The following is a 57,671-nucleotide window of genomic DNA, read 5'->3' on the forward strand; positions in this document are numbered from 1 at the left end:
TTTTCCAGGTTGCCGGCATAGGTCAAAGCATCCAGGTTGATGATCCGGTAATCCGGGTATTTGTTCACCAGTAAACGTACCACATGGGAACCAATGAATCCTGCTCCGCCTGTGATCAATACATTCCTGCTCATATTTGAATAACATTAAATGAGAAGCAAAATAAAGGAATAGCTTGAATCTTTGCTTTATTCAGGTTTATTTCTTAAGAATTGATAATGGATATCATCCTAAAATTCATTTCTGTAGATGGTCTATTAAAGCGTTCGCAGGATTCTCTTAGTAAGTTTTTCTTATTTTGCATATTCAATCAGTCATAAGTAATTGCAGGTTGATTAATTGCAGGTATCCTGCAGGAATGGCCAGCATCAAAAATCAGCGTTTCAAAAAACTTACATGAAAAAAGCCTTAATAACCGGTATAACGGGTCAGGATGGCGCTTATCTGGCAGAATTATTATTAAAAAAGGGCTATGAAGTGCATGGCATCAAACGCAGGACATCCCTGATCAATACAGAAAGGATCGATCCTTTTTACGAGGATCCGCATATCCCGCACCGGCATCTTTTTTTGCATTATGGCGACCTGACAGACTCCACTAACCTGATCCGTATCATCCAGGAAGTGCAGCCGGACGAAATTTATAATCTCGCCGCAATGAGTCATGTGAAAGTGAGTTTTGAAACACCTGAATATACGGCAGATGCAGATGGGATCGGTACCCTCCGCATCCTGGAAGCCGTTCGTTTATTGGGCTTGGCCAAAAAAACAAAAATATACCAGGCGTCTACCTCTGAACTATATGGACTGGTTCAAGCGGTTCCCCAAAACGAAACCACGCCTTTTTACCCCCGTTCGCCCTATGCGGTAGCTAAACTTTATGCCTACTGGATCACAGTGAACTACCGCGAAGCCTATGGCATGTTTGCCTGCAATGGCATCCTGTTCAACCATGAATCTCCCTTACGCGGCGAGACTTTCGTGACCCGTAAGATCACCCGTGCCGTTGCCAAAATTGCATTGGGTTTACAGGATACCCTCTACCTCGGCAACCTCGACGCCAAACGCGACTGGGGCCATGCCAAAGACTATGTGGAAGGTATGTGGCGCATCCTCCAGCAGGATACCCCCGAGGATTTTGTACTGGCCACCGGCATCACCACCCCTATCCGCGATTTTGTGAAAATGGCTTTTGCTGAAATAGGCGTGGAACTGGCTTTTGAAGGAACAGCGGAGAACGAAGTTGCTAAAGTGGTTGCCTGCAAAGGCAAATACCAGGTTCCTATCGGCCAGGCCGTAGTAAAAGTGGATCCCCGCTACTACCGCCCCACCGAAGTGGACCTCCTGATCGGAGACCCCACCAAAGCCAAACAAAAACTTGGCTGGACCCCCCAATACACCCTCGCCCAAATGGTCACCGAAATGGTCGCCAGTGACATACGTCTATTTGAGAAGGATGAGTTTTTGAAGAAGAATGGGTTTGATGTGAAGAATGAATTCGAGTAGAAAACATGCTACGAAGCCCGTCATTCCGATCCCGCCCTCGGCGGGGAGGAATCTCTTGAAGATGAGTAGTCGTTTATTAGAATGGTTGTAAGCAGGTAATCTAAATGAGGTCCACATTTCCGCTTTAACAGGAATCGGAATGGCGGGATTGCCAAAATTGAACTTCCGTTTCCCACAGGTCCAACCAGTCGGGATTGGTGCTTGCGATCAAAAGCTCTTTTTTATGACGGTTCCACTTTTTCACTTGTTTTTCCCGGGCAATGGCTTCCCCAATGGTACTGAATAATTCATAGAATACGAGGTTAGTGAGTTGGTATCTGGCGCTGAAGCTTTTGCGATAGAACTTGTTCCTGTGTTGCTGAACCCGAATGAAAAGGTTTGAGGTCACGCCAATATAAAGGGTGGTTTTGTTTTTATTCGTCATGATATAGATACATCCAACTGATCGCATACTTTTTGGCAAGTTACAGGATCGCTTTTTTGATAGGTTAGGTGTTTATACGGGTGATTTGTACTGGGGAAGTATACAATTTGGGAACTGTGGTGATCAAGGAAAGGGTTTTGGAAGGAATAGCGGTTTAATCGACATGAGATTTCTCCCCGCCGATGGCGGGATCGAAATGACGCGTTTTTTAAGAAAAATTGGTTTAATGGAAAAAGGAGCTAAAATTTATATCGCCGGCCACCGAGGAATGGTAGGAAGTGCTATTGAACGGAGACTTCGGGCAGAGGGATATGTGAATATCGTTACCCGGACTTCCCAGGAACTGGACCTCCGCAATCAGCAGGCAGTGAATGATTTCTTTGCGGCAGAGAAGCCGGACTATGTATTTCTGGCAGCGGCCAAAGTGGGGGGCATCGTGGCCAATAATACTTACCGGGCTGAATTTATCTATGAGAACCTAATGATAGAGAGTAACATTATCCATGCATCTTATGTACATGGCGTTACTAAATTATTGTTCCTGGGCTCATCCTGTATCTATCCCAAACTGGCGCCTCAGCCTTTGAAGGAAGAATACCTGTTGTCTGGATATCTGGAGCAAACCAATCAACCCTATGCCATCGCTAAGATCGCGGGTATTGAATTGTGTGATGCTTACCGGGCCCAGTATGGATGCAATTTCATTTCGGCCATGCCTACCAACCTGTATGGTCCCAATGATAATTATGATCTGGAGAAGTCGCATGTGTTGCCGGCCCTGCTGCGCAAATTCATTACGGCCAAAAGGGAACAAGCACCCGAAGTGATCCTCTGGGGCTCCGGTACACCCCTGCGCGAATTTCTGCACGTAGATGACCTGGCCGATGCCTGCCTGTTCCTGATGAACCGGTACCACGAAAAAGGCCTGGTGAATGTAGGAGTAGGAGTGGACATCAGTATTCTCGAACTGGCCCAGCTCATCAAGAAGATCGTGGGGTATGAAGGCAACATCACCCTCGACCCATCCCGCCCCGACGGCACCCCGCGCAAACTGATGGATGTTTCCAAGTTGGTCAATCTGGGATGGAACGCTTCTATTATGTTGGAAGAAGGTATAGAGAGGGTATATGAGGAGGTAAAGATTTTGAAATGGGATTAGGTGAGTATGCATTTAGAATGTTGGCGTATTGACTTTTTGGACGCTTGCCTTCGGTAAATGGTTTGTGGGTATCCGGTTTTCTTATAAAGTTGATCTTGTAACTTTCCTATACATCCTGAGTTACTACGGGGGTGTTCTTAGTGATTCCTGTAACACTCTGCTGGCAGTAGATATCAAGTATATCTGTCTTCCAGCGATTTTGGAAACCCTGATGAGTTCCCTGGGTATTTGTATAATTACGCGGCTGTTTAGAAAATGGGTAGATCAGAGAAATGTTCCCCGAAAGCGGCTTTTTGCATTTGGACTTTGACTTTGGCTCTAGACGAAAGTGAGATTTTTACATCGTGGCTGCCTGAGTATGTTCATGTAACTAAAGTCCAAATTACTAACAACATGGGATTATTCTGATTGGTTCGTAAAAACACTTGTTTTTAGTAGTTTTTTCAGTTGACTTGCTTCAATCGAAATCGAGGGCATATATTTGATTTTTATTATAATCATTTACCAATAATTTTTTATGAGGATAGCAGTCATCGGAACAGGGTATGTTGGATTGGTAACAGGCACTTGTTTTGCAGAAACAGGTAATAAAGTGGTATGTGTTGATATTGACCAGGAGAAAGTAAACAAGTTGGCGGCAGGTGAAATCACAATCTATGAGCCTGGTCTAGAAAAAATCTTCCTGCGTAACCTGAGAGAAGAAAGATTGGTCTTTACTGCCCGATTGGCCGACGGGATAAAGGATGCTGAAATCGTTTTCCTTGCATTGCCTACTCCTCCTGGAGAAAATGGAGCTGCAGATTTGCGGTATGTATTAGGGGTGGCTGATGAAATTGGAAAATTACTGTCCGATTATAAAGTAATCGTTGATAAAAGTACAGTGCCAGTAGGTACAGCTGCAAAGATAAAAAATGTGATTGCAGCCCATTGCTCTGTAGAATTTGATGTGGTAAGTAATCCTGAATTTCTTAGGGAAGGAGTAGCAGTTGACGATTTTATGAAGCCTGATAGGGTTGTAATAGGGACCCGGTCAGAGCGTGCCCGTAAATTAATGAACGAGCTTTATGCACCCTTTGTTCGACAAGGTAACCCGGTAATTTTTATGGATGAAAACTCGGCCGAACTTACCAAGTATGCAGCTAATTCATTCTTGGCTACTAAAATATCGTTCATGAATGAGATTGCTCAGCTTTGCGAAAAATTTGGAGCCGATGTAGATATGGTAAGGAGAGGCATCGGTAGCGATGAGCGGATTGGTAAACGCTTTTTATTTCCAGGCATTGGGTATGGAGGGAGTTGTTTTCCCAAAGATGTTCAGGCTTTGATCCGGTCGGCGGAAGAGGAAAATTATGATTTTAAAATACTGAAAGCCGTTGAATCTGTGAATGCCGCCCAGAAAACCCATCTGGTATCAAAGATTAAAGATTATTTTAAAAATGACCTATCAGGCAAACATTTTGCCTTATGGGGACTGGCTTTTAAGCCCAATACTGATGATATCAGGGAATCTCCTGCACTGAGTATTATTGAGGCGATAATGCAAGAAGGTGCTACGATTACCGCTTTTGACCCGGAAGCCATGCCCAATGTAAAAAAAGTACTGGGTGAACAGATTGGTTATGCAAGCAGCCAATACCAGGCTTTAGAAGGCGCCGATGCTTTGATCATAGCTACAGAATGGAGTGAATTTCGTACACCCGATTTTGATATGATCAGCGGTAGGCTCAAGCAAAAACTGATTTTTGATGGAAGGAACCTCTTTGATACGAACCTGGTCAGAACCCTAGATTTCCACTATGAAAGTATCGGACGTCCGTAAAGCAAGAAATTAGTTACCTGATTTATACTACAGATATCCCTCCTCTCGGCAAAAGTGAGCCTTAAGTGATAGTATTTTATCGAGTAAAAATTATCACGTCACAGGCCAAGCGAATAATGCTTGTTTGAGCGAAGGTTTAAAGTCAAATCGCAGCGAAGATTCCGCTCTGCGGGAGATTAAAGACCAACAAGCTAATGCCACATCCGGATCTCTTCTTTCCCCATGATTATCAATCTTCTAAAAAAAACGTGCTTTCTTTTTTAAACCATCCCCTGTTCCTATATTTGCAACCACTGCACCTTTTCCCCCGCTGGGTGTTATTTGCAAATTTCAATTTAATGATATAGTATTCAATATTTGGCTATCCAGAGTCTTGGATGATACTTTTTAATTATATTATTAATAATAAGTATAATACGATTAATAAATAATATGTATATTTCAAGCATGCATCTTAGCCTTCAATAAAATGATGTAGTAAAAAACAGCCGGATTGTAGTGGGGGTATTAATAAAATTACATTAGCTTAGCTACTCAATAATAAGTCATTCTACTTCCTAACCTGGGGGTCAGAGTGGCGAAGCCGTTGTTTCACTACATATATTTAAGAGACTTTTGTTATTAAATCATCTCTTTTCTGGCAAAATACGCATTCGGCTGCTAACCAAGCTATTACTCAATCCTTCCAGTAAGGTATATTTACGGGGACTGGAAAAAGAATTGGGTGTGAGCAGCAATACGGTCCGTCTGGAACTAAAAAAGTTATCCGGCATGAAACTCATTGAAATGCAGGAAGAAGATGCCAAAGCCAAAGTCAAACATTATTCGGTCAATACAAGTCATCCATTGTTTGGTTCTTTACGGAATATCATTCTGCAACATGTAGGACTAGACCAGATTATCGAACAGATAATTGCCAAACTTGGGGATGTAGATAAAGTCTACCTCACTGGTGATTTGGCGCAAGGCAAAAATTCCAGTTTTATTGACCTGGTCATAGTAGGAAATATTGACAAAACCTATCTTCATAAACTGATTGATAAAGCAGAACCCCTGATTGGGAAAAAAATCAGGGTGGCTTTGTTTACGGTAGGTGAATTTAAGGATGAGCATTTAATGGACTTGGGGGTGGTGATTGATTTGATAGAGGGTTAGATTCTCTTCATTTGAAAACCCGCTGAGGAGCTATAAGCAGGCTCATGTTTTTTTAAATATTGTTATATCCGGATCAGGGTATTGTGAACATGTATAAAATACATCATCCGGACTTAAGTGCTATTCTAATCACGGCTTTTAAAAATACAGCAACAATAGATTATGTATAAATTTTTCAAAATCTTGTTTGTCTTACTGTTACTATTGGGTGGTGCGGAATTATTGCAAGCGCAGGATTTATTAAAAGGTAAGGACCTGAGCCAGCTTCGTGTAGATCAGTTAAGCGATGCGGATATTGCTAAACTGAAGGCTCAGTTAGCCAGTTCGGGTATGACTATTGATCAGGCCGAGCAGACTGCATTGGCAAAAGGTATGTCTGCTGCAGAATTTACCAAATTGAAACAGCGTTTAGAAACAGGTGCAGGGATTAATAAGGACGGTGCGGGGAAATTAAAAATGGATAAAAACTCTGCAGAAAAAAAGGATAATAGTTCTGATTCTCTGAATACCGGAAAGTATAACGATCAGTCTCCGAAAACTCTGGTCGACCCTCTGATTTTTGGCTCTGAATTATATACTTCGGTATCTCCAAGTTTTGAACCCAATATGAAACTGGCTACTCCATTAAATTATGTGTTGGGGCCGGACGATCAGATCCTAGTTTCTGTGTATGGGGTACAGCAATATGAGGGTGATCTGCTTGTATCTGCGGAGGGGTTTGTCAATATACCAAACGTGGGACAGGTTAAAGTGGCGGGTTTAACGATTGAAGCGGCAACGCAGAAAATAAAAATGGTGATGGGTAATACGGTGTATGGTTACCTGAAATCGGGAGGTGCTAAATTATCAGTTACACTAAGTAAGATCCGTAGTATTAAAGTACTGATCATCGGAGCTAATCGGCCAGGTAATTACACGCTTTCATCCTTATCTACCGTATTTAATGCCTTATATGTTGCAGGTGGTCCCACGGCTTTCGGTAGTTTTCGTGCGATAGAGCTAATTCGTGATAACAAACTCCTACGTAAGATTGATTTATACCGTCTCTTGTTACATGGGGATCAATCAGACAATATTGGTTTGAAGGATAATGATGTGATCCGGATCCCAGCATATCAGACCCGTGTTGAATTGAGAGGACAGGTCAAACGACCCGGTTATTTTGAAGTATTGCTTGGTGAAGATTTTCAACAAATACTTGCTTTTGCATCGGGTTTTACCGATACCGCCTACCGGAAATCGGTAAAATTATTCCAGCGTAACGAAAAGGAAAGAAAATTGGTCGATTTGGAAGCTACTGCTTATAAAAGCTATCATCCACAAGCAGGGGATGTCTTTGTAGTATCTAAAATTTTAAACCGCTTCGAAAATAGAGTGAGTATCTCGGGTTCTGTTTTTCGGCCGGATGTGTATTCTCTGAGTCAGGGACTCAAAGTAGCAGACCTGATCAGGAAAGCGGATGGGTTGAAGGAAGACGCTTACGTTGGAAGGGGGCAAATACTTCGTTTAGAAGAGGACCTTACCCGCTCTATGGTTTCTTTTGATATCAAAAAAGCCTTGGCCAATGATCCGGTGCACAATCTTTTGTTGCAACGCGAAGATGAGGTTCTGATTAGTTCTATTCTGGATCTTCGGGACCCTTTTAAAGTAACTATCCAGGGCGAAGTACGATTACCCGGTCAATATGAATATGTAGAGAACCTGAGTTTGAAAGACCTGATCTTACAAGCGGGTGGATTTACTGATGCGGCTTTTAAAAAGATTGAGATCGCCCGTTTGATCAAACGCGATTCTATTGCTGTGACTGATAATCGGGCAAGTACCATCATTAATACGGAAATAGCCGGTGATTTGTCTTCCAGTGTTGCCAATATGATCCTGCAACCCTATGATGTCATTACCATACGCCGCAAAGCTGGATATACCATGCCGGAAACGGTTATTGTAGTTGGCCAGGTGCAATACCCAGGACCTTATGTTTTGAACAACCGCAATGAACGGGTGAGTGATATTTTGAGAAGGGCTGGTGGTTATACGCCAGACGCGTATCCCGAAGGAGCCTATCTGAGACGATATAAAAACGAAGAAGAAAAAGCAAAATCCAAGGATGTGGCCCGTAACGTGGAAAAAAATATCAAGGACACGTCAGCAACTACTAAAAAAATGCTAGTAGAAGATATTATACGTGAATATGACCAAATACCGCTGGATATTCCATCAATTCTCTCTTCACAAGGCTCTATTGAAGATTTGATAGTTCGGGCAAAAGACGAATTGGTGATCCCGAAATTTGATGGTCAAGTGAAGATTAGTGGGGCTGTATTAATGACGACTCAAGTACCTTATCAGCAAAAAAACAGGCTTAAAAATTATATTTCTGATGCCGGAGGTTTTAGCGGGGAAGCTTGGCGTAAAAAAACCTATGTAGTATATGCCAATGGTAAAGCGGCCACTACTAAACATTTTTTATTCTTTCAGGTTTACCCAAAAATAATGCCAGGATGTGAATTGATTGTTCCGAAGAAAATAGAGAAGAAAAGGATGACTACGGGAGAGATTATTGGTATTTCTAGCGCATTGGCGAGTTTGGCAGGAGTAGTCATAGCCATTCTACGTTTGTAATATACATGCAATAAAGGTCCTATTATAATTTCTGTAATCGCATATCCAAGAATGTTTTATGAATTCAGATCAAATAAAATATCAAGATTCAAATACTGGTGATGAGATCTTATTAAAAGATCTGATTAGCAATATAGCTTTGTTCATAAAATATCTTAAAAAGAAATGGTTGGTTCTTTTTGCTGGTTCATTTATGTTGGCTGCTGTAGCAGGTGGATATGCATTTTTGCAAAAATCCAAATATGTAGCAGCGCTATCATTTGTATTAGAAGAGGAGAAAGCATCAACCGGAGGGGGGCTAAGCAGTATTGCCAGCCAATTCGGAATCGATATGGGCAACAGCTCGAGTGGTGTATTCAGTCAGGCGAATCTTATCGAGTTGATTAAATCCAGGGAGTTGATTGAAAATGCCCTGATAAAAAAAATTGTATTTAAAGGTAAAACGACAACACTTGCTGATATATACCTAGACTCTAGTGACTTACGAAAAGGTGTTAAGCAACAGATTCCCAAAGATTATTTTTTGAGTCAACCTGATAAGGAGCAATTTTTGCCGGAACAGGCTACACTTCTCCGTACGATGTATAAATCTGTTTTCAGCAACCTGGATGTTGCGCCAAAAGATAAGAAGACATCTATTATTGTGGTTGAGTTTAAAAATCCCAACGAAACTTTTTCAAAGCTTTTTGTAGACAACCTTGTACAAACTGTTTCGGATTTTTATATCAAAACAAAAAGCCAGAAATCACAAATAAATGTGGAAATACTCGAAAGGCAGGTAGATTCATTGCGTGCCAGTTTGAATTCTGCAATTTCGGGCGTTGCTCTCACTGTCGAGAATACTTTTAATGCCAATCCTGCCCTGAGCCTAATTAAAACACCTTCTGTCCGCCGACAGATCGATGTACAAACGAACTCTGCGATGCTGGCTCAGGTGATGGGAAGTCTTGAAATGGCTAAAATATCATTGCGAAAAGAGACACCCTTGTATTTTATCTTAGACAGACCGGTGTTTCCTTTATTGCGAGAAAAACCTTCAACCATCAAGTATTTTTTTGTAACAGGTATAATTACCTTTTTCCTAATATCGTTCATATTGGGAATTCGTTTTTTCTGGAAACACTCCAACAATAATTAATTAAGTACTTCAATCAATAAAGATGTTAGAAAAAAAAACAGTCCTCATAACTGGAGGAACAGGTTCTTTCGGTAAGGCTTTTGTTAAGACAATATTGAAACAATGGCCGACGGTAAAGAAGCTCATTGTTTATTCTCGTGATGAACAGAAGCAGTTCCAGATGGCGCAGGAGTATCCTCATGCAAAGTATCCCAACCTGAGATTTTTTATTGGAGACGTACGGGACTATGAGCGTTTAAAACGGGCTTGCCAAGATGTGGATTATATTATCCATGCTGCAGCAATGAAACATGTTTCTATCGCCGAGTACAATCCGGATGAATGTATCAAAACCAATATCGGTGGTGCGGAAAATATTATCAGGGCTGCATTAGAGACAAAGGTTCAGAGAGTTGTAGCATTGTCAACAGACAAGGCATGTGCTCCGGTTAACCTTTATGGAGCAACCAAGCTTACATCTGATAAATTGTTTATAGCTGCAAATAATATTAAAGGTGACAGAGATATTCGATTTTCAGTAGTACGTTATGGAAATGTGATGGGCTCGAACGGGTCTGTTATTCCTTTCTTTCTTAAGAAACGTAGCTCTGGTATTTTACCAATAACAGATCTTGAAATGACCAGGTTTAATATTTCTCTGGAGGATGGCGTTGGGATGGTATTGTATGCTATGGAGCATGCATTTGGCGGAGAACTTTTTATTCCTAAGATTCCGTCTTACCGGATTACCGATCTTGCTCATGCAATTGCGCCGGAATGTGAAAAGGAGGTAGTAGGAGTGAGGCCCGGGGAAAAAATTCATGAAGAAATGATCAGTATTTCTGATTCATTTACGACCTATGATATCGGTAAATATTTCGTAATCCTTCCACAGGCTTCAAATTATAAGTTTGAAGAATTTAAAATTAAGTATAATGCTCAAAAAGTACCGGCAGGATTTTTTTATAATTCAGGGTCCAATACCGAATGGCTCAACGTAGACGAGTTAAGGTCTCTTATCAAAAGGCATGTTGATCCGACTTTTGACGAAACGTACAACTGTTAAGGAACTGAAAAGTGAATATGGTGACGAAGAATAATAAATCCAGGAAAGAGGTTCGATTGATTAGAAAGTTATTTTCTATCCTTTCTTCAAAAGAAAGAAAAGATGCGATTGTATTATTGGGTATGTTGATCGTAGGTATGCTCCTCGAAATGCTCAGTTTGGGTATGGTCATTCCAATGATCATTGCTATGACAAAAATTGAGACACTGGTCGGTAATAGCACATTTAGAAACATACTCGATTTTTTAGGAAAACCCACACAATCACAAATCATATTGATCCTGCTTGGGGTAATGGTACTGGCCTATCTGGCTAAGACAGGATATCTTCTTTTCCTGACCTGGAAACAATCGAGATTCGCACAACGGATTTCTATGAATCTTTCACGAAGGCTGTTTGAAGGGTATCTTCGCCAGTCATATTCTTTTCACATACAGCGGAATTCTTCTGCTTTATACAGGAATGTACTTGGTGAAGTTGACCTGTTTACTTCGGTAATTCAGGCTATATTGCTGCTGCAGACAAATATTTCTATTTTCCTGGGTATATTTATAAGTATCTTCATTGTAGAACCTGCCGGTGCGTCACTTATTTTCTCCTTTTTCTTTGTCTTTGCATTTGTTTATTTCAAACTCATAAAAAAGCGACTCGTGGTATGGGGAAATAAAAGACAGTACCATGATACATTACGTTCCAAACATCTGATGCAGGGATTAAATGGCGTTAAGGACATCAAGATACTTGGCCGTGAGAATTTCTTTATTCGCCAGTTTGAATTCCACAATAGCGAATCTTTTGGAATTGGTATTAAAGTAAACGTATTTCAACAGGTACCGAGGCTCTTGCTTGAATTATTGGCAATTATTGGATTGGCCTTATTCTTGGCATTTATCATTATGATAGGCAGACCCCTGCATTTATTGCTTCCTATAATCGGTATTTTTGTAGCCGCAGCGTTCCGCCTGGTTCCAGCCATTGGTTCAGTAATGAGCGCAATACAGACAATGAGATATGCCGATTCGGTTATCAACTTAATGTATAACGAGGTTCGGTCATTCGATGAGATATCGGAAACACCGGAATCAGGTATTGATATAACTTTTCGTCAGGCAATCAGGTTCAACAACGTTTCTTTCGGGTATCCGGGAACAGCGGTTAAGTTACTAGATAACGTATCACTTTGTATAAAGAAAAATGATATGATTGGGCTGATTGGTGAGAGTGGTGCAGGTAAGAGCACAATGGCTGATCTGCTGCTTGGTTTTTATCATCCTGACAGCGGTTCTATTGAAATTGATGAAACTGATATTGCCACCAGTATGCGTAAATGGCAGAAGCAGATCGGATATGTGCCACAGACTATTTACCTTACAGATGATACCATTGCCGCCAATATAGCATTCGGAGTAGCAAAGGACGAAGTGGATATGACTGCCTTGCAGAACGCAGTCGATATCGCCCAGTTGAACCAGTTTGTTAATGAATTGCCGGATGGCATTAATTCTATTGTTGGTGAACGTGGTGTAAGAATATCCGGAGGGCAAAGACAGAGGATTGGTATTGCCCGGGCTTTGTACCATAATCCGGAAGTGCTGATTCTAGATGAAGCCACAAGTGCGTTGGATATAGAAACAGAAAAATGGGTAATGCAGGCAATAAATGAATTGCAACATAACAAGACGATTATAATAATCACACATAGACTCAGCACGGTTGAAAGATGTGACATGGTGTATAAACTGGAAAAGGGGAGATTGAAGCAGGTAGAAGTTTCGATGACAGACGCTGATGTTTTGCCATCATAATTAAGAAATAATATGATTGATAAAATTCCTTACGGAAAACAAGACATAACATCAGAGGATCTGCAGGCAGTAACTTCTGTTCTTACAGGAGAATTTCTGACACAAGGTCCTGCCGTTTCGATATTTGAAAATGAGTTTGCAGCATATGTAGGAGCAAAGTATGCTGTCGCTGTATCAAATGGAACAACTGCATTGCATCTTTGTGCGCTTGCACTTAATGTTAATAAGGATACTAATGTAATTACGACCCCCATAACGTTTGCAGCATCGGCCAATTGTGTTCGCTATTGCGGCGGGTCGGTTTATTTTGCAGATATCGATAAAGAGAGCTTCGTGCTTGATATAGCAAAAACTGAAGAGCTTATTTTATCAAAACCTGCTGGTTTTTTTTCTGGGATCATACCGGTGGATTTTGCTGGTTTTGCAGCGAATATGGAAGCATTTCGGGAATTGGCAGACAGGCATAATCTATGGATCATAGAAGATGCGTGCCATTCTCCCGGTGGTTTTTTCATAGATAAAAAAGGTCAAAAGCAATATTGTGGATCGGCAGGACTCGCTGAATTTTGTGCTTTCTCTTTCCATCCTGTCAAGCATATCGCTTGTGGGGAAGGTGGGATGATTACTACAAACGATGAAACATTGTATAAAAAACTTCTTTTACTGCGAACACATGGGATTACCAGGGATCCTTCGCTACTAGAACATAACGAAGGCGGATGGTGGTATGAGATGCAGGAATTGGGATATAATTACCGGCTGACAGATTTTCAGGCTGCTTTGGGCTCTTCACAGTTGAAACGTGCAGAGCTGGGATTGGCTAGGCGGAGAGAAATTGCGGAAAGATACCAGTCCGCTTTCACGGATAAGCCATACATTCTGGGGCAGTCGGGCGTAGTTGAAGGCCATGCTTATCACCTGTATGTCATAAGAATTGAAAAGAGAAAGGAACTATATGATTACCTGAAGCAAAAGAATATATATTGTCAGGTACATTACATACCTGTACATACCATGCCCTATTACAAACGATTATCTGAAGAAAATGTGAGCATGCCGGTTGCTGAGCAATACTATAGTGAATGCCTCAGTTTGCCTATGTATCCCACACTTACAAATGAACAACAGGATTATGTAATCAGGGAAATCGATCTTTTCTTCAACTCTTTATAACTGCTTATAACTATAAAACACAACCATGGCTAAACACGAAAACATTCAAGAAGACTTTTGGTCATCAGATTTTGGTAAAAATTACAGTGACAGGAACTCATTTCTGACTAACGAGAACTGGGATCAGATTTATGTTGAAACATGGGGGCATACCAAGATAGAAATTAATGACTCTGTTATGGATGCACTGCCCCGCGACATCAGGATACTAGAAGTGGGATGTAATATCGGGCTGCAGTTAAAAGGGTTTCAACGAATGGGGTTTAACCACCTGTATGGGATAGAACTACAGGACTATGCTGTTGAAAAAGCAAAACAAATAACAGAAAATATCAATATTATTCAGGGATCCGGGTTTGACCTGCCGTTTAAAGACGGTTTTTTCGATCTGGTTTGTACGAATGGCGTACTTATTCATATCAGTCCTGAAAATCACTATGGTTTTATGTCAGAAGTGGTCAGATGCTCTAAGAAGTTTGTTATAGGTTGGGAGTATTTTTCTGAAAAAATTGAACAGATCGACTATAGGGGTAATGCCGGGTATTTATGGAAAGCGGATTTCGCCCAAATCTATATGGACTCTTTCAGCGAACTGGAAATAGTCAAACGGGTAAAATTCCCTTATATCAAAGAAGAAATGAAAGGGAACGTCGACGAGATGTTCCTGCTGCAAAAAAAAGGCAGTTAATGAACCCCCGGGTTTTTATCAGAGCAGATGGAAATGAAACGATCGGACTGGGACACGTGTACAGATGCCTGGCATTGAGTCAAATGCTTGCTACTGATTTTGAATGCTGCCTGGTCGTCAAAGAAAACCCGGTTTTAGTCTCAATTATCCAGTTACACAATATATCTATCCGGCTGATACGAGCGGACATTCCAGAAGACGAAGAAATCCAACTGTTGCAGGAAATGATTCCACAAAGGTCGGATATCCTCGTTTTGGATGGTTACCAGTTCGAGGCCCCTTACCAGTCGGTATGTAAAGAAGCAGGAATAAAGGTTGTTGTGATAGATGATCTTTGTAGGGATCGATTCTTTGCAGATCTGCTTATTAACCATGGGGGCGAGTTGCTTAGAAGTAGCTATGAGGAAAAAACCCAGGCAAAGTTGCTCCTGGGATTTGACTACCTGATGCTTCGCCAGGAATTTTTCTCCAGGCAATTGACAAAATCGATTGATTCTGAAGTAGGTGTTGTGTTCATTTGTTTTGGTGGAGCGGATCCTTTCCGGGTAACTACAAAAGCGATTCGGGCAGCATTCCGGTCAGGATTTATTCAACGTGTTATAGTCGTTGCAGGTGCAGCTTACCAGGATTGGAATTCTTTAAATGAGTTAAAGGCAGATCTGAAAGAAAAGCTCGAAGTGCACAAATCAGTAACAGCCGAACAGATGGTAAAACTGATAGCTGGTGCACAGCTGGCTATATGCCCTGCAAGCAGTATTTCTCTGGAAGTTTGCAGCGTTGGTACCGGCCTTCTTACAGGTACGGTAATTGATAATCAAAACGCAATACACCTCCAGTTACTGGGAAAAGGTTGTGCTGTATCTGCGGGTGATTTTCGTGAGATTAACGAAGATCAATTAGCCTCTTGTATCCGGGATATTTTTGAGCGTAACCTGATCGGATTAATGAAAAAGAAACAACTGGAAGTAGTGGATGGATTGTCTGGTCATAGGCTGGTAAAAGAGTTTCAGATATTATCGGGATCATGAGCACCGGATTTACATATGGACTGCTTGTTAGCGGTAATCTTGGATACACGTGTTTAAGGGAAGTGTGTGAATGGGTTACCCCTGTTTTCGTGTTTACAGACAGGAATTCCCATGAGATCACAAACTTTTGCGTTGAAAAAAATATTCCTGTTTTCCAGGGCAACCCCAGGCAAGGGAAAGGATTCTCTTTTATTGTCGGGTTCAAGGTTGATGTACTTCTGTCGGTGAATTATCTTTTCTTGATAGAAAAGGATATACTTTCCAGACCTGCGAGGTTTGCTATTAATTTTCATGGGTCCTTACTACCCAAATACCGAGGCAGAACGCCACATGTATGGGCCATCATAAACGGGGAAGAAACGACAGGCATTACCGCTCATCTTATGACTGAGGGATGTGATGAAGGGGATATTGTGGCTACCGAACTATTGCCGATCACACAACAGGATACAGGTGCTGATATATTGAAAAAATATTTCAGGCATTACCCTTTGCTCATAAAAATGGTTGTGGATAAAATTGAGAATGATACGCTACAGCCTGTACCACAGAATGAAAATGAAGCAACCTATTTTGGAAAAAGAACACCTGCAGATGGAGAGATAATATGGTTATGGGATAAATCGCGAATCCGGAACTGGATTCGGGCCCAGGCCAGACCGTACCCTGGTGCCTTTACGTACTATGAAGGACAGAAAGTAACTATTCACAGGTGTGATTTTGATAACATGGGGTTTCACTATCAGGACGAAAATGGACTGATATTGCAGGGCGGGCATCACCCGGTGGTTAAAACTGCAAACGGAGCTATTCGATTATCGGAGATAGAATCAGAAACCCCCATTTACTTTGAAAAAGGAAAAGTTTTCCATGAAAGAAATTAATATAGGCGGAATACAGATCGGAGCAGATCATAAGCCCTTTGTCATTGCAGAAATGAGCGGCAATCATAATCAGTCGCTGGACAAAGCACTCTCAATTGTGGACGCTGCAGCGGATGCTGGAGCTCACGCAATAAAATTGCAAACGTATACGCCGGATACACTTACAATTGACGTATCGCATAATGAGTTTTTTATCTCTGATTCAAAATCATTATGGAGCGGTCGTTCCCTGTATGACCTATACAAAGAAGCTTACACTCCTTGGGAATGGCATCGGGCCATTTTCGATAGGGCAAGGGAGCGAAACGTTATTTGTTTCAGCACGCCATTTGATGATACGGCTGTCGATTTCCTCGAAAATCTCGATGTGCCCGCTTATAAGATCGCTTCCTTTGAGAACAATCATCTTCCCTTATTAAAAAAGGTGGCTGCAACGGGAAAGCCGGTTATTATGTCAACGGGTATTTCGACCTTAGCTGACCTGGAAATGGCAGTTAAGACACTAAAAGAAAATGGATGCACCCAATTGATATTACTGAAATGTACCAGTACTTATCCGGCTACTCCTATCAACACAAACTTGGCAACGATCCCGCACATGGCAGCCATGTTTGATTGCCATGTAGGATTGTCAGACCATACTATGGGCACAGGCGTTGCTGTGGCTTCTGTGGCGTTAGGTGCGAGGGTAATAGAAAAGCATTTCACTCTCGACAGATCGGAAGGTGGGGTAGATGCCTCGTTCTCCCTGGAGCCATCAGAGTTCAAGGCGCTGGTTCAAGAAACAGAAAGGGCTTTTGAAGGAATAGGTAAAGTACATTATGGAATTTTGCCAGATGAAATGAAAAGTAAAACGTTTAAACGTTCTATTTATATTGTCAAGGATATTAACAAAGGAGAGGTTCTGACGGAAGAAAACATCAGGATCATCAGGCCTGGTCTGGGTCTGGCGCCGAAATATTTCGACATTGTTCTAGGAAAAACGATTAATCAATCCGTTCAGAAAGGAACGGCGTTAACATTTGAATTGCTTAGTTAGATGGAAAGTTGTCTGGCAATTATCACTGCCCGCGGAGGCAGTAAACGCATACCCAGGAAAAACATGAAAAGTTTTCTTGGTAAACCCATTATCCAGTATTCCATCGAATCAGCTCTGTCTTCGGGCTGTTTTTCAGAAGTAATGGTTTCGACTGATGATAATGAAATCGCTGATTTTTCGAAATCGAAGGGAGCGTCAATTCCTTTTCTCCGTTCAAGTGGCACTTCAGGTGATTTTTCTACAACAGCTGATGTGATAAAGGAGGTATTACTGCAATATAAACAGATCAATAAAACGTTTGAATATTGCTGCTGTATCTATCCTACAGCACCATTTATTACCGGTGATAGATTACAGACCGCATTTTCTATGCTGAAGGAAAAGCGGGCAGATTCTGTGGTTCCCGTGGTACGTTTCGGTTTTCCGATTTTCAGATCTTTTAAAATAGAAGATGGACTTGTGAAAATGAACTGGCCGGAGTATATGAATTCTAGATCACAGGATCTGCCGCCGGCATTTCACGACTGTGGGCAGTTCTATTTTTTACGGGTAGAAAAGTTTCTCCAGACCAATCGTCTTTTTTCAGATTTTACGCTTCCGCTGGAAATGCCGGAATCAGAAGTGCAGGATATCGATAACGAAGAAGATTGGAAGATAGCTGAAATAAAGTATTCTTTTCTGCTTTCCAAAATATAAGAACAGGATGTACCGTGCATTATTAATAGGATGTGGTAATATCGGAGCTTTGTATGATTTCGGATCAGAAGAGGTACAGACACACGCAAAGGCTTTTTCTTTACATGGGGATTTTACGCTGACCTTATATGACCGTAATGAATCGCTTGCCAGGAAAGTTGCGGAACGGTATTCTGCAGGAATCATACAAGACATTGATGCAGCTGATTTCAGTAAGTTTGATTGCGTAATTATAAGCAGCCCGACACCGTCACATGCAGCGTTCCTGGAAAGAGCTTTTCAGCAAAAAGTACGACTAGTTGTATGCGAAAAACCGTTATCGCTGCAAACAGAAGATATCGATCGCTTGATCCATTCTTATAAAAATGCAGCAACCAGAGTTATCGTAAATTATTTCAGACGTTTTTTGCCTGCTTATAAAGAACTGGCGATCCATATCATGGACATAAGGCAATCCCAGAAACTGACCAATATAGGAATCAGGTATCAACGTGGGTTTGTCAATAATTGTAGCCATGCGATCGACCTGCTGCAGTACCTGCTGGGAACAACAATTACCTTGCATCAAATCAGCATTCATAACACACAGTTTGACCATTTTATGGATGATCCTACACTTTCGCTGCAGGGTTTTTATGAGCATGCCAGCGTTGCCATCACCGGCCTTACAGGTATCGAATTCAGTTTTTTTGAGATAGATATCTTTTTTGAAAATACCGCTATCCTGATCAGGAAAGGTGGAGATACTGTTTCCGTTTTTACAAAACCTGCAGCTTCTGAACACCGGGCCAAGGTCTACTTACCTAAGGATATTAACATGAAAGATTGTATAAAAGATTATATGAAGCCGATACCGAACCTGGCTTCCACTTTTCTTGGAGGAACTATACTGGAGGATAATTTTCTAGAAGCTGCACACATGAACAAACATATGTTGCAATACATAAAAAAATAATTATGGCAAAACTAGCTATCAAAGGAGGCCAACCCATTAGAACCCGGTTATTTCCTGCTTATAACACGATCGGTGCTGAAGAAAAAACTGCTGTGATGGAAGTGCTTGAAAGTGGAAATCTGTCGCAATTCTTGGGTGCATGGCATAAGGATTTCTATGGCGGACCAACTGTTCAGAAATTTGAGAGCCGGTGGAAGGAGAAGTTTGGGACCAAATACGCGGTTTCGGTAAATTCAAATACATCAGGCCTGTTTACAGCGATCGGGGCTTGCGGAATACAACCCGGGGATGAAGTGATTGTTTCGCCTTACACGATGAGTGCAAGTGCGCTGGCACCGGTTATTTATGGAGCTGTTCCTGTATTTGCGGATGTTGACTATGATAATTTTGGACTTAATCCAGAAAGTGTCGAAAGGTGTATAACACCGCGGACCAGGGCCATAGTGGTGGTGCATATCTTTGGTAACCCTGCGAGGATGGATGAAATAATGGCGATTGCCCAAAAATATAACTTATATGTTATTGAAGATTGTGCCCAAGCACCCCTTGCATATTACAAAAACCGGCTTGTGGGCACAATTGGTCATATGGGTATATTCAGTCTCAACTATCATAAACACATTCATACCGGTGAAGGAGGGATGATCATTACAAATGATGATAACCTCGCTGAAAGATGTTTACTGATAAGAAACCATGGTGAAAATATCGTTGAACCTAAAGGAGTACAAAACCCTTTCAATACCCACGGATTCAACTACCGGATGACCGAAATGGAAGCCGCTGTTGGTTGTGCACAATTAGATAAACTGGATGGACTTCTTAAAGCACGACTGGAAAATGCAGCATACTTTGCAGAAGCGCTCGGTAAGATTACCGGATTGAAACCACCGGTGGTGGAGGAAGGTAACCAGCATGTTTATTATCTGCAGGCTTTCAAATACAACAGCGAGGTTTTCGGAGTTCATCGGAATACATTTATCAACGCCATCAAGGCAGAAATACCTTCTGCTATACTTCGCGAGGATACACCTTTGATCGGCGCCGGTTATGTCAAACCCATATACCTGCAACCTTTGTATCAGAAAAGAGCAACACATTGTTCATTCAATTGCAGCAAATATGAAGGTGCTGTTTCATATGAAAAGGGAATTTGCCCGGTAACGGAACAGCTCCATTTTGAAGAACTTTTTACGCATGAGTACATGCGTCCTGGAATGACAAAACAGGACATGGATGATGTGATAGCTGCCTTTAACAAAGTAGCAGAGAATATCCATGAATTGAAATAAATAACATCCTGCGCTTTGAGTGAAAAAACTCTTTTCGTGTTTAGCGATCCCGGCGGAGCAAAGCCCATGCTGGCACTTGCGGGTAATTACCGTAAAGAAGATATACTGATCATTTCTGACAGGAGTTATGCCTTTTTTAAGGACTTTGGCCTGGATGTGATCAGATTGTCCGGTAAAGTTTGTGAAATTATCGACAGATTCTCTCCGGCCAGAATTATTACAGGTACATCATATAGCTCAAATATCGAAAAGCGGTTTATCGCAGCGGCAAAAGATAAACGGATACCCGTTGCTTCCTTTGTTGATCATTGGACATCATTCATGACGCGCTTTTCTGTAGAAGAAGGGTATATATTCCCGGATGAGATATGGGTACTTGATGAAAGAGCGGCTCAATTGGGTATTGCGGAAGGGTTGCCTGCCAGTCTGATAAGGATAACAGGTAACCCCTATCACAAGTATATAGCTTCCTGGAAACCTTCCATAAAGAGAGAAGAGTTATCTGCTGTTTTCGGAATAGATATCCCTTCTTCAAAACCATATATCATATATGCCCCCGATCCTTTATCTAATGTAAATGGGATCGATAAATTCGGTTTCGATGAGTTGTCGGCTACAAGAGAATTAAACAAGTTTATCAGCGGGATAAGTGAGTTTAATTTTATTTTTAAACCGCATCCTAACCAAGATATAAATCGAATTGAGTCGCTTTTTGGTAAAAACTGGATGACTGTTTCTGCACAGACCGACAGTAACACCTTGATATACTATTCCGCAGGCGTAATAGGTTTTTTTTCAAGTTTTTTGATTGAAGCATCGCTAATGGGGAAAAATGTATATCGTTTTCTTGGGCCGGAAACAAAATATGACCCTCTTAAAGAGATGGATCTGGGGCAGGTTGTAGATAGCGGACAGTTGACAGAAATATTACATAATGGAAATCAATAAAACGAATTTTTTCTTGAAGGGGCAGACTGTTCATCTACGTGCACTTTTAAAGGAAGATATCAACGGCAACTACAGGTATTGGCTGAATGACCCGGAAGTGGTCAAATATAATTCACACGGCCGTTTTCCTGCAACGGTTGAATCACTGGAGAGTTTTGTAACGAGCTCCTTTGGTTCCAGGAATAGCCTTGTACTTGCTGTTTGTATAAATGATACGGATTTGCATGTTGGTAATATAAGTCTACAGGCCATCAATTGGATAGACAGAAATGCAGAGATCGCCTTTCTACTCGGGGAGCTTACTTTCCACGGGAAAGGCATTATGTATGAAGCCGGACAGTTGCTGATCCATCATGCTTTTCATTCATTGAACCTGCACCGTATCCATTGTGGAACATCTTCAGAGAATACCGGGATGCAAAAACTGGCATTGAAGCTTGGAATGGAACAGGAAGGGGTAAGAAGGGAGGCAATCTTTAATAGTGGCCGGTATCATAATATTATTGAATATGGTATTTTGAACAAAGCTGAACGTAGCGTATGAGAATAATGATCATTGCAGAAGCCGGGGTGAATCACAATGGCGATATGAAAATTGCCCGACAGCTCATAGATAAAGCTGCAGCTGCGGGTGTAGACTATGTGAAATTTCAGACTTTCAAAGCCGATAAACTGGTGAAGAAAGATGCGGAAAAAGCAGTCTATCAAACCATGTCTACGGATAAGTCTGAAACACAGTACGAGATGCTTAAACGGCTTGAGCTGACTCATGAGCAACATCTGGAACTTATCGATTACTGCAGAGAAAAAAAAGTATCATTTCTTTCAACAGGATTTGACAGTGAAAGCATCGATTTCCTTATAAACATGGGGGTAGACCTCATTAAAATACCCTCGGGCGAAATTACGAATCTGCCTTTATTACGCCATATAGCTGGGTATAATAAAAATGTGATCCTGTCTTCGGGAATGGCAACAATGGAAGATATTGATAATGCACTCGCAGTGTTGGAAAAAGCAGGACAGGATAAGGATAAAGTGATCCTGCTTCATTGTACAACGGAATATCCAACGCCTTTTGCAGAGGTCAATCTTAATGCAATGGGCACTATCAAAATGCATACAGGCTTGCAGGTGGGCTACTCGGATCATACACTGGGTATTGAAGTGCCTATTGCAGCTGTTGCGTTAGGTGCGACTGTTATAGAAAAACATTTTACGATCGACAAAACAATGGCCGGACCTGATCATGCAGCCAGCTTAGAGCCTGATGAACTTTTTAAAATGGTTTCCTGCATCAGGAATATAGAAGCGGCAATGGGGGAAGGAGTAAAAAAGCCAAGTCCGAGTGAAATCAAAAATATGGCAGTGGCACGTAAATCGATTGTGGCAGCGTGCGACATCGCAAAGGGTGAAATCTTTACGGAATATAACCTTGCCGTAAAAAGACCTGGCATCGGTATTTCTCCTATGCAATGGGACGAAGTTATCGGGACAGTTGCTAAAAAAGATTTTTTGACAGATGAATTAATTACATGTTAAGAAAGGTCTGTATAGTTACCGGTAGTAGATCCGAATATGGGTTACTACGGATATTGATGAGTAAAGTGAAACAGTCCCGCGTCCTTCAACTCCAGGTGATTGTGACCGGAATGCATTTATCTCCCGAGTTCGGATTAACATACCGTGAGATAGAAAAGGACGGATTTACAATCGATGCAAGGGTGGAAATGCAGCTGAGCTCAGACACAGCATCGGGTATCACAAAATCAACAGGTCTTGGGATGATCGGATTTGCAGATGCACTCGAAAGACTTTCTCCGGATATATTGGTGGTACTGGGCGACAGATACGAGTCTTTCGCAGCTGCCATAAGTGCGCTTTTTTTTAAGATCCCGGTCGCACATCTTCATGGTGGTGAAACAACAGAAGGAGCTTTCGATGAGGCGATCCGTCATTCTATATCTAAAATTTCGATATTGCATTTCACTGCAACTGAAGCATACAGGAAACGCGTGATACAAATGGGAGAAGATCCCAAACGGGTATTTAATGTGGGCGCCATCGGCATAGAAGCGATATACAGCCAGAAGCTGCTTACCCGTTCCGAGCTGGAGAAAAACATCGGGTATGTTTTCAGGAGCCGGAATCTTCTGGTTACTTATCATCCTGAAACACTTTCAAAAATATCGCCTGCAATCCAGTTTGGAGAGATGCTGGCCGCGTTGTCTAAATTTCCTGAGATCGGAATCATTTTTACCTATCCAAATTCCGATGTTGCTGGCAGGGTAATCATTGATATGATTAACGAGTTCTGTACAACCCGGTCCAACGCAGTGGCTTTCAAATCACTGGGAAGTGTTCGGTACCTGTCTTGCTTAAAATATGTAGACGGTCTTTTGGGAAATTCTTCCAGCGCGATCATAGAACTCCCAAGTTTTAAGAGAGGCGCGATCAATATCGGTGGCCGACAGAAAGGGCGGCTCGCAGCAGCCAATATCATTAACTGTGCAGCAAAACGAAAATCGATTATTAGTGCAATTGACCAATTGTACTCATCTTCTTTCAGGCGGACATTGAAAAGCGTAGTCAATCCATACTATAGAAAAAATACGAGTAGTACTATAGTTAAGGTACTTTCAAGTTATGCTTTGGATAAAAGTATTTCCAAACCCTTTCATGATATAGGCAGATGATTTTTTTTGAGAAAATGTCACTTTGGAATTATCTGTATCAGTCAGCTATGAAAGAGCCTTGTCTGTACCTGAATAGATCCCGTTTCATTCCACTTGCGCAGCGATTGCTAAACAAGTATGCATCAAATATTAACAAGACAGAATTTAATTGTATAGAATATACACCGAACATCAGGAAAAATGCTTACAATAATGCCTTTGAGATGATACAGGCAATGGATGTCAGCAAATGGGCTGCGAAAATGTCGGTATTGTTTGGAATCGATTGTCAGCTTCATTGTAATAAATTTCTCTTTGACAGGTTATACTTAAAATTCGAGTTTATTGAAGTGGCAAAAAGGTACTGTGTTGAAAATCCACAGGAAGCAGTTGTAATACAGTTATCGCGACGATATCTCGATCCATATATCGGTAACCTTACCGGGTTCTCAAAGATCAGACTCCGTAAATCGTCACCATTCCCGGAGTTTATATTTTCCCTGTTGCTTGGCCCACTGGTACTTTTTCACCAGAAAAGAACCAATTCGAGCAACGAAAATCTTTTTTATGAACGGGATATCATATGTCTGGTAGATGATACCTCCACGCTGAATATGTTTGCTTCATTGTTCAGCCATTATCATAATCTCAGGTTTGTAACCGAAAGGCACAACAGGAAGTCGTTCGCTGATGATGCTGTTCAGCAGTATGGCATCTCCGTGCTGGGGCTTACAAAAGACGACCTTTCTTTTTTCAGAAACAGGCTCATTCAGTTTCTTTGGAAAACTGTTACCACGTACCAGATCATGAAGCATGGGGCTGCATTTCTAGAGCTTTTTAATGTTATTATTCGTGGCCGGTCTCAATCTGTTAGAGGCAGCAATAATGTATTTATTACTTATGAACACTTGGAAACAGTAAAAGCTATCAGAAACGATTTTTTACACAGTAGAAATACAAAAACGATCTTTATACCCAAGAACGCTTATATAAGTACACAATATTTCCATTCTGAAATTTTTATTAATTATCAGGTGATGTGTGCGGCTGGACAGCATACCATTGATCTCCTGAAAAAAAAGAGAGCCCGCACGAATCATTTTTTATATACTGGTTCGTATGATAATCACCGGAGATTTCTTCAGGATAGTAGTGACATTGAACGGATTGGAAAATTGAAGGGTCTGAAAGGGAATAAGTGTGTGGTAACCATTTTATCCCCCGGAATCTGTGATCCTACCTATCGTCATGAAGTAAAATTGATGCATCTTGCACAAAAGTTATCTGAAATTAAAAATGTGCTGGTGTTCATCAGGACCAAGCCTGTACAACCCGAGTCACGGTACAGCAATTTTTATAGATCTTATACAGATGGATATCCCGGAATCATACTGACTGATAAAGAATATATGCTTCTTGACTTCCTGACGGTAACGGATGTATTTATCACGTCGATATCGAATTCGGCAAGTGATTTGGCATTGTGTGGTGGCCAGGTATTTTATATCGATTTTCTCAAAGACCCCGAGTTATTTCTTTCATGGGAAATGAATCCCGAAGTGGTCATTGATGAAAAGGATGCCTATGATAGTGTGGCTGCATGGATCGCTGATTTGCCGGGAGGTACTGAAAGAAACCGGTTGAAAAAAAATATGGATAAGCTGGTAGATTATATCGGGTATCTTCATAAAGACTTTGAAACATACAAGGGTAATTTACTGCGACAGGTGACGCCGCTTTTGCCTCAAATGCTGGAAGTATGATAGTCAAGGGGAAAAAGAAAAAGTTGGTTGTGGCGGTTAAAAATCCGTTTCGCGAGTCTGATTTAATCCGTTTCAATATTGACAGATTGGCGGATCAGTTTGATCTGATTGTCCTCGATTGCTCGGAATGGTTAATGCCAATTTCTAGTAAAAGCCGCGGAAGGTCGGACATTTTCTTTTCTTATGTAAAAAGGATCAATACTTACAGGGATTTGAAGAATACAACGAACCTGGAAAATGCATACGTGATCGACTTTGTCGGACTTTTTTCAACTGCGTCAATGCAGCTCTTTCATTTTCTGATCAGCCGTGGCTGTAAAGTGGTTGTGATCGACAGTGGGCCATATCCTTCACCTGGACCAACTCGCTCAACGCAATCTATTATCAATAAAATCAGGATTGTTTTAACCAACCGGCTTATACAGCGTTTTATATATGCCCGTTGGCTTAGGTTTTATGCTTTGTTCTTGAAGGATCTTACACCGGATATAGCATTGGTATCCGGTACTTCGTGGAAATCAAATCCCAGGTTTTTCAAGGCAAGGAAAATCGTTCCTGCTCACAGTTTTGATTGTGAAACCTTCCTGGAAATTAATGCCGACAGGGATAAAAAAAACAACATCGAAAGAACTGAAAAGCCATTTGCTGTTTACCTGGATGAAAACATAGCCTGCCATGAAGATAATGCTGAGATGGGTCTGAAAAACCCTGTTTCCGGAGAAGGATTCCTGGATGCATTACAGAACTACTTCCTGCAGTATGAAAAAGAAACTGGGAATGTAGTAAAAATTGCCGCGTATCCATCTACGGATATCTCATTGTATCAGCAATACTTTGGCGATCGGGAGATCCTCTTTAAACAAACAGCCAGCCTGATCAAGGATTCGGTAGCCGTGTTTGCACATGCGTCTACTGCAATCTCGTTCTGTGTATTATGGAAGAAACCAGTTTTCTTTTTAGTGAATGATGAGATCAGGAATAGTTGGTACCTGGCTGATATTGAATCAGCTGCTTCGTTATTGAATGCTCCTGTGTGTGATATAAACAGCACCTTTGATGTAAAATTCTATACGGAAAGACTTACCGTAGATCAAAAAGCCTACAAAGGCTACATGGATACTTATATCAAAACTGAAGATAGTCCTTTTGAATCCATATGGTTAATCTTGAAAAATACTATAGATCAAAGCTAATATGAAGATTCGCTATTTTTTCCGTTTGCTATCACTACTTTTTTTAGAAGTGAAAACAGGAATGAGGCGTTTGTATATACGCGGCCGGAATGAGATTAATCATCCGGCATGTCGGTTTTACTCAGGTGCAGAGGTTATCAATTCTGTGCTGGGGCAATCATGCGTTTTTTTTCAAAACACAATCGTAATCGACAGCCAGGTAGGTAATCATACTTATGTGCAGCGGAATTCGAAAATTATAAATGCGGAGATCGGCAAATTCTGCTCGATAGCGTCTGATGTCTCCATAGGTCCTGGATTGCATAAGACTGATGGAGTTAGCACACACCCGGTTTTTTCGCTTTATAACACACCACTTGTTACGAAATTCCTGCAAAAAGATATATTTCAACCATCTAAACGTTCTTTAATCGGTCATGACGTTTGGATTGGTGAGAAAGCGATAATTATGGATGGCGTACAGGTCGGAACAGGATCCATTGTGGCTGCTGGTGCAGTTGTGACAAAAGATGTACCGCCTTATATGATTGTTGGAGGTATACCTGCGAAAGAAATCAAGAAAAGATTTTCTGATGATATTATAGCTAAGTTACTCTTGTCTGAATGGTGGGAAATAGACGATGATACATTACGTAAAAATGCGTCCTATTTTCATGATGTGCAATCTTTTGCAAACGATTATTCGAAATGACAGGTTATTATTTCCGGCTTTTATCCATTATTTATTACCTCTTTAACTCAAGAAAGTTCAAACATCTTGACTTTAAAACGATTATCCGTCCATCGGTTCGCATCGAGGGAAAGGAATTCATTACGATTTCAAGAGGCGTTGTAGTGCAGAGACATGGCTGGTTGCTGGCTATGAAGAATGATGAATATGATCCGGAACTGGTAATCGGAAGCGGTTGTGCAATCGGTGATTTTGCTCATATTACCTGTGTAAGAAAAGTAGTATTGGAAGACTATGTGTTGCTGGCAAACAGGGTGTATATTTCAGACAACCAACATGGGTTTAGCGATATCCGGAAACCTATTATGCATCAGCCGGTGAGTTTTACGGGTGAAGTGGTATTGGGTAAAGGCTGCTGGATCGGCGAAAATGCATGCATCATGGCATCCGTAGGCAAAAACAGTGTTGTGGCTGCCAATGCAGTGGTTACAACACCAATTCCTGATTACTGCATTGCCGGAGGTGTACCGGCAAAAGTGCTCAAGCGATATAATGCTGCGACGGAAACCTGGGAAAGAGTATTTAATTAATAGTGAAAATTATATGAAGATTTTAATTACCGGTGGAGCCGGGTTTATCGGATCACATTTATCGCTGGCTTTGATAGAAAGAGGGCATAAGGTTCGCGTGCTGGATAATCTTTCGAAGCAGATACATGGAGATGACCCTGAAAAGTCGCCCTTATTGCAGAAAATAAAAGGAAAGGTTGATTTCATACGAGGATCAGTTACTTCTGAAAACGACTTGCGAGCAGCACTGCAATCCGTTGACGCGATTGTACATCTTGCTGCCGAAACAGGTACTGGACAATCCATGTATGAAGTGCATAGATATTCTGAGGTAAACTCCGGTGGCACGGCATTATTACTGGATATTGTAGCAAACGATAAACTGCCGATAAAGAAGATGATTGTTGCTTCTTCCCGGGCTGTTTATGGCGAAGGAAAATACAGTTGCGGTGAGCATGGATACTTTTATCCCAAATCGCGTGACCTGGCCGAACTGGAAAAAAAACACTTTGATTTCAGCTGTCCGGTATGTGGAAAAAACGCAAGTGTACAGCCGACAGACGAAGATTCCCGCCTGCATCCTACATCCGTTTACGGTGTATCCAAGTTGAATCAGGAACAAATGGTTTTGACCGTATGTCGTTCGCTGGATATTCCTGCGATCGCATTTCGTTATCAGAATGTATATGGTCCCGGCCAATCGCTGTCAAATCCTTATACAGGTATTCTTTCTATATTCTCGACACGAATAAGGAACGATAAGGGTCTGAATATATTTGAAGATGGAAAAGAAAGCCGCGATTTTGTATTTATTGATGATGTCGTCAATGCTACACTGTTTGGCGTTGAAACGACCGAGCACATTTTTGAACCGATTAACGTGGGATCAGGCGTTGCTACAGATGTGAGTACGATTGCCGGTAAACTGCAGCAGTTACTGAAGAAGAAAGTGGATACGAAAGTCACAGGCCAATTCCGTATAGGCGATATCCGACATAACTATGCCGATATCACCAAGTTACAAAAGATACTGGGGTACACTCCGAAAGTACAAATAGAAGAAGGGATGGAATCATTCGTAAAGTGGGTGCTCTCAGAAGAAATACAAAAAGATAATTATGAACGCAGTTTGGATGAATTAAAAAAACGCGGATTACTGAAATGAAACAGGAATTTATGACGGGTTTAGTAAGTATCGTAGTGGCAAGTTATAACCATGCCGGCTTTCTGCGTCAGCGGATGGATGGTTTGATCGCACAAACTTATCAGGATGTTGAGATCATTGTTATTGATGATTGTTCAACTGACAACAGCAGAGAAGTACTTGAAAATTATCGTTCACACCCTAAAGTGAAATTAGTGTATCGCGAAAAAAATGGCGGATGGGTTACTGTTAGTAATCAAGGGGTGGAATTAGCCAAAGGCGAGTTTGTCATTTTTGCAAACTGCGATGATGATTGTAAACCAGGTATGATTGCGGAGCTGGTAAAAGGAATGCAAAGTGCTCCGTCAGTTGGAATTTCTTTCTGTAAAAGTCTGATGATTGATAGTGGTAATAAAATACTGGGAGATGATTTTGTTGTTCGTGAAAAAGCATTCCGCACAAGATGCCAGAGTTCTACCTTGTTGAGAGGTGATGAGATGAACAAATTTCTATTGCATTCCTGTGTCATTCCGAACCTGAGTGCAGCACTTATTAAAAAACAGGCATTGCTGGAACATGGATTTTTCTCGCATGAGTACAAAGCGTGCTGTGATTGGGATCTGTTTTTCCGCATATTCAAAACATACTCATGCTATTATATAGCAGAACCTCTCAATTTTTTCCGTCAGCATAACAAAACAATCCGCAGCACGCTAAAAGGGCGTATTGAGTATGAGGAATTTTTCAGGCTTTTACTTACAAAATTGAGAGAGATAAAAATGTCCGGCCTGCAACGTGCCTATTTCAGAACGGCTATAATGAAATTATGGATGGTTTATCTGTTAAGTCCCGGGCAGAAAGGGTACAAAAATTTCGAATACCATTTGAGCGTAGTAAGAAAACATGATCCGATAGCATTGTTTTTTTTTGTACCAGGATTTGTTGCGAGGTTAGCTGATCTATTTGTCAAGTCCCTGGTACTGATAGCATCAAAAAACAATAAATAATGAATGAGACTGATCTGATAAACACGGTATTAGGAAGGGAGGTGAGTCTTTTTAGAAAAGACTTGACTGATAACTATACAGAAATGGGAAGAAAGGCAAAAGGAAAAAATGTGCTGGTTATTGGTGGCGCAGGAACAATCGGATTCCATTTCATCAAAGCACTGATACCTTTGGAACCCGCCAGGATTATTATAATAGATACCAATGAAAACGGTCTTGCCGAGGTAATCAGAGACTTACGCAGTACCGCTGAGTACAGCCTTCCTGAATTATTGACATATCCGATTTCTTTTTCCAATAAAATATTCAAGAAAATATTCCTGCATCATGGCCCCTTCCAGATAGTTGCCAATTTTGCAGCTCATAAACATGTGCGTAGTGAGAAGGATATATTTTCTATAGAAGCATTATTAGAGAACAACCTGTTGCAGGCATTTGACCTGATGGAACTACTGCGCATTTATCCGCCGGAGCATTTTTTCTGTGTGTCTACGGATAAGGCTGCAAACCCTGTTAATATTATGGGTGCGAGTAAGAAGATGATGGAGCACCTGATAATGTCATATTCAAACAGTTTCAAAGTAACAACTGCCCGTTTCGCCAATGTGGCATTTTCGAATGGCAGTTTGCTGGAGAGTTTCAGGCGCCGTATGGATAAAAAACAACCTTTATCCTGCCCGGAAGATGTCAGGCGATTCTTTGTATCACCAGAGGAAGCAGGACAGATCTGTCTTATGGCCTGCCTGCTCGGAAACTCATCCGAAATTTTCTTCCCAAAATTGCACCCTGAAAATGACCTGATCAATATTGCAGATATTTTACAAAAGTTCTTAAGTGCCCTTGGCTACACACAGTATGTATGTGAATCAGAAGAAGATGCACGGAGTAAGAGAAATGTTCTGTCCACTGGTCAGTACCCTGTTTATTATTCTAAAGCAGATTCCAGCGGAGAGAAATTGTATGAAGAATTCTATACCGATGAAGAAAAGGTGAATTTATCAAGATTTGATATGCTTGGTGTAATCTCGACCGAGACGTCCCAGTACCAGCAAAGCGATTTTTCAGCTGTGGTCAGCGAGTTTCGTGAAGTGCTTGATGAGCCCGGGTTGCTAAAAGATGATATTGTACGTCTTCTCAACAAACATATCCCCGAGTTTAATCATATTGAAACTGGGATATCCCTTGACTCAAAAATGTAACCTGTTTTGTAATGGGCTTTTTTAACCGTAAAGAATTTGATAATATTATATACCGTGCGAAACGAAGGCCACTTCTTACGATAAAGATAATGGTAGATCTTGGCAATCTGTTCTTTTTACGTGTTTTTCAATCTGTGCCTTGGATGCGTACTGCAGACGTTCACCATGCAGGAAGAACGAGGCCTGCTTTTTTGGAGGGACTCACAAATGCAGCTGAGCCGTTTGATAAAAGAATATTGCTGCCCCCATTCACTCAAAATGACTATACTCATCTGGCTGCGATTTGTACTGAAAGAACAGATGGAGCTGGTGATATTGAAGAATATTATTTCAAACATAGATGGTCTCAATGTATTGTTGCAATATGGTCGGATAAACAGGTTGCTATATCTGCGTTGAACGAGATCAGTGAATGGATAGATATATACAAGGACCATCAGAAACCAGAATGGGAGCCATATTCCAGTTCTGAACGCGTAGCCAACCTTGCCGTTTTACTGGCTGCAAGACCTGAACTCATGGAAAATGCAGACCAGGCTAAACTTGTTTCTTTTTTCCGCAATAGTTTATATTGGATCGATGCGCATCTTGAGTATTATCCTGGCCAGAGAACCAATAATCATATCCTGAATAATGCCCGTGCAATTGTGATAGCCGGGTCAATTCTCGGTCATATTGATTCTGTTGAGAAAGGGATCAGGTTGTTTGCAGAAATGGCAAAACAAATGATATCCACTAATGGCTTTCTTCGAGAGCGTTCAACGCATTACCAGGTGGTGATAGCGAATTGGTTAATGGATACAATATGGTTCGCAAAAGCCTGTATAGAAAGATCGGCAATAATTTATGAGTACCTGCATCAACTAGAGGTGATAGCTATTAATGTAAGCAAGGCTACGGAAAAAATTGTGGCAGGGACATTGGGCCTGCGTTCCAACATCGGAGATATTTCTCCGGATATATGCCCAGCGGTTTCTCTAAATAGGTTGCGGTTCTTGCATAACTATCGCAGTGATACTGTGTTGAATCATGGAGTTGATATATCGGACGGCTGGTTTTTTGTCTGTGCTAACAGCCAGTCTATTACCGGCAATATTCCTTACCCCGAGTATCCTTTGAAATATCCAACGCATGGCCACAACGATCTTGGTAGTTTTATCTGGGCAATAGAAGATCGTATCATTTTGTCTGATGCCGGCCGGTTCAGGTATACCAAAGATCCTGTGTCACAACAACAGATTGTAGGGCAGGGACACAACTGCCTGCTGGTTGATGGTTTCTCACCTGTAGCTGAACCTTTGAATGTAAATGGTGGGTGGAATCCGGGCTATTACTCATCTGCGGTTATTAAAGTTTCACAGATCGGAGAAAATACAATCGTATTGAAGCATACCGGCTTTGAAAGGATACCGAATATAACTGACCATACACGTATAATAACCCTTGGAGACAATACAATGGTAGTTCAGGACATTATTTCAGGATCTTCGCACCATGATATTGAGCTACGCTGGCATTTTCACCCTTCAGCGAAGGTGGAAACAGAAAATGGGAAATTGGTCATACAGGTCGCAGATAAGAGAATAGTCTGCATCTCTTCCCTCCAGGATGAAAGCGGGTCAGTGAGACTAAGCGGGTATTCCGACTCACAGCAATACGGTACAGCAATTCCGGCTGTATGTGTTCAGTATTCAAATCATGTGATCTTACCTATTACTATCAAAACAACTTTTAGCTTCTAATTATGTGTGGTATTGCCGGTATAATAAAGTTTGATAACAGAAAGGTTTCTTCCAATGAAATCTCCCATTGCTGTAACAGGCAGGTGCATAGGGGGAAAGATGCAGCAGGTATCTGGCTTCGTGAGTTAGATGATAGATGCAGCTACCAAGGCATTTCGTTGGGACACAGGCGGCTTTCCATCATAGATCTTTCTTCCACTTCCTCACAACCGATGGCCTATAAGGAAAGATATTGGATCACTTATAATGGTGAGTTGTTTAACTACCTGCAGGTCAGAAAAACCTTGATATCCTTGGGTCATGAGTTTCGCACAAACAGCGATACGGAAGTTATACTCGCAGCCTATGCGCAATGGAAAGAGGAATGCCTGAGTAAGTTTGATGGAATGTTTGCGTTTGCAATTTGGGACAACATGGAGAAAAAATTGTTTTGTGCAAGAGACCCGCTGGGTATTAAACCCTTCTATTACAAAGCAGATGTGGAACAACTAAGTTTTGCATCAGAGTCACAGGCGCTCTCATGGGGTAATGGAATAACTATGAACAGGGAATCACTGATTGCGTACTTGTTTGCAAACTATGTTCCTAATAATATGTCAATTTATGAAGGCGTACAAAAACTGCAACCTGCTCATTATATGATCATCGATACCTCTGGTCACATAACCATGAGGTCTTATTGGACACCACCGGCGAACAGTAGCAGAAAACGTACAAGGCCGGAAGAAGCTTCAGAAAATCTGTTGCATGTACTGGATAAGAGCGTAGAGTCACAGCTTGTGGGAGATGTTAAAGTTGGTGCGTTTCTTTCCGGAGGATTCGACAGCAGTATGATAGTAGCCAGTGCTGCAAAACATTATGAAGGAATGCATACGTACAGCGCGGGCTATGATGATGGACTGCAGCAAAGTGAGCTGCCCGTGGCAGCCTCTCTTGCGCAAAGATATCATACAAGGCATACCGAACGGATTATCAGGTCGGATGAAATTATTGGATACCTCGATAAGGCGCTTGGTGGAATGAGCGAACCTGTTGCAGACAGTGCAATTGTTCCTACTTATTGTTTATCAGAAATGGCCGCCGCCGATTCCGTAAAGGTGCTGTTAAGCGGTACCGGTGGCGACGAGGTATTGGGCGGTTATTCACGTTATATCGGTTATAACCGAGCAAGGAATCTTTGGTTGAAGACACCGTTCGCTGCCCGTAGGCTATTGAGTGGAGTGATCCGGAATAATGCACCTTTTAAAGCGCGTTTACAGGATCCCGGAATTGATATGATGCTACTTTCAGGTGGGTCACCGATGTTGGCAAATTCTTATTTCTCCAAAAACACCGATTTTTACCGCTATATAACAAGTGATATTATTGGCAGGTTTCCTAAGATCGATCCGGACCAACCTTTGTTTTACCGCCATATCAATTTTGACCTCAGAGTATACTTGCCGGATCTTTTATTGTATACACTTGACCAATTGACGATGGCTAATACAATCGAAGGACGTGTGCCACTGCTGGATACAAATCTGATTAAAGAGAGTTATCAATATGCTCCGGACATGCACGTTTCGTCGGATCAGACACGGCTATTAATGCGGCTCATGGCGAAAGGCAGAGTGGATGATCGCACCCTTAATGGCAAAAAACAGGGGTTTTCAGGACCTGTGCGTCATTGGATTGCACAGAACCACGATACATTCAGGGAACGTATAATGGCCATACGGGACATCGATATGTTGAAGCGTATCAACACAGATGTTTATTTTTCTGAAAAATCAATGTCGGATAGTATGCTTGTATCAGAGATGTTCATTTTATTTTGTTTCTCCACATGGTATTATTCTCATATTAAGTAGCTATGGAACTTGTAACCGTTATTGTTCCTACCAAGAACCGACTGGCTGTGCTGAAAAGAGCGATCGAGTCTGTTAAAAAGCAAACCTGGGCGAACATTGAAATAATTATTATTGACGAAGCCTCCACTGATGGTACGAAAGATTATCTGTCCGCATTGCAACAGACTGATCCCTGTGTAAAGGTTATTTTTAACACACATAGCATTGGAGCAGCTCAGGCAAGGAACCTGGGTATTGATCTTGCGCAAGGTGAGTTTATCGCATTTATCGATGATGACGATGAATGGGTGCCCGAAAAAACAAAAAAACAAATAGATTTCCTGAATCTGAATAAGGAATATGTTGCTATTACCAGCGACTTCCTGATTGTTCATGACAAAGGTAAACTGGGTACGAAAACAAAACATATCCCTCTTGCGATTGATAATCAGGAGTTGTTGTGCTATAATTTTCTCGGCGGTGCGTCAATGTGTCTGGCCAGGACATCAGCTTTAAAACAAATTGAAGGTTTCAATCCGTTACTGCCTTCATGCCAGGATTGGGATTTGTGGTTAAAGCTGTTCCTGATTGGTAAGATTGGGGTCTTAAATGAACCTTTGGTCAGGTATTACAGCCATAATGAGGATCGTATCAGTTCAAAACTGATCAACGTATATGACGGCCGGAAATCAATTTTCTTTCTATACCGCAGCCTGATGACGGAACATACCGTAAAACGCAATATCAGTGGGATATTCTTTATAAAAATACTGATGAGAAAAGACGGGTTTTTGAAAAAAATGAGTAGGTTACGTCCTGTTTTTAAATACACCTCTTTCAGGCTTTTTTTATCCTACACAAGGTTATTGTTCCTGTCGCCATGAAAATAGCGGATATTGGTTCAGCATGACCACTGCCAAACTGTAAACGGGTGGAACATAGTTGACATAAAAGGAATTTCTCAGATATTAATGCAGATAGCTACTTTTTCTTTAAGGAACTTGAAAATTGTGAATGTATTGTCATTGATGGCAATGATTGCTACATTCTTTTCTTCCTTTCTCGGCACAACTTTGCTTGGGTTTTTTTTTGCTGTGTGTGTAATAGTGCTGCAAGCCAATAAGATCAAACTTACTGCAATGCAGTTTTGGGGTTTTTTACTTCTGGGGCTTTATATGTTTCTGTTGTATTTTCTGTCGAACGACTATGTGGTTGTTCTCAAGAATTTCAGGTTCTGGTTAGGGGTTGTGTTTTATCTCATATATTTGAAAGTATATCCCGAACACAGGGTGCTTTCGAAGACTTTTTTCAGGATAGTTTGCTTCTCTATTCTTTTGGAAACCTTCCTGATCAATACAATTATCCCTGCGCCAATATTTTATTCAGGACATCCTCATGCAGTTAAATTTCTCTTTTATTACCGGCCGCTCTCATTCGGGGGCAATGCTTCCATGTCATCAGCTGCGCTGGTTTGCCTGTATATGATGATTGAAATGTATGGGGGTGTTCGTTTTGGTATAAAAGATAAATTACTACTGTTTTTGATCACATTCCTTTTTTTCTCTGGGAGTGGCCTTATGTGTTACCTGCTAATGATTCTGCTAAAGAATGTTTTCGGAAGGAAGCTGAAGACAAAAAAAGGGATGTATACCATCCTCTTCTCTTTGGTCTTTCTTTTGATCCTGCTGATTATAATGATGAATCTTGATTACGAATTGTTTCCTAAGTTCAGCCTGGATTATTATTGGTTTCTGCTGGACTTCAAGATTGAACAATATAATGAAGTGGTGAATTTTAGTGATGCGGTAAAAGTTTTTTTTGGCGCCCAGATTACGGATCTTCTGGAGAATACTACGGGGGATTTCGGTTGGCTTGGGTTCGTATCGGCGATGGGATTATTAGGGTTGTTTATCTATTTTTTTATTCTTTTCTCTTTTTACAGAAAAAATATATTTCGGAACAGTGTTTATCTTATTCTGTTCATTGCAACTTTCCATTATCCTGCCGGAATGTCTGGGGCAGGACAGTTTATTACAGCATTTATCTGCGTAAGTAAAAGAAAAAGACTTGAAGAAGGAATATAGTATTTCAATTCTCATGGGCATATACAACTGTGCCCCTACATTACGGGAAAGCGTTGAATCGATAGTGAATCAGACCTATAGTGATTGGGAACTTATTATGTGTGACGATTGCTCTACAGACGATACACTTGCCCTGGCGATGGAACTGAAGAATAAGTATCCCGAACAGATACAGATTTTGCAAAACGATAGCAACAAAGGACTTAATTATACGTTGAATAAATGCTTTTCTGCAGCAAGGGGCAAGTATCTGGCCAGACAGGACGGTGATGATATCTCTCTCCCGCAAAGATTGGAAAAGCAGATTGATTTTATCAAACGTTATACCGAGTACAGTATCGTCAGTTCTGCGATGGTTCATTTTGATGAGAATGGAGATTGGGGAGTCAGCAAACTGAAGGAATACCCTGACAAATACGATTTTATCCGGGGAACACCCTTTTGTCATGCGGCAAGCCTATTCACCAGGGAAGCATTTGAAGCAGTGAAGGGATATTCCGTTTCTGATCGGCTATTGCGGGTGGAGGACTATGATCTTTGGTCGAAAATGTATGCGCTGGGCCTCAAGGGTGCCAATTTAATGGCGCCATTGTATAAAATGCGAGATGACCGTGACGCATACAGCAGGAGAAAATTCAGGTTCCGTATTAACGAATCTTATGCAATGGTTTTGACTATCAAGCGGCTAACCTTGCCTTTTTACATGATTATCTTTGCTGCCAGACCGTTAATAGTCGGGTTACTCCCGGCGTTTATCTATGACAGGTTACATAAAATGCGGTTACAGAAAAGAATGAGCAACTAAAATAGTAAACTTTGGATAGGATGGCTACTAGTATACAGATGCATGTGATCAATATCCGCGCAACCGTCAGATCAGCATTGAAACAGCTGAACTCACTATCGGAAACGAACTCCCGAACCCTATTTGTTGTTAACGATAGTAATAAACTCGTTGGGGCAATAACAGACGGAGATATCAGACGCGGCTTTCTAAATGACCTGAATCTTACCGATACGTTGGAAAACTGTATGAGCAAGGATTTTAAATTTTTGCTTGATTCGGAAGATAAGTTTGAAAAGATCAAGACTTTCAGGCAAATGGACATAGGAATGGTCCCTATTCTCGATGCGGACGGAAGTATACTCGAAATCGCTGATCTGTCCAAGCTGACTAATATTCTTCCTATCACTGCATTAATAATGGCTGGGGGGAGGGGTGAAAGACTAAGGCCTTTGACGCTGAATACACCCAAACCAATGTTGAGGATTGATAACAAGCCTATTCTCCAGCACAATATTGAACGACTTAAGAAATTCGGTATCAAGAACATCCTCATCAGTGTTAATTATTTAAGTGAAAAGATTATAGAATATTTCGGCGACGGAAATGCATTTGATGTCTCTATCAGGTACGTCAAAGAAGGTGCACCTTTGGGTACATTGGGCGCATTGGCGCTGATCCCTGATATTGAACACGAACATATTTTGGTTATTAATTCAGATATTCTTACGGATATCGATTACCAGAGTTTTTTTGAGTGTTATCTGGCACACCAGTCGAATATGTGTGTTGCAAGTATTCCCTATCATGTACAGGTGCCGTATGCTGTACTGGAAGTTGCAGGACAGCGAATCGTATCATTTGTGGAAAAACCCAATTTCAACTATTATAGCAACGGTGGTATGTATATTCTTCACAAGCCTCTAAAAGATGGAATACCAGTTAACCAGCACTTCAATACAACCGACCTGATGGATAACCTTATCCGTAACGGAGGAGTACTTACACATTATCCGCATTTGGGGTACTGGCTGGACATAGGTCAACACAGTGATTATTTAAAAGCACAGGAAGATATAAAAAGAATACATTTGTGAAAGTTCTATTTCTGATATTGGCTCGCGGCGGAAGTAAAGGACTGCCTGGCAAAAATTGTATGCCGCTATTAAACAAACCACTAATTGCTCATACGATAGAATGCGCTTTGCAGAGTAAGTATTGCGAGGAAGTGTTTGTATCCACAGATGATGATAAAATCGCGGAGATAGCGCGTTCTTTTGGTGCAAAAGTGCCGTTCAGGCGGCCGGCTGAACTTGCATCGGATACGGCAAAGAGTTCGGATGCAGTATTGCATGCATTTGAATACCTTGAGAATCACGGTAAAGTTTATGATTTGCTAGTGCTGCTTGAGCCTACATCCCCACTAAGAGATGTGCATGACATAGATGAGGCGATTGCGATACTTGATAAAACTCCGGGTGCATCTTTTTGTGTTAGTGTGACTAAAGCAGAGTCCGCACATCCATCCTTTCTGTTTACCAAGGACAGGCAGCATTTTGTGAATGCATACCTGACACAGGATAATGTGATCAGACGTCAGGATCTCTCGGAAGTATTTTATCCAGAAGGCAGCTTTTACATCGCAAAAGTGCTTTCGTATAAAAGCGAAAAAACATTTTATAAAGATGATCTTACGATCGGGTATGAGTTGCCTAAATGGCAGTCGTTTGAGATCGATACACTTGAAGATTTTTTTATTGTTGAAGCGATTATGACTGCTAAAAATAATGGTAAGTTTAATTTAACAAGATAAAATATACAAAATGCGAAAATGTGGCAACTGTCTCTTACCGGAAACATATGAGACACTGGTAATTGACGACGACGGGAAGTCGTGCAATATGTGCAAGACATCACAGTTTAAACAGCAGAATGTTGACTGGGAAAAAAGAAAGGTGATGCTTGATTCGGTTATTGAGAAATACCGTGGAAAGTATGATTACGATTGTATTGTTCCGTTCAGCGGTGGGAAGGATAGCACGTTCACATTGTATTACCTGATAAAGGAGTATAAGTTAAAGCCTTTGGTTGTAAGGTTTAATCACGGATTCATGCGCTCCAATCACGAACGGAATGTTGAAAAAGTTTTGAAGAAATTGGGAGCCGATTTTATCAATTTCACGCCTAACTGGCAGATTGTTAAAAAGTTGATGTGGGAGTCTTTTTCCCGTAAAACAGATTTTTGCTGGCATTGCCACACCGGTATTTATTCCTACCCGTTACAAATAGCACTGAAGTTCAATGTGCCATTGATTCTATGGGGTGAGCCGTTGGCGGAGATGTCTGCCTACTACACTTATGAAGACAACATTATCGAGTGGGAAGATGAAGAAAAATTCAACATGGTACGAAACCTTGGTATCACAGCTGATGACATGTGGGGCATGATACATAGTGAATCAGATCCTGTGGATAAGAGAGATCTCATGCCATATACCTATCCGAAACTGGAAGATTTGAAGAAGATGGATTATTATTCGGTATGCCTCGGAAGTTTTATTCCCTGGGATTACAAGGCGAATACAAAATTGATTATGGAAGAACTGGGATGGACAGGCGATGAATTAGAGGGTGTGCCTGAAAATATCAATAAGGAATTCGCGAAGATCGAATGTTGGATGCAGGCTACACGTGATTATATTAAGTATTTGAAAAGAGGGTATAGTCGTGTTACCCAGCTGACGAACTTCGAGATTAGAAATGGAAGGATGAGTACTGAAGAAGCCCAGAAATGGATCGATGAATATGAAGGAAGAAAGCCGCAGTCATTACAGATATTTCTGGATTATATGGGGATTACTGAAGATGAATTCAATTCAATGGTAGCTAAGTTTGTTGTTCCGCCGTTTGAACCGGATTTCAATAATATCCCGTTAGGTGAGAAACCACATGATATCGACGAATGGTATAAAGAGAAAAACAAAAGATGATAGGAATACTCGACTACGGAATGGGTAATCTTTCGTCTGTAAGGAATGCATTCAGCTTTCTTCAGATCGAGAATGTAATTCTCTCATCTCCTGACCAGATAGCAGGAGTTTCACATATGATCATTCCTGGTGTAGGTGCGTTTGGTGCTGCTATGGAGAACATAGCCAGGGCTGGCTTTATAGACCCCATTGTGACTTTCGCAGACAGCGGTAAGCCACTACTGGGGATTTGCTTGGGTATGCAATTGCTCGCTACTGAAGGAACTGAGCCCGATATTTGCAGAGGACTAGACCTGATCAAAGGAAGGGTAGAACTGCTGAAAAGCAAAAACTTAAGTCTTCCACATATGGGCTGGAACGGTATAAACCTGAAGTCGGAGCATCCGATTCTCGAGGATGTTAAGATGAGCGCAGATTTCTATTTTGTTCATTCGTTTGTTTTTATGCCAGCTTACAAATCCAATATAGTGACTACAACAGAGTATGGCACTGATTTCACATCTATTATAACTAATGAAAGGAGAAACGTGATAGGCATTCAGTTCCATCCGGAGAAAAGCCAAAAACAGGGATTGAAAATACTTGATAACTTTTCAAAAATGTCCAATGCTTAAACAACGGTTAATCCCAACCCTGTTACTGAGAAACGGACGTATGGTAAAAGGAAAACAATTTACTGATTACCGCGACACAGGGGATCCTGTCTATGCTTCACGAGTGTATAATGCTCAATATGTGGATGAACTGGCTTTTCTCGATATAGATGCTACAAACGAGAACAGATCCACAAACAGGGATGTTATTGCAAGGGTGTCCAAAGAGTGCTTTATGCCCCTTTCTATCGGAGGGGGAATCAGAACGATAGAGGATATCCGGGAGCTGCTGCTAATCGGTGCTGATAAGGTTATTATTAATTCTGCAGCGTACCAAGATCATAAGTTGATAAGAGACGGTGCTGAGAAATTTGGCAGCCAATGCATCATTGTGGGTATAGATGTTCGGAAAGTAAACGGAGAATACAAGCTGTATAGGAATTCGGGGAGAGAGGAGATGAATATATCATTGGTAGAGCATATGAATAACATGGAAAAATCTGGGGCAGGTGAGCTTTTTATCAATAATATAGACAGGGATGGAGAAATGAACGGATATGATCTGGAACTATTGAGTCTGGTAAACAAAAATACCAACCTCCCCATAATCGGATGCGGAGGGGCAGGTAATTTCAAGCATCTGGCAGACGCATATAAGACAACACAGGTTAGCGCATTGGCTATGGCCAGCATTTTTCATTTTGGTGATAATAATCCCATCAGAGCAAGAGCCTATTTGAAAAATAACGGTGTCAAAATCAAGGAGATTTAGTTATATGAAAGGATTCGTTACCAGTATCGGAAGGGAAGATATTGCCGAATATCTTTCAAAACAGCTCAATTTTTTTTATCCTGATTCAGTTGTGGTCCGGAAAACAGATATACAGTCTGCGCTATCGATCGCAATGGATCGTATTGAAACTTGCTTCGAAAAGATTGAATTGCCTTATTATAGACAAGGTCCCATGTCTTATTTTAATCATCTTAACGGTGATCATTATTCCATGTTCCTGTACATTATTTCGAATGAACTCTATAAAAACCAACAGATAAATATTGCTACAAAAGTATTTCTTCTAAACAAAGCACTGTTTGGAGTGGATGCGTTCTACAGTATATCTCTGCCTAATTATTTTCTTTTTGTTCATCCGTTGGGAACTGTTCTTGGCAAAGCAAGCTATAGCGATTATTTTGTGGTATACCAGCGTGTAACCATAGGTGCAAATGAAGCGGCAGAATATCCGATTTTTTCAGAACGTACTGTTCTGTACTCCAATTCGTCAGTAATAGGTAATTGTCATATAGGAACAGACTTCGTACTTGGGGCAAACAGTTCGCTGATTAATACCAAAGTGCCTCACAACAGCGTGGTTGTTGGCAATTATCCGGCACATGTTATTTTGAATAACAAAAAAAAACTAATAAACAATTTTTTCAGCTGTGGAAACAAATGATAACTTAAAGAAAAGACTGCACAAAGCTATACCTGGTGGCGCACACACCTATTCACGAGGTGATGACCAATTCCCTTTAAACGCACCCGCGATCCTCTCCCATGGGAAAGGAGCTTACGTATGGGGGATCGACGGAACACGTTATCTGGACTATGGTATGGGATTGCGTTCAGTTAACCTGGGATATGGAAATGAGGAGGTCTGTAATGCTGTATATGAGGAATCGATGAAAGGGAATAACCTTACACGCCCCTCTCTTACAGAACTGAAGGCAGCTGAACTGATGATTGATACGGTTACTGCAATAGACATGGTAAAATTTGCCAAACATGGCTCAACAGTAACTACTGCCGCAGTCAAACTGGCAAGGGCCTATACCGGGCGTAAATACATAGCGGTGCCCCAGGAGCAACCTTTTTTTTCTTTCGATGACTGGTTTATCGGATCTACTGTCATCAGAAGAGGTACGATAGAGGAGTCTGCTTCCTATACATTGAAATTTGCATTTAATGACATCGAATCGCTCAATAAGCTATTTGAAGAATATCCTGGTCAGATAGCTGGTGTAATGATAGAAGCTGCTACCAATATCCTTCCGATTGGTTCATTCCTGTCACAGGTACAATCGTTATGTAAAAAAGAGGGGGCGCTGTTTATTGTTGATGAAATGATCACAGGTTTTAGATGGCATTTTAACGGGGCCCAGAAATATTATGACATCGACCCTGATCTCACAACATTCGGAAAGGCGATGGCAAACGGGTTTGCGGTAGCGGCGCTTGGTGGGAAAAAAGAGATCATGGAACTGGGTTCAATCCTCACCGAAGGCGCGGAGCGGGTTTTTCTAACCTCCACCACACATGGAGCAGAAATGAGCGCTTTAGGTGCTTTTATTAAAACAGCTGAGGTATTGAAACGTGACAATGTTATAGATCATTTTTGGAGTTATGGTGAGAAGCTGATGAGAGGATTTAATGATCTGGCGGAAAAGAAAGGTATCAGGGATTTCATATACATGGAAGGAGCATATTGCTCGCCAAATTATGTTACCAAAGACAAGACTGGTACTGTATCACTTTCTCTTCGTACAATATTTGCAGAACAGTTGCTCGACAGGCATGTGATGATGCCGTATATAGCACTTTCTGCATCTCATGGCAGCGAAGAGTTGTCGATGACCCTCGAGGCAGTGGACAAGGCAATGGATACCTATGGCAAAGCACTGGACGGGGATGTATCGGCTTACCTACGTTCACCCGTTATTAAGCCTGTATTCCGAAAATACAATTAATGAACAGACTGAAAGACAAAGTCATTATCGTTACAGGAGGTAACGGTTTGATCGGCCAGCACATCGTGCAACGATTATTGGAAGAATCTGCCACCTGCTATTGTGTAGATATAGCAGAACCAACGCAAAAGTTGCCTTATTTTATACAGGCAGATATAACTGATCCTTCATCAGTAGATAAACTGGTGGAAACAGTATTGGAAAGGCACCAGCGGATTGATGGTTGGGTAAATAATGCCTATCCAAGAACCAAAGACTGGGGTGTTCCGTTTGAAGATATTCCGCTGGATTCATGGAAAATAAATGTAGATATGCAGTTGAATATGCTGTTTTACTGTTCGCAGAAAGTTCTTGAGGTGATGAAAAATGCACAGTGTGGAAGCCTGGTAAATGTTGCCTCTATTTACGGAGTGGTTGGTAATGATTTCACCGTTTATGAAAATACCGGGGGTATGACATCCCCAGCTGCATATTCCGCAATTAAGGGGGGCGTAATTAATTTTACTCGTTATCTGGCATCATATTATGGAAAATACAACGTTCGTGTGAATACGGTTTCGCCCGGAGGAGTATTTGATTACCAGAATGAAACATTTGTAAAACAATTTGAGTCCAGGGTACCATTGCGGCGCATGGCTAAACCACAGGAGATAGCACCGGGTGTAGCTTTTCTTCTCTCGGATGATGCCAGTTATATTTCCGGTCATAACCTTATGATAGATGGTGGCTGGACAGCAATTTAAAGCAGTTAAATAATGAATAAGAGAATTATTGCACGTTTGGATATCAAAGGTGATAACCTGGTAAAAGGCATCCATCTTGAAGGATTGCGTGTTTTGGGGAAACCGGAAGATTATGCGCGCTACTATTATGAGAGCGGTGCTGACGAATTGATGTTTATGGACGTTGTAGCCAGTTTGTACAATCGTAACAGTTTGCAGGATATTATTTCACGTGTGGCACGGGAAATATTCATTCCGTTGACCGTAGGAGGAGGACTACGTAACATTGATGATATCAGAATGGCTTTGCGTTCGGGTGCAGATAAAGTATCATTGAATACGGCTGCAGTTGCCAATAAACATTTTGTTTCTGAGGCCTCCCGAATTTTTGGTTCATCAAATATAGTGGCATGCATTGAGGCGATTAAACAGCCTGACGGATCTTATCTGGCTTATACGGACAATGCAAGAGAACATACGGGACTCGAAGTAGTAAAATGGGCCAGGGAATTGCAAGAACTCGGAGCAGGTGAGATCATGATCACATCTGTTGATAATGAGGGAACTGGCCAGGGTTACGACCTTGAATTGATCAAGCAGGTATCGGCTGCTGTTTCTATACCTGTTATTGCTCACGGCGGGGCTGGTAAATTGGAACACCTTAAAGATTTGTTCAACGATACAAACGTAGATGCCGTGGCGGTTGCTTCCATGCTCCATTATAACCGTTCGCAGATGGATATAAACCCGTCGGCTTTTAACAAGGAAGGTAATATAGCGTTCCTTATGAGTGGTACGGGCTTTTCAAAATTCGATACAACCAGTATTCCGGCTATGAAAGAGTATTTGTCCTCAGAAGGCATTCATTGTAGAATTTAATTTGAAGTATGAATAAAAAAGTAGTCATTCTCGATTATGAAATGGGTAATTTGTTTAGTGTAAAAAACGCTTTTCTATCCTTTGGTGTGGAAACAACGATTTCCTCTGATAAAGCAGTCATTGCTGCTGCTGATGCAGTAATATTACCTGGCGTTGGTGCATTTGGCCAAGCGATGGATAATCTTAGACGCCTGGATCTCGTGGAAACTTTCAGTAATTTCTGTAAATCCGGCAAACCTGTTCTGGGAATATGCCTTGGCTTGCAGCTGCTGTTTGATGAGAGCGAGGAATTTGGGAATAGCAAAGGACTTGGGTTGGTACCCGGCATAGTCAAAAAGTTTGATCAAGGATCTGGTATGGATTTAAAAGTGCCGCATATTGGCTGGAATGAAATTTCGAGAGTAAACCGAACTAATACAGACATGCTGCAGGGTATCGATAAAGATACCATGTATTTTGTACATTCCTATTATGTTAAGCCAGAATCTGCTGATGCTGTTCTTACAATCACAAATTACGACGGATTCATATTTTGCTCCAGTATCCAAATCAACAATATATTTGCATGCCAATTTCACCCGGAAAAAAGCGGGAAGAAAGGATTAAACATTTTCATGGACTGGTATAACAAATTTGTAAAATAGTAGCAAAGGCATATTAATTAACGGGAAATAAATCTCAATAAACCTATTAACTAATTGATTATGAAAACTTTATATGGTCTCCCGGAAGAAGTGGTTTTTTGTAAAAAATGTTTATATTCTAACCAACGCCCTTCTTCGGAAATCGAATTCAAGCACACCTCAGAAACCAAAAAGAAAACAATGGTTTTTGATGAGCATGGCGTTTGTGATGCCTGTAGATTTGCAGAAGTAAAGGATAGTATAGACTGGGTAGAACGGGAAAAGCAATTAATAGACTTATGTAATAAACACAGGAAAAACGATGGTAGCTACGACTGTATAGTTCCCGGTAGTGGCGGCAAGGACAGTGTATATGCTGCGCATGTTTTGAAATATAAATATGGAATGCATCCGCTGACGGTAACCTGGCCCCCGATCATGTATACTGATTATGGATACAGAAATTTCAGGAACTGGATAGAGATCGGCGGATTTGATAATATATCGTTCAACCAGAACGGGAGAGTGATGAAGACCTTAACCAGGTTATCCATCGAAAACTTATTTCACCCATTCCAGACATTTATATTAGGTCAAAAGAACCTGGCACCTAAAATCGCGCTCAAATATAAAATTCCCCTGATTTTTTATGGTGAACATGAATCTGAGTTTGGAAACCCGATTGCAGAAACCCAATCATCCCTCCGCGATGCCTCCTATCATACTTATAAAAACCTTGATGACCTGTTTTTAGGTGGTGTTTCTGTAAGGGAACTTCAGGATAACTATAATATCTCTCTTAATGAATTAATGACATTCCTTCCCCCTACAGAAAAGGAATTCGAAAATTCGAACGTAGAAGTAACTTATCTGGGCTATTATCTGAAATGGCTACCGCAGGAATCTTACTATTATGCTGTAGAGCACTCAGGTTTTAAAGCCAGACCATTCAGGACAGAAGGAACGTATAGTAAATACCTTAGTCTTGATGATAAGATTGATGACATTAACTATTACACCTACTTTATAAAGTTTGGCTTCGGGAGATGTACAGAAGATGCATCTCAAGAAATAAGAAATAAACACCTGACCCGTGACGAAGGGAAAGCCCTTGTTAAGAAATTTGAAGGAGAGTTTCCAGAACGTTATTTCCTGGATGTTATGAATTATATCGGTATGGATCCAGATTACTTCCGTTATGAATTGACTGACAAATTCAGATCTCCCCATCTTTGGGCTAAAGTAAACGGAGAGTGGAAATTAAGACATACTGTAAACAATGATGGAGTAGATGATGTTAATTTATGAATTACAAAGTAGCAGAAATTAATTAAAGGTTACATGTATAGACCTTTTTTTAAACGAGCTTCAGATCTGATAATATCAATAGTCTTGCTCGTATGTTTAATGCCATTACTCGGTTTAATCACTATTTTACTACTGCTCTCAACATACCGTAATCCTTTTTTTGTGCAAAAGCGACCGGGAAAGAATGGCAGAATTTTTCGTATCATCAAGTTTAAGACAATGAATGATCTGAAGGATTCCAATGGTGAGTTTCTACCTGACGACTTACGTCTGACAAAAGTGGGTCTATTTATACGACGTACATCGTTGGATGAGTTGCCACAACTGCTGAACGTTGTATGTGGACATATGAGCCTGATTGGTCCGCGGCCGCTGCTGATAGAATATCTTCCTTTATATGATGCGAATCAAAAGCGAAGACATGAAGTAAGACCTGGCATTACAGGCTGGGCTCAGGTAAATGGACGGAACGCGATATCCTGGGAGCAAAAACTGGCCTTGGATGTATGGTATGTTGATCATCTAAGCCTTTTGCTCGATCTGAAAATTATTATTATGACCTTTTATAAAGTGATTAAAAGGGAAGGTATCAATGCGAAGGGCTCTCTTACTATAGACAAATTTAAAGGTAATTCGTTATGATATTATATGGAGCAGGAGGGCATGGTAAAGTGATTGCAGACATCATTCGTCAGTCTCATGGAGAAGAAGTATTGTTCGTTGATCAGGATCCGTCTGCGCAGGTCGAGGGGTATCGTGTGATTGATTCGTTGTCTGCAGATCGGCTTTCAGAACCGGTAATCATTGCAATAGGGAATAATTTAACGCGCAAAAAAGTAGTGTCAACCCTTAATGCCCGTTATGCTAAGGCTATTCACCCGGCATCATGTATCTCTTTGACAAAAGTGGAAATTGGTGACGGTACGGTCGTTATGGCCGGTGCGATAGTGAATCCATTTACCTCAATTGGGCTTCATTGTATTATAAACACAAACAGCTCAATTGATCACGATTGTATTATCGGTGATTTTGCCCATATATCTCCCGGTGTAACGCTTTGCGGCGGGGTGTCAGTAGGTGAGGGCTCTCAAATTGGTGCCGGTGCTGTAGTTATACCCGGTGTCAAAATCGGGAATTGGGTTGTGATCGGTGCGGGCAGCACCGTAATTGAGAATATTCCAGACTATGCTGTCGCCGTAGGCAGTCCAGCTAAGATTATCAAATTCAATTATCAGGCATGATGAATAATAAAAAGATATGGTTATCCTCTCCGCATATGGGTTCCACTGAATTGTTGAATATCCAGGAGGCGTTCAATACTAACTGGATATCCCCTATGGGGCCTCATGTAGACGGTTTTGAATTGGATTTAGTGGAATTTACAGGAGTTCCGTATGCAGCAGCACTTTCTTCGGGAACTGCAGCTTTGCATCTGGCATTGATTATATTGGGAATTACCACAGGTGATGAAGTGCTTTGTCAAAGTTTGACATTTTCTGCATCTGCTAATCCTATCGTTTATGTTGGTTCAAAACCTGTTTTTGTTGATTCAGAAAAGGAAAGCTGGAATATGTGTCCTGAATCACTTGAAAAAGCAATTGTAGAAAGGCTGAAAGTTGGGTCAAAGCCGAAAGCCATTATTGTGGTTCATCTATATGGCATGCCTGCAAACATGAGCGATATTATGTCAGTAGCTGCAAAATATGAAATCCCTGTGATTGAAGATGCAGCAGAAGCATTGGGGTCTACTTATAATGGAAAGGCCTGTGGTTCTTTCGGTACTATGAGCGTATTGTCTTTTAATGGTAATAAAATCATTACTACATCCGGCGGTGGTGCCCTACTGTCGGATAATGACGGCCATATCAAAAAAGCTAGGTTCCTGGCTACTCAAGCACGTGATGAGGCACCACACTACCAGCATTCACAAATAGGGTATAATTACAGAATGAGTAATATATGCGCTGGTATTGGCCGTGGACAAATGGAAGTACTACATCAGCGTGTAGCTCAGCGGAGAAAGAATTTTGAGAGGTATAAAGACGCTTTCAATACTATAAAAGGGATATCTTTTCAAACGGAAAATGTCTTATCCAGAAGCAATAGATGGCTGAGCGCTGTTCTTGTTGACCCAAAGACTGCCGGATGTACAAGAGAAGATATCCGGTTGGCATTGGCTGCACAGAACATAGAGAGTAGGCCCTTGTGGAAACCAATGCATTTGCAACCTGTTTTTCAGCATTCACCGTATTACGGGGGCAATGTTTCGGAAGAGTTGTTCAATAATGGGCTGTGTCTTCCGAGTGGGAGCAATCTGGAAGATGAAGATTTAGAAAGGGTGGTAAATGTGATATATGGATGTTTAAGTGTATGATCTATGTCTACAGAAAAAAAAAGTATTTGTTTTGTCGTATCAAGTGCTTTAACTGCTCGCGTTTTCTTGAGGAATCATATAAATAATCTTTCAGGCACCTATAGTGTTCATCTTGTCGGAAATTTTTCAGAATCGGATAAAACAGAGCTTGACAAGCTTTTACTTGAAGACTATAAATGTATTGCTATAGTCCGTCAAATAAGCCTTTGGCACGATATTCGGTCTGTCGTAGAACTTTATCGATATTTTCGAAAGCATAAATTCGATATTGTTCATTCCGTAACACCCAAAGCAGGTTTGATTACTGCCCTCGCAGCAAAGCTGGCAAGTATCAGGTATCGGATACATATTTTTACAGGACAAGTATGGTTAACACGTAATGGGATTATGCGATCTATCTTGCGTGGTTGTGATAAACTGATCAATTGTCTCTCAACACATCTACTGGTAGACAGTGTTGGCCAGCTGAATTTTTTGATTAGTGAAAAAATTATTTCTCCCTCCAAATCAAGCGTACTAGGAAATGGATCTATTAATGGTGTGGATATTAATCGGTTTTTACCTGATTCATTAAGCAGAAGTAATGTTCGAAAAGAATTAAAGGTTGACGAAAAAAGGCTAGTTTTTTTGTTTCTTGGCAGGTTGAACCGCGATAAGGGAATTATGGACCTTGTGAAAGCTTTCAAGTGTGTGCAGAATGACTATCCTTACATTTTTTTGCTGATTGTCGGAATTGATGAGGAAGATTTACGAGGCGAAATCATTCAACAATTACCTCAACATACCTATGCGTTTATTGCAGAAACCACTCAGCCTCAGTTATATTATCAAGCTGCTGATATATTCTGTCTGCCAAGTTACAGAGAAGGTTTCGGTACGAGTGTGATAGAAGCATCTGCCTGTGGATTGCCCGTAATCTGCAGTAATATTTACGGGTTAGAAAGTACAATAATAGAAAATGAAACCGGCTTAAAGCATACTGCCGGCGATGTAATAGCATTACAAGATTGTATGATAAAAATGATAACCGACCCGCAATTTCGTATCGGAGCCGGAGAAAATGGGCGGAAGTATACGGCCCATTTTTTCCAAGATAGGATTGTCATGGATGCTTGGAAAAAATTCTATGACCAGCTGGTTGTGTAAACAAATCAGACAGCTTTAGACTTTAAATGGTAAACCAGTAGCCCTACCATTTCATGTATATAGATATTCCAAGTGGACAGTGTTTCTATATTGGGAAGTAAGTCGGTTAACTTGAATTTATTATAACTGACTATGTAATCGCATGAATACGGTACTACAGGTATTCCTTTTTCTTTGAATAGCATTAGTGACCGTCTCATATGAAATGCAGAAGTGATGAGTAGGTAAGGCGGTTTTAGATTCCGTTCTTTTAATAATTGTCCGCAGAAGATCATATTTTCATATGTGTTGCGTGCCCTGTTTTCTTTTAGCACGGCACTATCAGGAATATTTATTTCATGCAAAATTGCAGCGACATAATCAGCCTCTTTGAAAAGCGTGTCTTTCCCGATATTGCTGTTCCCGCCTGAAACCAACAGGTGATCAACATATTTTAAGTTGTATAGACGAACACCCTGTATAAATCTATCACTGAAAGAACTGAAAAAACCATTTCCATTCCTGTCATTACCTATATATCCCCCCAGAATAATCGCGCAGGAATAGTGAGTAGGTATGATTTTAGTCGTTTTTATATCCCACGATCTTCCTACAAACTGAAGTACTATGGGGCAAGAAAAGAAGTAAGAAAGGAATATAAACAGATATAGATAAACTTTTTTTTTAAGAGAATTACGATTTAATAAAGCGAAAACAAGCACTCCGATTAGCCAGACAAAAGGAGACAGAAAATAGCTTGATAATTTCGATAGTAAAAACAACATATTATATATTTTATAAAATGTATATCACAAAAAACTATTTATGATTTAAGAATAAATGTAATATATTTGGATATTCAAATAGTTTTGAGTTATTATCATTTTAGTTGTACACCTTTATTGCTGTTGGTATACTTTGTAAGAGATTTCTATAAAAATCTCAAATGTGCGAATTGGAACCATAGCTTATACTTTGATCCATTTAGATATTACACTATTGGAGCGATAGCTGTTGTATTATTTCATTAATATAATATTTGCCATTACTATTTGAGTTCACTTATTTTATTGAGATATCTGTTTTCTTTGAATTTCTTGCAATCTATACTATCTTTATTTATTGTCTTGTGTAAAGATTCAACTACAACTGTTAATTGATTTAATACAAATTGTGGATTATGTTTAAAAAAATAAACATTGTTCCCCGCTGGATTATTTTTTTGATCGATCTCAGCATATGCTGTTTTGCCTTGGTATTTGCTTACCTGATCAGGGTGAATTTGACCATTGAAGCTATTAATCTGAAGGACCTGAGTGGGAATTTGCTGATACTGGTACTGATCAATTCCATTGTCTTTATCAATTTTAGGACCTATGCCGGTATTATCCGGTATACGGGCGTGCAGGATGCTTTGCGCATCTGTTATGCCATTACTATGACCACCTGTGTGCTTTTTTTTATCAGCCTAGTTGCTGCCAATTCGGGAGGGGCATTGGTTTTTTCGAACGTGACCCTGATCATTTATGCCCTGTTCAGTTTTTTATTCCTGATCGCTTACCGGGTATTGGTGAAATATGCGTTCAGTTACCTGCGTAACTATAAAATGGACAGGAAAAATGTGATCATCTATGGGGCTGGGGAAGCTGGTTTTGCCACTAAACGAGTGCTGGAACATGATACTACCACGAACGTAAACATTGTAGCATTTGTAGATGATGATACCCGTAAAGTGGGTAAAGTAGTAGACGGTATTCGAATTCACCATACACATGACTTAGTATTGCTTTCCCAAGCACAGAAAATAGATGAGATCATTATTGCAGCTTTTAATCTTCCTCCAGCGAAAAAAAATGACTTGGTGGATTTTTGTCTTGACCATAATATTAAAGTTCTGAATGTTCCGCCGCTGGACAAATGGATTAATGGCCAGTTCTCAGCCCGCCAGTTACAAGTGATTAAAATTGAGAACCTGCTTGAACGCGACCCCATACGCATCAACAACGAGGAAATTGCCAGCCAGATCAGCAACAAACGTATACTGGTTACGGGAGCAGCGGGTTCAATAGGCAGTGAAATTGTTCGGCAGTTATTAAAATTCAATCCTCAGACCATCATTCTTTGCGATCAGGCTGAAACGCCCCTGCACCAGCTGGAACTGGAACTGCAGGATATGAAAACCACCACCAACTGTGTATCCTTCCTAGGAGATGTCCGGAATGATAAACGCATGGAAGAGTTGTTCAGCCTGTTTGAACCGCATTATGTATACCATGCTGCGGCTTACAAACATGTTCCCATGATGGAACTCTGCCCAACAGAAGCTATCCTGACCAATGTACTGGGCACCAAGATCATTGCCGACCTGAGCGTAAAACACCAGGTACAGCGTTTTGTTATGGTGTCCACTGATAAAGCGGTCAACCCCACCAATGTCATGGGGGCTTCCAAACGCCTGGCTGAAGCTTATGTGCAGCAACTGCATTATAAACTGAGTCATCCGGAAGCAGCCAACAACGGTTATGCCCAACAAAACTCTGTGACCAAATTCATCACCACCCGTTTTGGCAACGTACTGGGATCTAATGGTTCGGTGATCATCCGTTTTAAAGAACAGATAGAAAAAGGAGGACCGGTCACGGTGACCCATCCCAATATCACCCGTTTTTTTATGACCATTCCCGAAGCCTGTCAACTAGTTTTGGAAGCTGGTTCCATGGGTAAGGGTGGTGAGATCTTTGTATTTGACATGGGTAAACCGGTAGCCATCGTAGAACTGGCCAAAAAAATGATCCGTCTGTATGGTCTGGTACCGGGCATCGATATTGAGATCAAATATTCCGGATTACGTCCCGGTGAAAAATTATACGAAGAGCTCTTAACAGATTCTGAAAATACCCTGCCCACTTACCACGAAAAGATCATGATCGCCAAAGTGAGACATCAGCTCACTGATCTGCAAGTACATTTTGAAGAACTGATCCACCTGGCCAAACAAAAACAGGGAGCTATGAATATGGTAGCTAAAATGAAGGAGCTGGTTCCTGAGTTTGTGAGTAATAATTCTGTTTTTGAGAGTTTGGATAAGAAGGAAGGGGTTGGGAGTGTGGTCTCTATTTCGAAAGTGAGTTAAGAGGTGCGCATTAGCGAGTTGACGCATTAGCGCATTAGCTTTTAACGCTTGCCAAAGGCAAGCGGATTAGCGTATTAAACATTCACTCAATTCCTCATTCTCTCATTTTTTGACTTGCCTTAGGCTTGCTGTTTATATTGGTATTTGAATTAAGGATTAGCAGCGCATTACTTTGGGATTTCCGTCATTTCGAAGCCGTGATAGCAGGTAAGAAATCTTCCGACTTGAACCGTTCGTTCAATTCGAAGTACTTAAGGAGGGCTTGCCTTCTGTGATTAAAACCTTTACTTTCTTCAATAAGGCTTGCTAATCGATTTTATTCTGTAGTTTGCTTTAACAGCATCCGGAAGTTGCTGAGGGACTAATTCTGATCTGACAACTACTTACCTATAAGATTTCTTGCCGCTCAAGCGGCTTCGAAATGACGGGTGCATCAAGGGGCAATGAGTGAATGTTTTAATCCAGTTAGGACAAATTAAGCTTTCAATCACAAATTAACCAATCACTCCCTAAATCAGCCAACCTGCCTGCCGGCAGGCAGGTGCGTCACCCCCCCAATGCGCCGAATATAAACTTGCGATTAACTAACTTTCCAATTACCCCTAAGTTAACCAAAGACTACAAACCACAAACCAAAGACCTCCTCATGCATAAACTGCTTTTCATCTTACTCTCACTTTCCCTTTCAACCTCCCTTTCCGCCCAAAGCATCCTGATCGGATCTGTGGAAGACCGGGAATTACGAGAGAAACAATTGCTGGGGCTGTATGATTCTTCGGTGTCTTTTACGGTGCGGCCCTTGTACCAAAACCGCAAGGCAGATTGGAAAAAACCACAACTGACAATGTTACCCCTGTCACTTACGCAGCAATACAATACACACCATCCCTATGGCTGGAACGATGGGGCCATGATCGCTTCTAAAGGTTACCAAGTGATGTTGAGCGCTGGCGTGCATGCACAGTATGGTGCGTTGGAGGTTCAGGTAAAACCGGAGATGGTCTATGCCGTGAATCCATCCTTTTCTGCGAATACGGCATATGGGAGTAAAATGGGGGGAGGGTACCAGAAAATATTTCCGGGGCAGTCCTGGGTGAAAGCTTCAGCAGGACCTGTGTCTGTGGGACTGTCTACCCAGAATCTTTGGTGGGGCCCCGGTACCAGGAGTTCCTTGCTGATGAGTAACCAGGCGCCTGGGTTTACCCATGTTTTCCTGGCCAGCAGGCGTCCTTTACAAACCGGTATCGGCAACTTTGAATGGCAGGTATTGGGTGGCTGGTTACAGTCGAATAACAAACTGGCCATGGAGAATGCCAACTTGAATGCATTGCCTCAAAATGCTGACACAAGATACCTGAATGGCCTGGTAATCTCTTACAACCCTAAATGGGTTCCTGGTTTATTTCTTGGTTTTACTAGGGCGGTGCAAACCTATACATCCAATGAACATGCTCCACAATCCGGTTTCTTTACAAAGTACCTGCCGGTATTGGCCCTGGCGTTTCAGAAAAAAAATGTAGCGGATGAAGACCGGGTTTACCGGGATCAACTGGCTTCTTTTTTCCTGCGATGGATGTTTCCCAAAGCCCATTCAGAGGTCTATGTGGAATACGGGTTCAATGATTATGGGCTGAATACCCGTGATTACCTGATGAGCCCTACGCATTCGGCTGCTTATGTCGCTGGATTCAAAAAACTGATACTCCAAACCCGTGGCCGTTGGATCGATCTGGGATTTGAAATTACCCAAATGAGCCAGTCGCCGGACTGGATCGTCCGGGATGCGGGAAATTGGTATGTACATGGCCAGATCAGGGAAGGGTACACACATCAGAATCAAATATTAGGTGCGGGGGCCGGTTTTGGGACCAATGTCATGAGCCTGCATGCGACCTGGGTGAATGGAGATAAACGATTGGGTTTTTTATTGGAGAGACTGGATCGGGATCCTCAGTCGCACAGCGACAAATGGATCGACCTGGGTTTGGGTGTATTACCGCAATGGCGATACCGGAATATGCTACTGTCTGGCATAGTGGAACTGGTAAAGACCAAAAACTATTCGTGGAAAGCCGGGCACAATGTGTTGCAGGTGCATAGTCGTATATCTGTACAGTATTATTTTACAAAATGACAATACAATTGCCAGGTTTGAAAAGATTTTACAGGTTAATAGGCCTGTTGGGGTGCTGGGCGGGGATAGCGCACATATCCCTGGCGCAAAGCGTATCCAACGATGTGTTACGGGAACTGACCCGGAATCAGCAATTGATGGGACATAACGCGTTTGACAGTTTGTATTCCACTGTCAACGGGAATCAGTTATTGTTGTCGGAGGTGGATTCCCTATTGGGCCAGCGGCCCCTGTTGGGGAAAGATATCAGGCAGCAAAAACGCTTTTTTTCCCTACAGGCTTTGCCGGTTTCAGTAACGCAGTTATACAATACGGCCTTACCCCATGGCTGGAACCTGGGAGCCATGATCCCTGCTAAAGGTTACCAGGTATCGGCATCGGCAGGGGTATACGCAAGGTTGGGGAAACGTTTTACCCTTCAATTGAACCCGCAGGTGGTGTATGCGCAGAACCCGTATTTTGACCAGTTTCCACAACAACTGGGTGCGGCCAACTGGGCGGCTTATTATCGCTTTTTGAACACATCCGATCTACCTGTGCGGTTCGGTGACCAAGCCTATACTAAGTTATTGGCTGGCCAGTCCAGTATCCGGTATCATTTCAAGTCCTTTTCGGCGGGGATCTCTACAGAAAATATGTGGTGGGGGCCCGGGTGGAAGAACGCCTTGATCATGAGTACGAATGCTCCGGGTTTTCTGCATCTTACCTTCAATACCACCAGGCCGGTGCGGACCAGGATCGGGAGTTTTGAGGGACAGGTGATCGCAGGTAAACTGGATGAGTCAGGTATCTTACCTCCGAGGATCTATAGTTCTTATAATGGAGCGTTCCTGTACCAGCCCAAGAATCCGGAATGGCGCTATATCAGCGCAATGGTGTTGACCTGGCAGCCCAAATGGACCCCCAACCTGTACCTGGGTATTGCCAAAGCCTCTTACCTGTACCATTCCGATATCAGCAATCCCCTGGATGTATTGCCCTTGCAGGGATTTTTTGGCAGGGTGAGA

At 41.4% G+C, this 57,671-nt stretch carries 53 protein-coding genes (1 of these 53 running past the window's edge); 50 read left to right on the forward strand and 3 right to left on the reverse strand.

Annotated features, from left to right (window positions below; all coding sequences use genetic code 11):
• Positions 1 to 134, reverse strand: a 134-nt coding sequence (locus ACH3Y6_RS13670) for a GDP-mannose 4,6-dehydratase (protein ID WP_490834589.1), incomplete at its 3' end; no start/stop codon positions are given.
• Positions 135 to 396: 262 nt separating this feature from the next.
• Between ACH3Y6_RS13670 and gmd the strand changes: the two genes are divergently transcribed.
• Positions 397 to 1,506: a GDP-mannose 4,6-dehydratase gene (gene gmd, locus ACH3Y6_RS13675; protein WP_490836181.1), complete on the forward strand. Its 1,110-nt coding sequence runs from the start codon at positions 397 to 399 to the stop codon at positions 1,504 to 1,506.
• Between the two features lie 124 nt (positions 1,507 to 1,630).
• Here the strand turns inward: gmd and ACH3Y6_RS13680 are convergent, their stop codons facing one another.
• Positions 1,631 to 1,957, reverse strand: a complete 327-nt coding sequence (locus tag ACH3Y6_RS13680) for a GIY-YIG nuclease family protein (RefSeq protein WP_490836182.1) — start codon at positions 1,955 to 1,957, stop codon at positions 1,631 to 1,633.
• 199 nt (positions 1,958 to 2,156) lie between these two features.
• On the opposite strand from ACH3Y6_RS13680, the gene ACH3Y6_RS13685 reads away from it, so the two are divergent.
• The 46 genes from ACH3Y6_RS13685 (at position 2,157) to ACH3Y6_RS13910 (ending at position 51,418) form a co-directional block, all read left to right on the forward strand.
• Entirely contained in the window at positions 2,157 to 3,089 is a 933-nt protein-coding gene (locus ACH3Y6_RS13685; RefSeq protein WP_490836183.1) for a GDP-L-fucose synthase family protein, read from the forward strand.
• Positions 3,090 to 3,606: 517 nt separating this feature from the next.
• Positions 3,607 to 4,908 carry a UDP-glucose dehydrogenase family protein gene (locus ACH3Y6_RS13690; protein WP_490836184.1) on the forward strand — a complete coding sequence of 434 codons (1,302 nt, stop codon included), beginning with the start codon at positions 3,607 to 3,609 and terminating at the stop codon, positions 4,906 to 4,908.
• Between the two features lie 771 nt (positions 4,909 to 5,679).
• Complete coding sequence (locus ACH3Y6_RS13695; protein WP_490836185.1) at positions 5,680 to 6,063, forward strand: hypothetical protein; 384 nt, start codon at positions 5,680 to 5,682, stop codon at positions 6,061 to 6,063.
• A 162-nt stretch (positions 6,064 to 6,225) separates the two neighbouring features.
• Positions 6,226 to 8,685 carry an SLBB domain-containing protein gene (locus ACH3Y6_RS13700; protein WP_490836186.1) on the forward strand — a complete coding sequence of 820 codons (2,460 nt, stop codon included), beginning with the start codon at positions 6,226 to 6,228 and terminating at the stop codon, positions 8,683 to 8,685.
• Positions 8,686 to 8,743: 58 nt separating this feature from the next.
• Positions 8,744 to 9,823 carry a hypothetical protein gene (locus ACH3Y6_RS13705; protein ID WP_490836187.1) on the forward strand — a complete coding sequence of 360 codons (1,080 nt, stop codon included), beginning with the start codon at positions 8,744 to 8,746 and terminating at the stop codon, positions 9,821 to 9,823.
• 22 nt (positions 9,824 to 9,845) lie between these two features.
• On the forward strand, positions 9,846 to 10,868 hold the full coding sequence (gene pseB, locus ACH3Y6_RS13710; protein ID WP_490836188.1) for a UDP-N-acetylglucosamine 4,6-dehydratase (inverting): 1,023 nt from the start codon (positions 9,846 to 9,848) through the stop codon (positions 10,866 to 10,868).
• A gap of 17 nt (positions 10,869 to 10,885) precedes the next feature.
• Complete coding sequence (locus tag ACH3Y6_RS13715; protein WP_490836189.1) at positions 10,886 to 12,673, forward strand: ABC transporter ATP-binding protein; 1,788 nt, start codon at positions 10,886 to 10,888, stop codon at positions 12,671 to 12,673.
• Positions 12,674 to 12,685: 12 nt separating this feature from the next.
• Positions 12,686 to 13,846 (forward strand): UDP-4-amino-4,6-dideoxy-N-acetyl-beta-L-altrosamine transaminase, encoded by a 1,161-nt coding sequence (pseC, locus tag ACH3Y6_RS13720; RefSeq protein WP_490836190.1) that lies wholly within the window; start codon positions 12,686 to 12,688, stop codon positions 13,844 to 13,846.
• A 25-nt stretch (positions 13,847 to 13,871) separates the two neighbouring features.
• Positions 13,872 to 14,534, forward strand: coding sequence for a pseudaminic acid biosynthesis-associated methylase (locus ACH3Y6_RS13725; RefSeq protein ID WP_490836191.1), 663 nt, complete (start codon positions 13,872 to 13,874; stop codon positions 14,532 to 14,534).
• On the forward strand, positions 14,534 to 15,562 hold the full coding sequence (gene pseG / locus ACH3Y6_RS13730; RefSeq protein ID WP_490836192.1) for a UDP-2,4-diacetamido-2,4,6-trideoxy-beta-L-altropyranose hydrolase: 1,029 nt from the start codon (positions 14,534 to 14,536) through the stop codon (positions 15,560 to 15,562). Before ACH3Y6_RS13725 ends, pseG begins: the two co-directional genes overlap by 1 nt.
• Positions 15,559 to 16,446: a methionyl-tRNA formyltransferase gene (locus tag ACH3Y6_RS13735; RefSeq protein WP_490836193.1), complete on the forward strand. Its 888-nt coding sequence runs from the start codon at positions 15,559 to 15,561 to the stop codon at positions 16,444 to 16,446. The genes pseG and ACH3Y6_RS13735 overlap by 4 nt, the downstream gene beginning before the upstream one ends.
• A complete protein-coding gene (gene pseI, locus ACH3Y6_RS13740; RefSeq protein WP_490836194.1) occupies positions 16,412 to 17,485 on the forward strand; it encodes a pseudaminic acid synthase in 1,074 nt (357 codons plus the stop codon). The genes ACH3Y6_RS13735 and pseI overlap by 35 nt, the downstream gene beginning before the upstream one ends.
• Positions 17,486 to 18,181: a pseudaminic acid cytidylyltransferase gene (gene pseF / locus ACH3Y6_RS13745; RefSeq protein ID WP_490836195.1), complete on the forward strand. Its 696-nt coding sequence runs from the start codon at positions 17,486 to 17,488 to the stop codon at positions 18,179 to 18,181.
• Between the two features lie 7 nt (positions 18,182 to 18,188).
• Positions 18,189 to 19,136: a Gfo/Idh/MocA family protein gene (locus ACH3Y6_RS13750; RefSeq protein ID WP_490836196.1), complete on the forward strand. Its 948-nt coding sequence runs from the start codon at positions 18,189 to 18,191 to the stop codon at positions 19,134 to 19,136.
• 2 nt (positions 19,137 to 19,138) lie between these two features.
• Positions 19,139 to 20,428: a DegT/DnrJ/EryC1/StrS family aminotransferase gene (locus ACH3Y6_RS13755; RefSeq protein WP_490836197.1), complete on the forward strand. Its 1,290-nt coding sequence runs from the start codon at positions 19,139 to 19,141 to the stop codon at positions 20,426 to 20,428.
• 15 nt (positions 20,429 to 20,443) lie between these two features.
• Positions 20,444 to 21,376, forward strand: a complete 933-nt coding sequence (locus ACH3Y6_RS13760) for a hypothetical protein (protein WP_490836198.1) — start codon at positions 20,444 to 20,446, stop codon at positions 21,374 to 21,376.
• Positions 21,363 to 21,920 carry a GNAT family N-acetyltransferase gene (locus ACH3Y6_RS13765; protein WP_490836199.1) on the forward strand — a complete coding sequence of 186 codons (558 nt, stop codon included), beginning with the start codon at positions 21,363 to 21,365 and terminating at the stop codon, positions 21,918 to 21,920. The genes ACH3Y6_RS13760 and ACH3Y6_RS13765 overlap by 14 nt, the downstream gene beginning before the upstream one ends.
• A complete protein-coding gene (neuB, locus tag ACH3Y6_RS13770) occupies positions 21,917 to 22,918 on the forward strand; it encodes an N-acetylneuraminate synthase (RefSeq protein WP_490836200.1) in 1,002 nt (333 codons plus the stop codon). The genes ACH3Y6_RS13765 and neuB overlap by 4 nt, the downstream gene beginning before the upstream one ends.
• Complete coding sequence (gene neuC / locus ACH3Y6_RS13775; RefSeq protein WP_490836201.1) at positions 22,912 to 24,072, forward strand: UDP-N-acetylglucosamine 2-epimerase; 1,161 nt, start codon at positions 22,912 to 22,914, stop codon at positions 24,070 to 24,072. The genes neuB and neuC overlap by 7 nt, the downstream gene beginning before the upstream one ends.
• A 47-nt stretch (positions 24,073 to 24,119) precedes the next feature.
• Positions 24,120 to 25,814, forward strand: coding sequence for a hypothetical protein (locus tag ACH3Y6_RS13780; RefSeq protein ID WP_490836202.1), 1,695 nt, complete (start codon positions 24,120 to 24,122; stop codon positions 25,812 to 25,814).
• Positions 25,811 to 27,007, forward strand: coding sequence for a hypothetical protein (locus ACH3Y6_RS13785; RefSeq protein ID WP_490836203.1), 1,197 nt, complete (start codon positions 25,811 to 25,813; stop codon positions 27,005 to 27,007). The genes ACH3Y6_RS13780 and ACH3Y6_RS13785 overlap by 4 nt, the downstream gene beginning before the upstream one ends.
• A 1-nt stretch (position 27,008) precedes the next feature.
• Positions 27,009 to 27,698: a CatB-related O-acetyltransferase gene (locus tag ACH3Y6_RS13790; RefSeq protein WP_490836204.1), complete on the forward strand. Its 690-nt coding sequence runs from the start codon at positions 27,009 to 27,011 to the stop codon at positions 27,696 to 27,698.
• Positions 27,695 to 28,267, forward strand: a complete 573-nt coding sequence (locus tag ACH3Y6_RS13795) for an acyltransferase (protein WP_490836205.1) — start codon at positions 27,695 to 27,697, stop codon at positions 28,265 to 28,267. Before ACH3Y6_RS13790 ends, ACH3Y6_RS13795 begins: the two co-directional genes overlap by 4 nt.
• A 13-nt stretch (positions 28,268 to 28,280) precedes the next feature.
• Complete coding sequence (locus tag ACH3Y6_RS13800) at positions 28,281 to 29,411, forward strand: NAD-dependent epimerase/dehydratase family protein (RefSeq protein WP_490836206.1); 1,131 nt, start codon at positions 28,281 to 28,283, stop codon at positions 29,409 to 29,411.
• The gene (locus ACH3Y6_RS13805; protein WP_490836207.1) at positions 29,408 to 30,397 is read left to right on the forward strand and encodes a glycosyltransferase; all 990 of its coding nucleotides are present in this window, start codon (positions 29,408 to 29,410) and stop codon (positions 30,395 to 30,397) included. Before ACH3Y6_RS13800 ends, ACH3Y6_RS13805 begins: the two co-directional genes overlap by 4 nt.
• Positions 30,397 to 31,596: a polysaccharide biosynthesis protein gene (locus tag ACH3Y6_RS13810; RefSeq protein ID WP_490836208.1), complete on the forward strand. Its 1,200-nt coding sequence runs from the start codon at positions 30,397 to 30,399 to the stop codon at positions 31,594 to 31,596. Before ACH3Y6_RS13805 ends, ACH3Y6_RS13810 begins: the two co-directional genes overlap by 1 nt.
• Before the next feature lie 11 nt (positions 31,597 to 31,607).
• Positions 31,608 to 33,338: a heparinase II/III domain-containing protein gene (locus tag ACH3Y6_RS13815; protein ID WP_490836209.1), complete on the forward strand. Its 1,731-nt coding sequence runs from the start codon at positions 31,608 to 31,610 to the stop codon at positions 33,336 to 33,338.
• Positions 33,339 to 33,340: 2 nt separating this feature from the next.
• The gene (gene asnB, locus ACH3Y6_RS13820) at positions 33,341 to 35,191 is read left to right on the forward strand and encodes an asparagine synthase (glutamine-hydrolyzing) (RefSeq protein ID WP_490836210.1); all 1,851 of its coding nucleotides are present in this window, start codon (positions 33,341 to 33,343) and stop codon (positions 35,189 to 35,191) included.
• A gap of 2 nt (positions 35,192 to 35,193) precedes the next feature.
• On the forward strand, positions 35,194 to 36,054 hold the full coding sequence (locus ACH3Y6_RS13825) for a glycosyltransferase family 2 protein (RefSeq protein ID WP_490836211.1): 861 nt from the start codon (positions 35,194 to 35,196) through the stop codon (positions 36,052 to 36,054).
• 126 nt (positions 36,055 to 36,180) lie between these two features.
• On the forward strand, positions 36,181 to 37,254 hold the full coding sequence (locus ACH3Y6_RS13830; protein WP_490836212.1) for a hypothetical protein: 1,074 nt from the start codon (positions 36,181 to 36,183) through the stop codon (positions 37,252 to 37,254).
• Positions 37,238 to 38,059, forward strand: coding sequence for a glycosyltransferase (locus ACH3Y6_RS13835; RefSeq protein ID WP_490836213.1), 822 nt, complete (start codon positions 37,238 to 37,240; stop codon positions 38,057 to 38,059). Before ACH3Y6_RS13830 ends, ACH3Y6_RS13835 begins: the two co-directional genes overlap by 17 nt.
• 20 nt (positions 38,060 to 38,079) lie before the next feature.
• Positions 38,080 to 39,135 (forward strand): nucleotidyltransferase family protein, encoded by a 1,056-nt coding sequence (locus ACH3Y6_RS13840; protein WP_490836214.1) that lies wholly within the window; start codon positions 38,080 to 38,082, stop codon positions 39,133 to 39,135.
• On the forward strand, positions 39,132 to 39,851 hold the full coding sequence (locus ACH3Y6_RS13845; RefSeq protein WP_490836215.1) for an acylneuraminate cytidylyltransferase family protein: 720 nt from the start codon (positions 39,132 to 39,134) through the stop codon (positions 39,849 to 39,851). Before ACH3Y6_RS13840 ends, ACH3Y6_RS13845 begins: the two co-directional genes overlap by 4 nt.
• Before the next feature lie 10 nt (positions 39,852 to 39,861).
• On the forward strand, positions 39,862 to 41,028 hold the full coding sequence (locus ACH3Y6_RS13850; protein ID WP_490836216.1) for an N-acetyl sugar amidotransferase: 1,167 nt from the start codon (positions 39,862 to 39,864) through the stop codon (positions 41,026 to 41,028).
• A complete protein-coding gene (gene hisH / locus ACH3Y6_RS13855; protein WP_490836217.1) occupies positions 41,025 to 41,642 on the forward strand; it encodes an imidazole glycerol phosphate synthase subunit HisH in 618 nt (205 codons plus the stop codon). Before ACH3Y6_RS13850 ends, hisH (ACH3Y6_RS13855) begins: the two co-directional genes overlap by 4 nt.
• Positions 41,635 to 42,393, forward strand: a complete 759-nt coding sequence (gene hisF / locus ACH3Y6_RS13860; RefSeq protein WP_490836218.1) for an imidazole glycerol phosphate synthase subunit HisF — start codon at positions 41,635 to 41,637, stop codon at positions 42,391 to 42,393. Before hisH (ACH3Y6_RS13855) ends, hisF (ACH3Y6_RS13860) begins: the two co-directional genes overlap by 8 nt.
• Before the next feature lie 4 nt (positions 42,394 to 42,397).
• A complete protein-coding gene (locus tag ACH3Y6_RS13865; RefSeq protein WP_490836219.1) occupies positions 42,398 to 43,075 on the forward strand; it encodes a hypothetical protein in 678 nt (225 codons plus the stop codon).
• Positions 43,062 to 44,366 (forward strand): glutamate-1-semialdehyde 2,1-aminomutase, encoded by a 1,305-nt coding sequence (locus ACH3Y6_RS13870; RefSeq protein ID WP_490836220.1) that lies wholly within the window; start codon positions 43,062 to 43,064, stop codon positions 44,364 to 44,366. The genes ACH3Y6_RS13865 and ACH3Y6_RS13870 overlap by 14 nt, the downstream gene beginning before the upstream one ends.
• Positions 44,366 to 45,109 carry an SDR family oxidoreductase gene (locus ACH3Y6_RS13875; protein ID WP_490836221.1) on the forward strand — a complete coding sequence of 248 codons (744 nt, stop codon included), beginning with the start codon at positions 44,366 to 44,368 and terminating at the stop codon, positions 45,107 to 45,109. Before ACH3Y6_RS13870 ends, ACH3Y6_RS13875 begins: the two co-directional genes overlap by 1 nt.
• A gap of 12 nt (positions 45,110 to 45,121) precedes the next feature.
• Positions 45,122 to 45,967 (forward strand): imidazole glycerol phosphate synthase subunit HisF, encoded by an 846-nt coding sequence (hisF, locus tag ACH3Y6_RS13880; protein ID WP_490836222.1) that lies wholly within the window; start codon positions 45,122 to 45,124, stop codon positions 45,965 to 45,967.
• Between the two features lie 8 nt (positions 45,968 to 45,975).
• On the forward strand, positions 45,976 to 46,611 hold the full coding sequence (hisH, locus tag ACH3Y6_RS13885; protein WP_490836223.1) for an imidazole glycerol phosphate synthase subunit HisH: 636 nt from the start codon (positions 45,976 to 45,978) through the stop codon (positions 46,609 to 46,611).
• 60 nt (positions 46,612 to 46,671) lie between these two features.
• Positions 46,672 to 47,898: an N-acetyl sugar amidotransferase gene (locus ACH3Y6_RS13890; RefSeq protein ID WP_490836224.1), complete on the forward strand. Its 1,227-nt coding sequence runs from the start codon at positions 46,672 to 46,674 to the stop codon at positions 47,896 to 47,898.
• Positions 47,899 to 47,931: 33 nt separating this feature from the next.
• On the forward strand, positions 47,932 to 48,540 hold the full coding sequence (locus ACH3Y6_RS13895; RefSeq protein ID WP_490836225.1) for a sugar transferase: 609 nt from the start codon (positions 47,932 to 47,934) through the stop codon (positions 48,538 to 48,540).
• Positions 48,537 to 49,139, forward strand: coding sequence for an acetyltransferase (locus ACH3Y6_RS13900; RefSeq protein WP_490836226.1), 603 nt, complete (start codon positions 48,537 to 48,539; stop codon positions 49,137 to 49,139). The genes ACH3Y6_RS13895 and ACH3Y6_RS13900 overlap by 4 nt, the downstream gene beginning before the upstream one ends.
• Positions 49,136 to 50,272: a DegT/DnrJ/EryC1/StrS family aminotransferase gene (locus ACH3Y6_RS13905; RefSeq protein WP_490836227.1), complete on the forward strand. Its 1,137-nt coding sequence runs from the start codon at positions 49,136 to 49,138 to the stop codon at positions 50,270 to 50,272. Before ACH3Y6_RS13900 ends, ACH3Y6_RS13905 begins: the two co-directional genes overlap by 4 nt.
• A 3-nt stretch (positions 50,273 to 50,275) precedes the next feature.
• Complete coding sequence (locus tag ACH3Y6_RS13910; protein WP_490836228.1) at positions 50,276 to 51,418, forward strand: glycosyltransferase; 1,143 nt, start codon at positions 50,276 to 50,278, stop codon at positions 51,416 to 51,418.
• A 5-nt stretch (positions 51,419 to 51,423) separates the two neighbouring features.
• On the opposite strand, the gene ACH3Y6_RS13915 is transcribed toward ACH3Y6_RS13910, so the two are convergent.
• A complete protein-coding gene (locus tag ACH3Y6_RS13915) occupies positions 51,424 to 52,182 on the reverse strand; it encodes a YdcF family protein (protein WP_490836229.1) in 759 nt (252 codons plus the stop codon).
• 395 nt (positions 52,183 to 52,577) lie between these two features.
• Here ACH3Y6_RS13915 and ACH3Y6_RS13920 point away from each other — a divergent pair, with 395 nt between their 5' ends.
• The 3 genes from ACH3Y6_RS13920 to ACH3Y6_RS13930 all read left to right on the forward strand — a co-directional run.
• Complete coding sequence (locus ACH3Y6_RS13920) at positions 52,578 to 54,530, forward strand: polysaccharide biosynthesis protein (protein ID WP_490836230.1); 1,953 nt, start codon at positions 52,578 to 52,580, stop codon at positions 54,528 to 54,530.
• Positions 54,531 to 55,176: 646 nt separating this feature from the next.
• Complete coding sequence (locus ACH3Y6_RS13925) at positions 55,177 to 56,664, forward strand: capsule assembly Wzi family protein (protein WP_490836231.1); 1,488 nt, start codon at positions 55,177 to 55,179, stop codon at positions 56,662 to 56,664.
• 17 nt (positions 56,665 to 56,681) lie between these two features.
• A protein-coding gene (locus ACH3Y6_RS13930) for a capsule assembly Wzi family protein (protein WP_490836232.1) crosses the window boundary here: on the forward strand, positions 56,682 to 57,671 show its 5' portion. The gene runs 675 nt beyond the window's last position; only the first 990 of its 1,665 coding nucleotides appear in the window; the start codon lies at positions 56,682 to 56,684; its stop codon lies off the right edge, out of view.

The organism is Sediminibacterium sp. FW305-C-269, from assembly GCF_058231045.1.

Bases quoted from the DNA above. Each gene is read 5' to 3' on its own strand.
- ACH3Y6_RS13780 (WP_490836202.1), top strand. From the start codon at position 24,120: ATGAAAGAGCCTTGTCTGTACCTGAATAGATCCCGTTTCATTCCACTT.
- ACH3Y6_RS13915 (WP_490836229.1), bottom strand. From the start codon at position 52,182: ATGTTGTTTTTACTATCGAAATTATCAAGCTATTTTCTGTCTCCTTTT.
- ACH3Y6_RS13725 (WP_490836191.1), top strand. From the start codon at position 13,872: ATGGCTAAACACGAAAACATTCAAGAAGACTTTTGGTCATCAGATTTT.
- asnB (WP_490836210.1), top strand. From the start codon at position 33,341: ATGTGTGGTATTGCCGGTATAATAAAGTTTGATAACAGAAAGGTTTCT.
- neuB (WP_490836200.1), top strand. From the start codon at position 21,917: ATGAGAATAATGATCATTGCAGAAGCCGGGGTGAATCACAATGGCGAT.
- hisH (WP_490836223.1), top strand. From the start codon at position 45,976: ATGAATAAAAAAGTAGTCATTCTCGATTATGAAATGGGTAATTTGTTT.
- ACH3Y6_RS13685 (WP_490836183.1), top strand. From the start codon at position 2,157: ATGGAAAAAGGAGCTAAAATTTATATCGCCGGCCACCGAGGAATGGTA.
- ACH3Y6_RS13755 (WP_490836197.1), top strand. From the start codon at position 19,139: ATGGCAAAACTAGCTATCAAAGGAGGCCAACCCATTAGAACCCGGTTA.
- ACH3Y6_RS13890 (WP_490836224.1), top strand. From the start codon at position 46,672: ATGAAAACTTTATATGGTCTCCCGGAAGAAGTGGTTTTTTGTAAAAAA.
- pseB (WP_490836188.1), top strand. From the start codon at position 9,846: ATGTTAGAAAAAAAAACAGTCCTCATAACTGGAGGAACAGGTTCTTTC.
- hisF (WP_490836218.1), top strand. From the start codon at position 41,635: ATGCTTAAACAACGGTTAATCCCAACCCTGTTACTGAGAAACGGACGT.
- ACH3Y6_RS13805 (WP_490836207.1), top strand. From the start codon at position 29,408: ATGAAACAGGAATTTATGACGGGTTTAGTAAGTATCGTAGTGGCAAGT.
- gmd (WP_490836181.1), top strand. From the start codon at position 397: ATGAAAAAAGCCTTAATAACCGGTATAACGGGTCAGGATGGCGCTTAT.
- ACH3Y6_RS13865 (WP_490836219.1), top strand. From the start codon at position 42,398: ATGAAAGGATTCGTTACCAGTATCGGAAGGGAAGATATTGCCGAATAT.
- pseG (WP_490836192.1), top strand. From the start codon at position 14,534: ATGAACCCCCGGGTTTTTATCAGAGCAGATGGAAATGAAACGATCGGA.
- ACH3Y6_RS13920 (WP_490836230.1), top strand. From the start codon at position 52,578: ATGTTTAAAAAAATAAACATTGTTCCCCGCTGGATTATTTTTTTGATC.
- ACH3Y6_RS13735 (WP_490836193.1), top strand. From the start codon at position 15,559: ATGAGCACCGGATTTACATATGGACTGCTTGTTAGCGGTAATCTTGGA.
- ACH3Y6_RS13910 (WP_490836228.1), top strand. From the start codon at position 50,276: ATGTCTACAGAAAAAAAAAGTATTTGTTTTGTCGTATCAAGTGCTTTA.
- ACH3Y6_RS13790 (WP_490836204.1), top strand. From the start codon at position 27,009: ATGAAGATTCGCTATTTTTTCCGTTTGCTATCACTACTTTTTTTAGAA.
- ACH3Y6_RS13875 (WP_490836221.1), top strand. From the start codon at position 44,366: ATGAACAGACTGAAAGACAAAGTCATTATCGTTACAGGAGGTAACGGT.
- ACH3Y6_RS13925 (WP_490836231.1), top strand. From the start codon at position 55,177: ATGCATAAACTGCTTTTCATCTTACTCTCACTTTCCCTTTCAACCTCC.
- ACH3Y6_RS13690 (WP_490836184.1), top strand. From the start codon at position 3,607: ATGAGGATAGCAGTCATCGGAACAGGGTATGTTGGATTGGTAACAGGC.
- ACH3Y6_RS13695 (WP_490836185.1), top strand. From the start codon at position 5,680: ATGAAACTCATTGAAATGCAGGAAGAAGATGCCAAAGCCAAAGTCAAA.
- pseF (WP_490836195.1), top strand. From the start codon at position 17,486: ATGGAAAGTTGTCTGGCAATTATCACTGCCCGCGGAGGCAGTAAACGC.
- ACH3Y6_RS13905 (WP_490836227.1), top strand. From the start codon at position 49,136: ATGATGAATAATAAAAAGATATGGTTATCCTCTCCGCATATGGGTTCC.
- ACH3Y6_RS13795 (WP_490836205.1), top strand. From the start codon at position 27,695: ATGACAGGTTATTATTTCCGGCTTTTATCCATTATTTATTACCTCTTT.
- ACH3Y6_RS13895 (WP_490836225.1), top strand. From the start codon at position 47,932: ATGTATAGACCTTTTTTTAAACGAGCTTCAGATCTGATAATATCAATA.
- ACH3Y6_RS13680 (WP_490836182.1), bottom strand. From the start codon at position 1,957: ATGCGATCAGTTGGATGTATCTATATCATGACGAATAAAAACAAAACC.
- ACH3Y6_RS13705 (WP_490836187.1), top strand. From the start codon at position 8,744: ATGAATTCAGATCAAATAAAATATCAAGATTCAAATACTGGTGATGAG.
- neuC (WP_490836201.1), top strand. From the start codon at position 22,912: ATGTTAAGAAAGGTCTGTATAGTTACCGGTAGTAGATCCGAATATGGG.
- ACH3Y6_RS13800 (WP_490836206.1), top strand. From the start codon at position 28,281: ATGAAGATTTTAATTACCGGTGGAGCCGGGTTTATCGGATCACATTTA.
- ACH3Y6_RS13765 (WP_490836199.1), top strand. From the start codon at position 21,363: ATGGAAATCAATAAAACGAATTTTTTCTTGAAGGGGCAGACTGTTCAT.
- ACH3Y6_RS13700 (WP_490836186.1), top strand. From the start codon at position 6,226: ATGTATAAATTTTTCAAAATCTTGTTTGTCTTACTGTTACTATTGGGT.
- ACH3Y6_RS13850 (WP_490836216.1), top strand. From the start codon at position 39,862: ATGCGAAAATGTGGCAACTGTCTCTTACCGGAAACATATGAGACACTG.
- pseC (WP_490836190.1), top strand. From the start codon at position 12,686: ATGATTGATAAAATTCCTTACGGAAAACAAGACATAACATCAGAGGAT.
- ACH3Y6_RS13715 (WP_490836189.1), top strand. From the start codon at position 10,886: ATGGTGACGAAGAATAATAAATCCAGGAAAGAGGTTCGATTGATTAGA.
- ACH3Y6_RS13750 (WP_490836196.1), top strand. From the start codon at position 18,189: ATGTACCGTGCATTATTAATAGGATGTGGTAATATCGGAGCTTTGTAT.
- hisF (WP_490836222.1), top strand. From the start codon at position 45,122: ATGAATAAGAGAATTATTGCACGTTTGGATATCAAAGGTGATAACCTG.
- ACH3Y6_RS13900 (WP_490836226.1), top strand. From the start codon at position 48,537: ATGATATTATATGGAGCAGGAGGGCATGGTAAAGTGATTGCAGACATC.
- ACH3Y6_RS13840 (WP_490836214.1), top strand. From the start codon at position 38,080: ATGGCTACTAGTATACAGATGCATGTGATCAATATCCGCGCAACCGTC.
- ACH3Y6_RS13810 (WP_490836208.1), top strand. From the start codon at position 30,397: ATGAATGAGACTGATCTGATAAACACGGTATTAGGAAGGGAGGTGAGT.
- ACH3Y6_RS13785 (WP_490836203.1), top strand. From the start codon at position 25,811: ATGATAGTCAAGGGGAAAAAGAAAAAGTTGGTTGTGGCGGTTAAAAAT.
- ACH3Y6_RS13825 (WP_490836211.1), top strand. From the start codon at position 35,194: ATGGAACTTGTAACCGTTATTGTTCCTACCAAGAACCGACTGGCTGTG.
- hisH (WP_490836217.1), top strand. From the start codon at position 41,025: ATGATAGGAATACTCGACTACGGAATGGGTAATCTTTCGTCTGTAAGG.
- ACH3Y6_RS13815 (WP_490836209.1), top strand. From the start codon at position 31,608: ATGGGCTTTTTTAACCGTAAAGAATTTGATAATATTATATACCGTGCG.